This is a genomic window from Candidatus Uabimicrobium helgolandensis, assembly GCF_041508025.1.
GTDB classification, from domain to species: Bacteria; Planctomycetota; Uabimicrobiia; order Uabimicrobiales; family Uabimicrobiaceae; genus Uabimicrobium; species Uabimicrobium helgolandensis.
Genome location: NZ_CP165719.1, coordinates 9,182,990 through 9,240,660 on the forward strand (window position 1 = coordinate 9,182,990; position 57,671 = coordinate 9,240,660).

A 57,671-nucleotide genomic window follows, 5' to 3' on the forward strand; every position below is an offset into this window, starting at 1 on the left:
AACTACACCATGGAATTTCGCAATAGCATAGAGCCTACTGGGGTAAATATTCCAGCAAAAGTGATTGAATATGTAATAAATGTAGGTGAAGGAAAAGTCTAAGAAAGGCGAGGAAATGACTAAGAAAGTCAGTATTATCGGGGGATCTGGTTATACCGGAGGAGAGCTTATTCGTTTGCTACTTTTTCATCCTAATGTTGAAATTCAGCAAGTGACATCGCAGCGCTATTTAGGAAAATTTGTGCACAATGCTCACCCAAACTTGCGCGGACAAAGATTGATTAAATTCACAAGCCCTGATCAGATTCAACCTTGTGATATACTATTTCTCGCCTTGCCACATAAAACCGCAGCAAGAGATATTGAACGTTATACAACATTGGCAGAGCATGTTATTGATTTGTCTGCTGATTTTCGTTTACGCGACGCTGCGGTTTATAAAAAATGGTACGGAGAAGATCATGCTGCCCCTACATGGTTGGATCGCTTTGTTTATGGTTTACCAGAGTTACATCGCGAAGAATTGGCAAGTGCCAAGTATATAAGCGGTGTTGGTTGTAATGCTACGGCCGTCAATTTGGCTCTTTATCCTCTTGCAAAAAATCAGCTTATAGATCATGTGGTTGCGGAAGTAAAAGTAGGTTCTTCTGAAGGTGGGAATTCGTATAGTTTAGCAAGCCACCATCCTGAACGAAGTGGTGCTGTACGTTCTTTTGCTCCGACTACTCATCGACACCAGGCCGAAATGCAGCAAGAACTTAATATTTCACAAATCTATTTTTCAGCAACGGCAATAGAAATGGTTCGCGGAGTTATGTGTACTGCGCACTGTTTTTTAAAAGACGATATTGAAGAAAAAGAAGTATGGAAGTTATACCGCAAAGAGTACAAAGGCGAACCTTTTATTCGTTTGGTTAAAGATAATACTGGAATTTATCGTTTTCCAGAACCAAAGATATTGCAAGGAACAAATTATTGTGATATTGGGTTTGCTAAGGAAAAAAATAGCAAACGGCTAGTTGTTATCAGTGCTATTGATAACTTGATGAAAGGTGCTGCAGGGAGCGCAGTACAGTCAATGAATGTAATGATGGGTTGGGAAGAGAAGACAGCCCTAAATTTTCCAGGATTACATCCAATATAGAGAGGATATAAATTGATTGTTGTAAAAGTCGGAGGTAGTGAAGGTATTGATTTAGATGCGCTTTGTGCTGATTTTGCCTCACTTGTTGCCGAAGGTAAAAAAATTATTTTAGTTCATGGTGGTTCACATCAAACAAATGTTATTGCTGAAAAACTGGGATATCCTCCTAAATTTATTACTTCACCCTCTGGATATACAAGTCGTTTAACAGATCGTAAGACGCTTGAAATTTTTGAAATGGTGTATTGTGGTGAGATTAATAAAGGAATTGTGGAACGACTACAGAAGCATGGTGTAAATGCTGTGGGTTTATCGGGTATTGATGGACGAATGTGGGAAGGTCCACGTAAAAAAGCGGTTCGAGCAGTAGAAAATGGTAAAGTTCGCGTGGTGAGAAATAATCTTACTGGTGTTGTTGAAAAAGTGAACACTTCTTTACTTGAAAGCTTGTTAGGTGGTGGTCATTTGCCAGTACTGTGTCCTCCTGCTATTAGTTATGAAGGTGAAGCGATTAATGTTGATGGTGATCGCGCGGCTGGCCAAACAGCGATAGCTCTTAAAGCAGAGGTTCTACTTCTTTTATCCAATGTTCCAGGTTTACTTCGCGAGTTCCCTGATGAATCCTCTCTTATATCAGAAGTTAAATTTAACGAAATTGCCAATGTTGAAAAATATGCGCAAGGTCGTATGCGTATGAAAGTATTAGGTGCAAAAGAAGCACTTGCTGGGGGTGTTGGTAAAGTGATCATGGGAGATGCTCGCGTAGAAAATTCTATTCGTAAAGCGCTCGAAGGCTATGGAACTACTTTTACCAAGTAAGTTAATATTAATTTGATGGTTTGCTAAGAGTCTTGTTCTCTTATTTGCTAGCCATCAGAAGATTTTTATGAGTTTATCGACACGCCCTAGTAAAATTGAATTACAAAATAAAAAGGAGCTAGAAGGGCGAAGCTCCTACCGAGCTTTTTCAGGAAAAAATTCATGAGCGATATTTTTGATCCCATTTCCGTAGAAAGTAAATACACTAGCGGTGTTTATTACAAGAGAGATGTTGCTATTGTTCGCGGTAAAGGTGTAAGAGTCTGGGATAACAAAGGAACGGAATACATAGATTGTGTTGCAGGACAAGGAGTTGTGAATCTTGGCCACTGTCACCCTAAAGTAGTTGCAGCGATTAATGAACAAAGTCAAAAATTATTGACGTGTACTGAGATTTTTTATAATGATACTCGCGCAAAATTACTTGATAAATTAGTTTCTGTTCTTCCACAAAATCTCAATAAAGTATATCTTTGTAATTCTGGAGCTGAATCGGTAGAGGCTGCAATTAAGTTTGCAAGACTTTCTACAGGAAAAAAAGAAATTATCGCGGCAATGCGCGGTTTTCATGGTCGAACTATGGGAGCGCTTTCTGCTACTTGGGAGAAAAGATATCGCCAGCCGTTTTTTCCTCTAATACCAGGAGTAAAGCACGTCCCGTATAATAAACCGCAGAAAATCATCGATATTATTAGTGAAGATACAGCAGCTATTCTTGTCGAAGTGGTGCAGGGAGAAGGTGGAGTGAGACCTGGGGATGCCGAATACTTAGCGCATTTACGAAAATTATGCGATGAAAAAGGATGCCTTCTCATTTTTGATGAAGTTCAAACTGGTTTTGGACGCACGGGAAAATGGTTTGCATGTCAACATTATGAATTGGAACCTGATATTCTTACAATGGGTAAGGCTATTGCTGGAGGCGTTCCAATGGGAGCGGTGGCTGTGAGCGAGTGCGTTCATAACCTCAAACCAGGAACACATGGTTCAACATTTGGTGGTAATCCGCTTGCATGTGCAGCATCTCTAGCAGCAATAGAAGCTTATGCTGATGAAAAACTCATTGAGCGTTCTTGCGAATTAGGGAAATATGTTCGCGAAAAAATTGGGTGTATTGATAATTCTGTTATTCGCGAAATACGCGGTTTAGGCTTGATGATTGGTATTGAATTAAAAACAAAAGTAACCCCTTATTTACGCGCTCTCATGGCGAATGGCGTGTTAGCATTGCCTGCTGGTCCTACAGTATTAAGATTATTACCTCCCCTTGTAATCACTAAGGATGAGTTGGATCAAGTAGTCTCGATAATTGAAAAAGTTCTTAACGAGGGAAAAAATGGCTGATAGAAGAAAAAGATTGCTTACGGGAGATCGTCCAACAGGAAAATTACATCTAGGGCATTACGTTGGAACGATAGCTAATCGCGTAAAATTACAACATCAATATGAATGTTATTTTATTATTGCAGATTTACATATGCTCACCACCAAAAACACACCAGAAGATATTAATGCTTCTTGTGCGAATGCTTGTCAGGTTGTTCTCGACGCGATCGCTGCAGGAATTGACCCCTATAAAGCGACATTTTATTTGCAATCTGCGATTCCTGAAGTGTGTGAAATGAATACTTTATTCCAAAATTTAGTAACAGTACCACGTTTAGAGCGTATACCGTCTTTGAAAGAAATGGCAACGAGTGCAGGGCGCTCTGAGATGCCTTATGGACTTCTTGGGTATCCTGTTCTTCAAGCGGCAGATGTTTTGTGTGTGAAGTCAGAATGTGTTCCTGTTGGGAAAGATAATCTTGCTCACTTGGAACTTACACGCGAAATTGCACGAAAGTTTAATAGTTTGTACGGAGAGGTGTTTCCTATTCCTGAATCTATAGAGGGTGATGTTGGAACACTTGTTGGTACAGATGGCAAGGCCAAGATGAGTAAAAGTTTGAATAACGGTATATTCCTGAGCGATGACGCGCAAACGGTTGCTAAAAAAGTTAAGGGAATGTTTACTGATGAAAAACGTATTCATGCAGATGTTCCTGGCACAGTAGAAGGAAATCCTGTTTTTGTTTATCACGATGCTTTTAATCCCAACAAGGCAGAGATTGCTGATTTAAAAGAGCGTTATCAAAAAGGGACGGTTGGCGACGTGGAAGTAAAAGAAAAACTTACCACTGCTTTAAATAACTTTCTCGATCCGATGCGTGAAAGACGTGCTAAATTTGAAAGTGAAAAGGGACTCCTTGAAGAATTTATTGTTGAAGGATCTGCAAAAGTACGCGAAGAGGTGAAACAAACTGTATTTGAGATGCGTAAGGCTATGGGACTTGCAAGTGTGTGGAATCGTATGCGTCGCAAGGTTGAGAACCGCAATAAAAATAAAGAAAAGCAAGAAGCAGAATAAGACAAGGAAAAAAGAAAATCATGGATGCTGTGCAATTATTGACGCGTATAGTCGAAATAAAAAGCGTGTCAGAAAATGAAAGTGAAGTTGCGAAGTACTTAGTTGACTACATGAATGAACATGGTATAGAAGCACATGTCGATGATGCAGGCAATGCAGTAGGCATTAAAAGTGGTAAAGTTACTAACGAAAAGCAAGTCGAAGATCTTGTTCTACTTGGGCATATGGATACAGTACCTGGAGACATACCTGTTCGTAAGGAAGGTGATTTACTTTATGGTCGTGGTAGTGTTGATGCAAAAGGTCCTTTGGCCACATTTGTCTCTGCGACAATTCAAGCGCAAATACCAGAAAATACGAGGGTTGTGGTTATTGGAGCTGTAGAAGAAGAAATATCAACCTCCAAGGGTGCGCACTATGCAAAAAATCAATATGCGCCAAAAGCATGTGTCATAGGAGAACCAAGTAACTGGGACGCGATTACTCTTGGTTATAAAGGGCAATTTTTGGTTAAATATATTTTGCGCCAAGAAGTGGGACATACTGCAGGAATAAATAGTGCTGTAGGTGAAAAAGCGGTTATTTGGTGGCAAAAAATACAAGACCATTGCAATGAGTATAATCAAAATCGTACAAAATTATTTGACCAGTTATTACCTACGCTAAGACATATTCAAACAAGTAGTGATGGTTTAACCGAGGTCGCAGAAGCAATTGTTGGTATTCGTTTGCCTTTGAATATCGATATTTCTGAATTGAAAAAAGTAGTGAAAAGTCTAGATGAAGGTGCCAACATTGATTGCTACTCACATGAGGAAGCTTACAAAAGCGACAAAAATAATGGCTTAGTTCGTTCGTTTCTGAAGTCTATTCGAAAACAAAACGCCCGACCACGTTTTAAAACAAAAACTGGTACATCTGATATGAATTCTGTAGGGCCAAAGTGGCAATGTCCGATTGTCGCTTATGGACCAGGAGATAGTGCTCTTGATCATACACCTAACGAACATATTTCTGTTAGCGAATACTTACGCGCTGTCGAAGTTTTAAAGAATGTTATAGAAGATAATGGTACTACTAAATAATTAGGACATGTCGATATTTATCTTTATCGTAATCTTGCCATTCTTTGTTCTCAGTTAAATCGTAACCGTATAATTATGGTTACGATTTTTTCATCGCTTTACTCAAAATATCTTGTGTTATATACCAAGTTACTTACAGCAAAACATCCATAAACCGAAATGGTGATATGATGAATGACAAATATATTGGTCATTATAAGTTGATTCGTAAAATAGGCCAAGGAGGTATGGCACAAGTTTACCTCGCTCATGATACTTTAGTTAATCGTTATGTTGCTATTAAAGCTCAAAAATCTGAACATAAACGATTTATACGAGAAGCACAGTATTTATCTGCTCTTAATCATCCAAATATCTTAAAAATATATGATTTTTTTACTATAAATAATATGCCATTTATGGTTATGGAATATTGTGAAGGGCTTGATCTTGGAGTCTATTTGAAAAAAAATGAACTTACCCTCACTGAAAAACTACTTATTTTTAAAAAAATAACGCTTGCTGTTGATTATGCACATAAAAATAAAATTATTCACCGCGATTTGAAGCCTGCAAACATTATGATTGCTCAAGATCAAACTCCGTATTTAATGGATTTTGGTATTGCCAAACAATTAGATAATGTACAAAAAAGTTTAACTGGATCCGATAATAAAATTGTGGGGACCTTGCTTTATATGTCTCCAGAGCAAGTGAGAGCAAAGAAAAAAGAAATTGATTACTTAACGGATGTTTATTCTTTGGGTGCTGTGTTGTATGAAATGATCACAGGTGTGATGTATGTATCTGGTGTTTTACAAATCAATATTTTATGTAAAATACTAAATGAAAAGCCTATTCCTCCTCAAAAAATAAACAAAGATATTCCTTCTTCTCTTGACTATATTTGTCTTAAAGCTTTACAAAAAGATAAAAAACATCGCTATCAAAGTGCAAAGGCTTTTCATGATGATATAGATGCACTTTTAAATAATAAAAGCGCTAAGGCAAGTAAACTTGACAATTTTTGGGGGTATCATTCTCAAAAAATAATTTTCTTCTTAGTGTCTACAATTCTTTTGATTGCAATGTGTTTTTTTGTTTTTTCTTCGCGAGGAGTGCAGCAACAAAGAAACTTTACTATTGTTTCAACCGTAGAGGACTGGATTGATCAAGGATTTTATGATAAAGCATACGAAGAGTTGGAGATTGTAAAAAAAGAAGGTTTGATAACGTCTTCTAAATACAATGAATATGAATTAATTCTTAGTGCAAAGACACAAAGCACAAAAAATTTTGATAATTTAATCACCAAAATTCAAAAACCTTTTTCATCAGCGGTGTGGTTAGCTCTAGGAGAGTATCATTTTTCTGAAAAGAACAATATCAAAGCAATCGAATATTTTTCTAAAGTATTGATATCTGAACCTACTTTCGAAAAAAAATATGCAAGATACTATCTTGGAAGATTGTACTATAGATCCCAAGAATATCATTTAGCATTGGAACAATTTTTAGCTGCTCAATCAATAATTAGTAATCGTACTTTTTATGATTATGGAATGTTACACTTTTTTATAGGTAAAGTGTATTTTTATTTGGCAAAATATACAGAGGCATTGCAGAGTTTACAAATAGCTCAAAAAAATCTACAACAGTTTGCGCCAGTTTATCATTACTTAGGAAAAAGTTACTTTTTTTTAGGTAATTATCAACAAGCCAAGAAATATTTAGACAAAAGTATTGTTCTCGAAACCGAAAATAGCACCTACTATGTTTGGCTGGGAAAAGTACTTGTGAAACAACAAAAATATAGTAAAGCAAGTCGCATTTTTCAACAGGCACGTACAATTAATCCTCTAGATATCGAAGCATTACAAGAATTTATTGAAATTGCAACTCAGGATATCAATCTTATAGATATGCGTTATTTACAACTCATTTCAGAATTGCAGAAATGGGTTTATCGGCCTGAAAATATTCTCAATATACCCCTTGCCCAAATTCGCGACAAATACCTTCATCATTATACTAAATATCTAAAATTTAAAAAAAATCAAACCAATCAAAATTCGATTAATAACCTTGTAAAAAAGCTCAGTTCTCAAGACGAAAAGATTTTTTATTCTGCTCGTTCTGGTTTGCTTGTTCTACGCTATAGTGAAAATATAATTGATGTTTTAAAAAAACATGGTCAGTTGCAAATGGCTAGTGATATTTTGAATATTCGCCAAAAAGAAGAGTTATATGCTCTTTACTATATGATGGCCCATGCTTCTTTACATCCGCGTTCGCGTATAACAAAATCGTTGAGTATTGAGAAAGTGGAAGATGTTCTTGTCGATAAAGAAGAAAATCTATGGCATCGCTATATTGCGGCTAAATCTCTAATACTTTTATATCAATTTGAAAAAATCGAATGGTTTAGACAACACTCCAAAGATAAAACTCTGCAGGTTATATGTGCACGGGTATTACAAGATTTTAATATGATTACTACTGAAAAAATAAAACAAATACCAGTAAGTGGTTTTTCTAATCCAATTTTAAGAAAAATTTGCGCTGGCTTTCGCTCTTTCTATAGTTGTGACGAAGATCAACTTGTTCATTTCTTACAAGGAGATGCTATTTCTGCAGTGCTTATCGCTCAAAGCCTTATAGGGAAAGATAATAAACTGGCAGCTAAAATTTTAGTAAAGTATACAAATTCTAAGTATTCTCAACAAATTCGCTGTATAGCATATTCTTTTCTTGCGAAAACTATGACTCGTGATAGTAAACAGAAGCAGCAATATCAAAAATCATGGCAGAATGTCTTTACAAATTTTTCGCAAGAATCGGCAGCCTTACAAATTACTATTTTGCAAAGATCACAGCGAATGCGAATCAAGATACCGCGGAAAACTATCCAGGATATTTTATACGAAGATACACATTCTTATACAAAGATAGCTGTTATAAATTACCTAGATTCATCACAGCTTTACTATGACATAATTGAAAAATATTATTTTGAAGAAGATAAAGACCCCATTGTACGTCTATATGCTTTTACCAAATTGTTCAGAAGAAAACTGTCGAAAAGCTTTAAAATAATGAGCTCTGTACCTCTTATTGAAAGTAACAGTAAATTTTTGCGTAGTTATGGATATTCTATTTATGCTGGCTCAGGTAAAGAAGTCTTAGAGTGGTTAAATAAAGAAGAGAATCCTAACTTACAGGCTATTATCTTAAAGAATGTAGGTATGGTGCCTTTTCCCATTGTAAGACGCAAGTATAAATCAAAAATACAGAGGAAAGAAATTGCGCAAAAATACTTTAATGCTAAGAATAATAATTTGCGTACATATGCTTATGGAGCATACTCGTATTTAGCCAATGAAGCAGTTGTAGATTCGCTTGTTTTAAAAATGAAAGAGAACAAAGACTTTTATATACGAAAAGGAATTTCTCTTGCGATAAATCGTCGCATGATGTCTAAATTGATGACTTCTAAAGCTATAGACTTTCTAACTTTAGTTAATAGCTCTCGTATTGAAAATGAAGTACCTTATTATGAAAAATTTAGAAGGCGTGTACAAGAGCATCATTGGGCACAGCGTTATAAAAAAATATTCGCACAAATGCATGCATTGGAATTTATGGATGCAAATGATTATTTTAGAGAAGGTATTCTTGTCAAGTCGAAAGGGCATTATCAGAAAGCGAGTGGATTATTTGAAAAGGCTATACAGTTGGAAGAGAAAATACTCTTTTATCTCGAATTGCTAGATACCGATTGGAAGCATACTAACACCGTTTCACGATCCATAGCACAAAAGTTATTGGCTTTGACAAGAGAAAAAATTTTACATCCTAAATACTATCAATTGTTGTTAAAAATGCCATACAGTCAAGCAGTTGAAGATATTTTGAAACAGAATATTTTATCTCTTTCTACATATCCAGGTGAAAATCGAATTGTTTATAACTTAGCTTGGAAGAATTTGATTGTTTATAATAAAAATAATGCTCGTAAACAGCAATACCGTATGTATCAATCTATGTTGCGCAATCGAAAATAAGTGACTGCCAGAAGTATTACTCGCCATGCTTTCATTTTCTGTGCTCGATCGAGTAATTACTTTTGTCAGATCACTTACTTTTAGGCACTTACTTACAATTTACTTTGCAAAAGTAAAAGTATTTTTGATTGTGAAGTTAAAGTTTTTTAAACCTAGCTCTTTTTTGGAAAAGCTAATTTCTATTGTATGTGGAACCATTTCACAAAAGTCAGGAGTTGTTCGATACAAAGCCACCTGTGCTGAATCCCCTTTGTGTGTTACATCACATTCAAAATGTTCTTTTTTGGTGCATCCACCACTTCGTACAAGAAAAATAACATTGTCGCCTTTTATTTTCACACCATGAATTAGTTCTTGAACGCGTTTTTTGGGAGGAATTACTTTTCCACCTGAAAGTTTTTTTTCCACTTTGCGAGTGCGACCAATAATTGTAACGCTTTTTGTTGTGTCTGAAAAAGTATAGTCGAGAGAAACTGTGTAAGGTTTCAATACTTGAATCATCATACCACCGCTTTTGGGAGCATCTGCTAATACAATCATTTCCCAGCTTTCTGGTGCCATCATATAAGTGTGTGGAACTAAACGAATATTTGTATAGCCAGGGTTGGGGGCATTGCCACTTACAGTAATTTTATATTTATGTCCTTCAATGTGTTTTACTGTCACATTATCAACAAAAACGGGTTCTTCTTCGGCAATTATGAAAGCAGAAAAAATTGCCAATAGCATGATAAAAATAATAGAGTGTTTCATTTTTCTCTCCTGTGTAACTAGGTAACCTGTAGGGTTACTAAACTAAAAATTGATGTACTTGTAACAATTTCTCGTATATGATGATTATGATAACCTCAATACAATTTTATATAAAATCTTTAGGCATTTTGACACACCCTACTTATATTGTGGAATAAATATAACAAAAAGAAACAAAAAAATTATAGGAAAAGGGAAATATGAAAGCAATTCTTCTCGCTGCAGGTATGGGGACTCGATTGCGTCCGCTTACTTTAACCACACCAAAATCTTTAATTGTAGTGAATGGCCAGCCACTTTTAGAAAGACAAATTGACTATTTACGTGTTATTGGTGTTAAAGATATTTTTGTTGTTACTGGGTATCTTTCTCAAGAATTTGATTATCTTAAAGACCAAGGTATTACCCTTATTCATAACCCTTTTTACGACAAATACAATAATATTTATACTATGTATTTAGTAAAAGATTTATTAGGTGATAGTTATGTTATTGATGCAGATGCTTATTTGCATCGCAACTTTCTAATAAACCGTCCACAAACATCTTTGTATTTTTCTGGTTGCAAAGAAAATGTAAAAGAGGAATGGAGGCTCCACTTTGATGATAATAATAAAGTACTTGATATTACTGTCGAAAGTGGAACGCACTATATCATGTCGGGCATTTCATATTGGACGCGACAGGATGCAGACATTATTGTTAAAGAATTAAATAAAACAATAGAAGCAGGATCTTTTACTGACTTATACTGGGATGATATTGTTAAGAACAATTTGAAAAAGCTCAATGTTTACATATGTAAAATAAATAACAATGATTGGTTCGAAATTGATTCGTTAGACGAACTACACAGTGTACAAAATTTTATTACTAAGTGACTTGACAAAAGTAGTTACCCGTTGAATGCAGGGCTTTATTTTTATAGCGCGGCGCGACGAAGGCGCGCAGCCGTAGCTGCGTAACAGAGGAGCAACAAAGCTAGAAAATTAAAGAACAAAATGCCAATGGGTAAATACTTTTGGCAGGTCACTTAGGAATACATAACCACTGCGCCCAATATATCGTTATTCAACAATAGCTTCTGCTTCAATTTCAATGAGCATTTCTGGGTCAATTAAAGCCTTAACTTCTACCATTGTTGTTACAGGAGGGTTATCTTTAAATACAGCAAAATGCGCGCGACTGAACTCTTCCCAACGAGAGATGTCTGTCACAAACATTCTTGTTCTTACTATACAGTGAACATCAGCACCAAATTCTTGCAAGGATTCTCTGATAATTTCAAAGCATCTTTTTGTTTGTTCATAACCGTCGTTTGCAGCATAAACTTTTCCATCTTTAATTGAGGATGTTCCTGAGACATATATGTTATTTCCCACTTTGATTGCACGGCAGTAGGCTACTTTTTCTTCCCAAGGACTTCCTGAAAACACTCGTTTTAAGTGCATACAATCTCCTATTTAAATTATCTTGTTATTTGTTTTGAGTGACTTGAAAAAAGTTTTGCAATTTATTTGATTTTGTCAATGAATACTTGGAGCTCTTTTTGTAACTTAGGATCTAAAACAATTGCTTTTTGCCAATCGCGAAGAGCTTTGTCATTGTGTTGCAATTTTCTATAGCAATGACCTCGTTTCTGGTATATAAGAGCTATATTAGGTGCCAATTGAGCGCTTCTATCGAAACTTTCAATAGATTTTTTGATGTTTCCTGAATGAAAATAGCAAAGCCCCAGCTGATAGTAGGCCGCAGAATGGCTGGGGTTCATGGTAATTACCGTTATAAAATCTTGTACTGATCTGTCATAAAGTTTTGATTTCATGTAACTAATGCCGCGATTAAAATAAGCGGCTAGGAAACCTGGATTGATACGTATTGCCGTAGAATAGTTTGCAATTGCTTGAGAATACTTTTCTAGCTTTTCTAAGTTTACTCCTTTATTGCAATATGCTATCGCGTGTTGTGGATATATTTTTAGTAATTTATCACAATATGCTATTGCTTTTTCGTATTGGCCTATGGCATTGTAGCTCACTCCACATTCTTGGTAAGCTAACAAAAATTTAGGATCTACTACAATAGCCTTTTTATAGTAGTCTATCGCTAAACCCTGTTCTCCTTGTCTACGTAATGTGTTTGCTAGATTATAGTAAGCAAACTGCATATTTGGATCTATTTCTATAGCCTTTTGATAAAAAGCGATTGCTTGTTGATCGTTTTGGCTTTTTTCTAAACAAAGTGCAATTGTGTGGTATGCGATAGCCATAGGCTTGATTTCGATAGCTTTTTCGCTATCAGTGATAGCTTTTTTGTAGTTTTGTAAAGAGTAGTAGCTTGTGCCGCGATTACAATAAGCTTCTGCGTATCTAGGTTTTAAAGATATAGCTGTGTTATAATTATCTATGGCTTTTTTATGCATACCTAATGTTGTATATACTGTAGCTATTTGGCTGTAGAATAAAGCATTTTGGGGTTGAAGTTCAATCAATTTTTTGTAATCGGCAATAGCTTGTTGGTGCTTCCCAAGTTGACTAAAATAACTAGCACGCATTTCGTAGCCATTAGTAGATTTAGGTTTATTTATGATTAGTTGTTTGAAATCGACTTCAGCAAGATTGTATTTCTTTAAAAGAAAATAAATATGAGCGCGTTGTGAAAGTGCTAAATGATCTTTACTATTTATTTGTAAAGCAATTGTGTAATAGCTTATTGCTTTGGAGTAATCTTTGCGATCAGCATAAATACTAGCCAGATTTGTATATGCTTTAGAATTCCTTGGATCAAGAGAGATGCATTTTTTGTAACAATCAATTGCTTTATCAAGTTTTTGCATCATTTTGTAATTGACACCGCAGTCATGGTATGCTCGGGTGTTTTTGCTGTCAATTCGTAAAATTTTTTGATGATATTGCAAGGCTTTTTGGGGTTTTTGTAGTTGCTCATAGTTATAGGCTAAAGATCGAAATGCTTCTATATTTAGTGGGTTTATTTGCAAAATACGTTTGCAGTATTCTATTGATTTCTCATAATTCTTGATGCCGAGATAGTGTAGGCTTTGTTGCATGTATTTTGTAATATTTTGGTCTTGGCGTTTTTGATTTTGTAATATGTAAAAAAACAATAAAGAGATACTAAGTAGTACAAAAGAGACAACGATTATTTTATTTGCAATAAGCCACTTTTTGGGTTTTTGTAGTTGAATGGCCCACCTTCCCTTGCCAATATTTTCAAGTTGCTCTAGCAATATTTGCACTGATCCTGTTCGTAGAGAACTATTTTTTTCCATTGCTTGGTATGTAATTATATTGAGATGATCTAGAGGCTGTCGGGTATTGCGGATACATGGGGTTTCCATTTCGACAATGTTGTATAGCGTTGTCATCATCGATTCGTCGTAGAATGGCGAGTCTTCTTCCCAAGAGAATAACTGATATAAAATGATTCCGAGACTAAATACATCAGAATTGTCGGTTAACCTACCTTGGATTTGTTCTGGACTCATGTAGGCAGGAGTTCCAAGGGTTTCATTTGTTTGGGTGAGTGTTGTTAATTCTTTGTTTACTTTTTTGGCTATACCTAAATCTAACAGTTTAGGTTCATAACTTTCTCCAACAAGAATAATATTTTCTGGTTTTAGATCGCGGTGGATAACTTTGTGCTTGTTAATAATTGCAACAGCACTGCATATTTTTTTGGCTATATTGAGTTGTTTGCGAAAAGTAATGCCATGTGGTTTTTGCGAAATAAACTCCTGAAGAGTTATTCCAGGAACATACTCCATTACTATGTAATAATTGTTAGCCTCTTCAAAAAAATCTAAGCCTTGTATTAGATTGGGATGTTTAATTGTTTTTAAAAAATAGTATTCGCGTTTAATGCGTCTAATTTCTTTTGCATTTAAATTATCTCCATAACATTTTTTTATAGCGACTGGCGTACTTTTCTTTGTATCTCTAGCAAGATAAACAACGCCCATTCCGCCACTGCCAATTTCTTTTTCTATTGTATAACGGTTATTCAGCAGCATAAAAATCTCCGCTCTAAACTTCACTGCGATAATGTAAGTATAAAGTACCTGCTGACAAAGCAGTTAATACATGCCATAAGGCGTGCCCTTGCCAAAAACTATGTGGCGCGCATATTATTTTTTTTACATCTAGTATCCACACAATAAATGCAATAATGAGTAACCCTACAGCTAGAAAAAGCAAACGGTTATTTGCGTTTTTTTTCTTATAAAGAAAATACTCTGGAACAAGAGCGACAATTACTAAGAGAGCGAAGATATAACGGCGCGCTTGTGGGAGAATCAACAAAATATAGAGCAGCACTATATTTATAAAAGCGTAGCACAGTAAAAAAACCCATGCTTTGTAAGGACGAAGTCGTTCTATATTATATAGTAGTATAAAAGTAGTGAGTAAGTACATTCCCATCAAATCGAATACTTGCCCAACAAATGTCATTGATGCATGATAAAAAGAACTACTTAATCCAAGAAATATAAGAAGACCGCCATAGGTAAGCGGATAAATACGCTTATTACACATTCCGTTAGTAAAAGGACGCCTTAAAAAATCTTGTTTTCCAAGATGCAGAACTAATAAGCCGATAAAAATAAAAGCTAAATTAGACCATGTGTTTACTGGTTGAACTATTGTTCCACTATGTAAAGCTTCACAAAAACACTTATTTGGAAAACAAGTAGCTCGACGCCAGTGATCCCAAGAGTATTCTATTGAACTAAGTATTATCATGGTTGTAGTAATACTTAGGAATATAAATATTGTAGTTGTGTAATCTTTTATTTTTATTGGCACAGGGTTCTCCATTATTGATATTTAGGCTTTGCGTCGACAAGCATATTTTTTTCCTCAAGAAACTTGTCGTAGAGAGGTTGCATTGTTTCTATGTAGGTGCGTAAACGAAGAGCAATTTGTAATGCCGCAGCTGTACCAAAGCGTTGTTCATCTAAAACAATATTTTCGTGAAGGAATTCATACTCGCGTCCCATTGATTTTTGTATATTATTCGCTTCATAATAAATAGAAGTATCATATCCCAACAAACCTCGGATTTGCCCGTCGTAACTTTTTAACCATTGCCTTAGTTCATCGCGCCTTTCATCTTTATTTGCGATATAACCAAGCCATGAACATAAACTCACAGGGTTTTCTTCGCCAGATACTGTAATTCCGTGGCTTGCAAGGTATTTATCTTTGTAAAAATAAAAATTATAAATTATTTTTGATTCGACAACACCAATATTCTTACCAAACATTCGATACTTGAAAGGCAAAACAATGCGCAAGCAGCGTTCCACTTCATTAGAGAATTTTTTTATTTTTTCGGTATATTTATCAGAGAGTTTCTTTTTAAGAAAATTCATTTCAGCAGTTAACCCTTCGCGAAGTTTTTCCATATCTCCGCGATACAAACATGTACGTTGCTGTTTTAGATCAAAAGATAACATCTCTGGTTCTTCTACAAGAAGAATCGTTTCTTTTTCTATTCCTTGTGCGTATCCTACTTCGTAAGCTACGTTAGGGTTACATATATGCTTTTGTGAATCTCCTGTTAAGATGGCAATTACAAAATGGCTATTTTTAATTTCTTGTTGGATTGCTAGATCAATATGACGTTCGTAAGATAAGTTTGTGTCCACTCTATATGTTTCTACTTGAAGTTCTTTACACACTTTTTGTATAGTTTGCCAGTGAGAGTTAAATTGTTCGGCAAAAGGCATCGCTATGAATGCACGCATAATAATTTTCCTTTATAATATAGTTTCGAATCTTTATTTTTTATCAAAAGCATGCGATAATTACAAGCTCTATCAATTGTAAAGATAATGATAGTTCGTTCGTTAAACATTCTAGCCTGAGGTTTTTACAGGAAAGCTCTAACTTGAAAAATATATTTTTCAACCTCTATTAGCATGGAGATGATTGTGCACAAACAAAAAATAAAAACCAAAATTTTGAAATCCATAGAGAGCAACAAGTTATATTTTGGTTGTACATTTTATTTAGAAGAGCAAACTTGGTACCGTGTACAAAATTCGACCTTCGATAATTGTAGCTTTCGAAGTAATATAAAATTTGATGATTTGAAAGACAGTCGTTTTATTAATTGCGGTTTCTCTGGAGAATTTGCACTTGATTTGTCAAAAAATGAATCTAATTTTCCTAGCTATGTTCTTGACTTAGTTTCTCTTACAAAACTGATTATTTCAGGTAAAAATTTGAAAGAATTGCCGTTAGAGATTTGTGAACTTACTTTTTTAACCATGCTTGATTTAGGATATAACAAGCTGCAATCGTTGCCTCGTGAATTTAAAAAACTGGACCAATTACGATGGCTCAATCTTTCTAATAATCTTTTTAAAGTAATTCCTTCTGAAATATACTCTTTATCTTCTTTAAGATCTCTAAGTTTAGCAAACAATAAAATAACTCAGCTTTCTGATAGAGTTGCGCAATTAAAAAAACTAGAAAAATTGTATATAGCAAGCAATGAGTTAGAAAGTATTCCACGAGCATTAGGAGAAATCAACTCACTAGAAGAACTTCACTTGTCTCGCAATAGACTTTCAAAAATACCGGCGGAGATAGGAGAATTAGTTAATTTAGATTGTTTATATCTGTCACATAATAAATTAACTTCATTGCCAAAAGAATTGGGTAAACTTAAATCTTTGCGATGGTTGTATTTATCGCAAAATTGCTTGTCTGAGATTCCTGGCGAATTTAGTGAACTACATTCCTTACGTTGGTTATATGTAAATAGAAATTCACTACAGGGGCTATCTTTTAATTTAGAAAAACTCGTTTCGTTGACAAAGCTATATATATCACATAATCAAATAACCTCATTGCCCGAAGGAATAAAAAATTTAACATCTTTGCGGGAATTTTACGCAGGGCAAAATGAATTGAATGAAATTCCAAAGCAAATTGGTTATCTTGAAAAGCTAAGAGAGTTCAATATAAATGATAACAATATAGATTCTTTGCCGGATGAGATATGTAAACTAAGAAATCTTCGAAAAGTAGACATGGACAATAATAAAATATCTAAACTACCGCGTGGTTTTTCTAGTTTGAAAAAGCTTACAAAGCTTGCTCTCATTGGAAATGAATTATCTGAAATTCCCAAACAGGTTTTTTTTCTGAAATCTTTAGTGAACCTACATTTGCAAAATAACAAGATTATTTCAATTCCACAAGAAATAGGCCAACTTACGCGGTTAAAAGTTTTCGAAATTTCGCGCAATCGTATAACAAAACTCCCATTTACGATAGAGCAACTTACATCGCTTGTGACCATTGATTTGAATAGTAATTTTTTACAAGATATCCCTAAAGAAATTGGAAAACTAAAATCACTCAGTAGTTTGAACCTTTATGATAATGAACTTAATCAGCTTCCTGAGCAAATTAAGGAATTATCTTCTTTATCAACGCTAATTGTCGGCGAAAATGATCTAGAGCCTTTTCAAATACAGCAACTAGAAAAACTTCTTCCACAATGCTTAGTTTGTTTGGAGGAATTATGATGCTTAATATTAGAGGTAAATCTCTGCGGCATATAGAAAGTAACTCCGAATACTACGGATGTACATTTTATTTAGATGAGAAAAGGTTTTATAGTATTGATAACTCTTACTTTGATAACTGTAGTTTTCGCAGTAATATTAAATTTCGCGGTTTAGAGGATTGTAAATTTGTAAGTTGTGGGTTTTCTGATAAGTTTTCTTTAGAAGTGATTCGGCCTTTAGAAAGAATACCTGAATATATGTTGAATCTAACATCTCTCACTGAATTATCACTTTTAGGTCAACAACTTTTGAGTGTTCCAAAAGAAATACGCCGACTAACGTCTTTAAAAAAACTAATACTTCGCGAAAATCAATTACCTGAATTACCAACCACGATAGGTGAGCTACAATCTTTGATGTGGTTAGATATTTCTGGAAATTATTTGCAATATTTGCCCATTGAAATAGGCAAATTGAGGTCTTTGGTTTCTTTCGATATCTCAGATAATTTCTTACGAGAACTACCACCTTCAATAGGACATTTGATAGCACTAGAAGCTTTGAATTTAACGAATAATAGGTTGACAAATCTATCAGGGGAGATAGGACGTTTACAATCGATAAAAGAACTGCACTTGCGAGGTAATGAACTGACGCATCTACCTATAGATGAAATTACCCAGTTAACGACTCTTAAACGTTTAAGTTTGTCGAGTAATCCGATTCAAAGTAGGGAGTTAGAATGGTTACGCGAACATTTACCTAATTGCGATAGTTGGTTTTGAGTCAAAGCCTTTATTTTTAATATCAATAAATACAAAGACTAAGAGGACGAAGCTCCTGCCGAGCAGGAGCTTCACCTCCCTAATTCTAAATGCAACAGCTTTTCTCTACTTTAAACCAAGTTTTTGCAAAAATGCAGCGTTGTTTGATTTTCTCTCTAAAAACTGCTCGATCAATTTTTGCGGATCTTGTAAATTACCTTTTTCGAGTATTATACTACGGTATCTCATTCCTGTTACTGAATCAAGAATACCATTTTCTGCAAATTTGGTGAACATATCTTGTGCGTAAACTTCAGACCATAGATAACCGTAATAACCTGCGTCATAGCCACCCATTAAGTGTCCAAAGCCAGCTAACCACTTAGTTCCTTTTGGGGAGTCTAGACCAACTATGCCTTTGAAAAGCTTATGGTATAGAGCATTGACGTCTACATCTTTTCCCGATGTATGTAAATGGAAATCAATAGTTGCATAGAATACTTGACGCGTATAATTGATACCTGAGTTATAATGCTTAATTTTGAGCAATTTTTGCTTTAAATCCTCTGGCAATTTTTTACTTTCGTCTTCATAGTGCCCAGAGATAATAGCAAGCATTTTATTGTCCCATACCCAATTCTCTAACATTTGTGAAGGAGCTTCTACGAAATCGCGGCTTACTGATGTTCCAGAAAGAGAAGCGTATCCTACCTTCGTTAGTGTTTGATGCATAATATGACCAAATTCATGGAAAAATGTCTCTACATTTCCGTGCGAAAGTAGGGATGGTTTTCCTTCTGTTGGAGGTTCTAAATTCGCGACAATAGCAGAAATAGGCTTTGCGTATTTACCGTCTACCATACGCCCAGAACGAAGAGTAAATGCTGCAGCATGGCCGTATTTTCCTTCACGTGGATATAAGTCAGCGTAGAAATAAGAAACTATTTCTTTTGATTTAGCATCAACAACCTTGAACAATTTGACGCTTTCGTGCCAAACATCCGCATCTTTTACTTCTTCAAAGTTTACTCCTAGTAGTTTGGAGTAAATATGAAAAGTTCCTTCAATAACGCGGTGCGCTGGAAAATATTGACGTACAAGTTCGTCGTCTATTTTATATTTTTCGCGTTTAAGTTTTGTGGAGCAGTAGCCGACATCCCACAAATCTAATTTTTCTGCTTTAGGGTCGTATTGTTTCTTTACAGCAAATAAATTCATTAAATCCTGATCGTTTACTTTTGCCAATTTTCCTTGTAACCCTTGCAAGAAAGTGCGAACATTTTCGCTATTTTTTGCCATGCGTCCATCAGTACGATAGTCTGCCCAGTTTTTATAGCCAAGTAAACCGGCAATTTGGTGACGTAGAGCAACTGCTTTTTGAAGCAAAATAGTATTTTTTTCTCCTGCGCGGTTGTAGTATAAGTACAACATGCGTTTACGTACTTCAGGGTTTTCAGCGTAGCGAACAATTGGAGCATAGTCAGGGTATTTTGCTGTAACTATGTACTTGCCATCTTCGTCTTTCTTTAAACGAGATTGAAATGATTCTGGAGTTCCTTTTAGTTCTGCTAATGTAAGTTTGAGTACTGACTTATCTTCGACAAGATTTTTTGAAAAATCACTTTCTAAAGATGAAAGTTCTTTTTGCCAAGACTGAAGTTGGTTGCGGTCTTTTTCTGGAAGTGTAAGACCACTTTTACGATACTCTGTTTTCATTGTTTCTAATAAACGTGCATCTTCGGCGCTAAGGTTTGCAATTTCTTCTGAGTTATGTTCTATATACTCATTAAAAGCATCATATAGATCTTTACGTAAAGATGTTTCAACTCCAAATGCTGATAGCTTTTGCTCACACTGCGAAGATTCCTCGCGTAATTCTTTGTTTGTCGAAACATAAGCGACAAACTGCGCAGGCGTGGATTCAACGTCTAAATCGACGAGTATTGTTTCCATTGCAACAACAGTGTTCGTAAATGTTCTTTTATCTTTGTGAATAGCCACAACGTTATCTAACTTCTTTTTAGCATTGATGATAAGTTGATCGCATTGCTTGGTCATTTCCCCTGGTTTAAAGTTGTAGGGAATAAGAGTCTCAGCAATGAGGACGCTAGATAAGATAAGCAAGATACAAAATCTCATAGTGTATTCTCCTGTAATAAAATGTTCGCAAAATCTTTGTATAGAAGTTGATGAAAATGAAGAGCTGTTTTTTCAAATAAAGGAGCATATCTTCCTTGGTCGTAGGCATTCGATTCTATACCTGCCTGAACAGCATTACAAATATCCATGTCTTCTTGTTGCACAACATCGCTTGCAATAATGCTCTTTTTAATAAATTCTTCACCAATATCTTTTGCGAAAAAATAATCAAATATTACTTTTGTTTTATTATGCCCTATTGGAATTGTCCAATTGATGTCCATAATAGGGCCATAACGATTTATCATAAAATTTGGATATAGCCAGGCATAAATAGCTCCCCCTGAAACGCGCTCACTAAAATCTCCGCGCTGCGGTTTTGAGTCATTGCGGGCAGAACAAAGCTGTAAAGAGTAGCGGTCGTACATTTCTACAGAGTAATTTTTTAAATCTAGTTGAGAAGCTAAACCTTTATGTAGATATGGAACATGATATCCACCGTCAAGGTAGTTATCAACAAATACCTTCCAATTACAATTAATGGTATATTCTATGCGTTTTGCAAAATGTAAATTTTCATAAGCTGTCTCTTTAAGTTGAGATTCTAAAGCAGAATGCTCTGTTAAAAAATCCCACGGATTTTCTCCGAAAAAAACAAATATAAAAGGTCCAAAAACAACGGTTGGAATTGGAACTAAACCATAATCTTTTTTGGAAAAATTTTTAATCCCATCGAGGCGTGGTGCGTGACTAAGTTTGCCTTGTAGATCATATGTCCAACTATGATAAGGGCATACGAATTTTTGTGCTTTACCTTCACCTTTTGCTACACAAGCGGCATGGTGGCGACAGACGTTATAAAAAGCATTTATATTATTTTGCTCGTCGCGTACAACAACGTAAGGTTGTGAAATAAAGTGTCCACAGAAATAACTGCCTCTTTCGGGTAATTGATCGATTCTTCCAACGTATAACCAGTGATTCATGAAGACACTTTTTTCTTCTAATTTAAAAAATTGTTGGTCATTGTACCAAGAAGAAGGAGGTGTAAATCCTGATTCGATGGTTTGCAAAGAATCGAAAATACCTAATTGTTGTCGTAGATATGCATAGTCCATTTTGTTAGTACACTTTCTTTGAAAATTCGATAAATGCAAAGGCTGCGTGAGTAACCATCACAAATAGTGTGCCCCAAATTACTGTAAAAGTAATGTCGCGGCTAATATCTTTTGCTGAAGATTTTGCACGCATTCCAATATAATAACAAATATTAGCAAGTCCCCATCCGCAAACAAGACTCTTGGCAATTAGCCAGCTAGTGCCTAAGTAAAAAAATCCATTGCCGTCGCGCAGTAGTTTGTGAAATATAGCATCTCCTAAAACAGGATGATATTCAGGATGCATAATAGAAAATACCACTAAACAAAAAAAACGGGCAACAGCAAATGTCATTAAAGTCAAAATAGGAACAGATACAAGAAAAGCAAGAGTACTACCTGTTTGCAAATAGGAAGAAGGGGCACATGACATAGAGCGCATTGAGTCCGTTTCTTGTAAATAAACGCGATTACCAATATCAGAAGCCACTGCTGCGCCACTCCGTGCAGCAATTAGTATTGATGCAAATATTGGTATAATAACGCGATATAAACCAAATCCTAAAGCAGTGAGTACATCTTCAGTGATCAGTTGGCGCGTAATATGCCTGTATGGTAAAAATTTAAAGCTAAAATAAGCACTGACACTTCCAATAATTGCCCCTGCCATCGCTAAATAAAAAATGGAAGACAAAAAAGCTAACATTTTACAATAGTGAAGGAAAAAACGCGTTCCCCATTTGTACGATCTCCACAAAGGTAGCGTTCTCATTACTGATTGTGCTAAGCGTAGAGGTGTTTGTATACTCCAATTGCAAGTGGAAATAAAAAGGTGTTCTAATTTTTGAGTGAGTTTATTTTTTTGAGATGGAGCTTCGATTGGTACTTGCAAATAACCAGCGTTTATGAGTTCTTGTAGTTGTTCTTTCGAAACTTCATAAACTCTTTTTTTGCTCGGATCTAAGAATAACACATGATCGGCAATAGGTAAAAATTCTTGGTAGTCATGAGTAACAATAATGCTACTTTGTTTATTAAAATCGCAATGTGTTTTTTGGATTAGTTGTGCTACATTTTGGGCCATTTTAGGGTCAAGCCCAGCGGTAGGCTCGTCATAAATAATTACATCGGGGTTGTAGGCTAGTGTTCGAGCAATAGCGATGCGGCGTTTTTGTCCACCACTAGCATGTTGAATTGGTAATTTAGGATTGACACTTAATTTCTCTGTTAAGTGTTGAAACATCGCCTTGCGTTGCTTTACTGGTACTTTACTGCGGCTGTGACAAAAAGCAAAATCAATGTTTTGAGAAATAGAATAGTCATCTAGTAAACCGTAGTCTTGAAAGACAATACCTACATCGTCGGTTTGCGAGTAATTTTTCCACTGCAAAATATTTTTGTTATTAAGTAGAACCTCCCCTTCGATGTAAAAACTAGGGTGGTTTTTGCGCAAAAGACCAGATAGTATTTTTAGTAGTACAGTTTTTCCTCCGCCACTTCCTCCTATCAACAAAGTTATTTTTCCTTTGTTTATTTGGAAATTGGCTTGGGAAAGAATAGAACGGGTTTCGGTGCGAATACTTAAGTTTTTTACTGTAATTAGAGCTTCTGACATGAAATTACTTCCTACTCAGATAAGAGGCGTGACGCTAAATAATTTGCCATTTTACATAGAGATTAGGTCAATTATTTTTCACATCCCTAAGATTGGAAACTTTAGGCTGGATATTTGGATGTGCTCACTAAACTTCGCAGATCAATTATTGGAACCGCGAAATTCTGAAACAGCATTTCTTGGTTTATTACTAGTTGTTACAATCAAAAAATTCTTATCTTTATAAAGAATTTGTCGGCGAAGTACTTGTGCAAGTTCTGGACGAATTTCGCGTTGTTCGTTTATAAGAATATGATTGATCATTTTGATTAAATAGGGTTCAAAGTTTTCTGATAAATCGGCGAGAGAGTTACGTACTTGTGGATCATTCCATTTCTTTTTTAGCTTTTCAGTAAAGGTGTCGCGATTTATTTTGTATAGTTCTATAACAGTGTGTTTTACTATTTTTAGTAGTTCTTCGTCAGAAAAGATATTTTTGAACATCTTGAAAAAACTTGCCTTGACTTTATCATCTTTACTTACGCGATTGGTTATAGTTACCATAAGTTCTGCTAGCTCTTCTTTGTGCTCTTCAACAACAGGAATCGCTTTATCTTGTAAATATGCTTCTATTTTTTTCTGTACGTGGTCGTTGTCTGTCCCTGGAAGAGATTGATAGATCCATAACATAACAATTTTGGCTTTCGGAAATTTCCCCCATAATTTTTGAACAATGGGTGCTATTACCGGATCACTTTCTTCCAGAATAATTGGCCATATAATGTCGTCCCACAATGTCTGTAGTTCTTTGCTTATATGTTTTTTTTCTGCGTCTTTTAATTTTTTTAACAGTTCCTCTTTATTTTTTTCCATAATAGCGGAAAAGTTTTTTTGTAAAAGAGTATAAGATTCCTGAGCTACTTCAGTAAATATAGGAAGTAATTGTTGCTGGATACTTTCAGTGTGAATACGCAAATATTCATCAAGAACATTTTGCAATTCTTTTCTACGTTCCTCTGGTAATAATTTATTGACAACCCATGCTGGAGTTCCTGGTTCTTTTTCTAAATAAAACTTACTATCAGCACCTATCTTTTCTTTGTGTTCTTCGTAAATATGTACATAAAGATTCCAGGAATGAGAGTCCTCACTGTAATTTTTTGCGTAAACTGCTCCGATTTCATGGCGAATGTTATTAGTGAGAGTATAAATCTTGTCCCCTGCACGAAGTGCTATCCAATCATCGAAAACGACTTTAAGTTTAAGTGGCAATGAAAAATGTTTTTGCTGTTGTTGTTGTATCCAAAGACGCGAGTTATCCCAGCGGTCCTGAGGAATTAAAATCCACATAGTAATAAATATGCAAGTACAAATTCCCCAGACCACGCAACCAACGATAATTTTGGTTTTATTTCTCATCGTTCATTCCAAGGACATCTTCAAAAAATTGTTTTACATCTTCAGGCAAACTTACTACTTCACCGCAAATCTCAATATATTCATCGCGATCATTGTGTTTTTCAAAAACGCATTGATTTACTTTTAAAGTGATAAGCGAATCGGGAATAATTTTAGGCATGTCTATTGAAATTTGTAATTCAGAATTCTCATCTATACTATCGCACGGTTCCATATGTAGTACCCAGTTATTCAAATTAAAAATATCAATAAGACCTTCTAACTTTCCTTCTCCGTCAGGATTATTTACTAAAACAGGAATAAATTTACACAAGAAATCATCCATCTCAATCCCAACAACCCCGAAAATGCGAATGGGTTGGTCTATACCTTTAACTTTTGTCGGTTCTAATTCTACACATTTAACAATATCTTTGGTTTCACTGTAAGTATTTTCAGAAATCAAAACATGGTTGCGTGAAGTTAAATGTTCCACGCGCGATGCCAAGTTAACATCGGGACCAATAACTGTATACTCCATACGTTTTGGAGAACCCATGTTTCCAACAACCACATCACCAGTATTAATACCAGCCCCCATTTTTAGAGTGCTTTTTCCCGTTTTGCGTTGCGACATATTAAAATAAAAGAGTTCATTTTGCATTTCTATAGCGGCTTGTACTGCGAGTCCTGGATCTTCCTGGTGAAAAATAGGTAAACCCCAAATTCCCATGATTGCGTCGCCCATGAATTTATCAAGTGTTCCTTTGCGACCAAATATAATGTCAACCATACGTGTGAAATAATCATTCAAAATAGAAACAACTGCTTCTGCGCCAATATTTTCAGTCATGGAAGTAAATCCGCGCAAGTCAGTAAACAAGATGGTTGCTTTCTTTACTTTCCCTCCCATGTCAAGGTCAATTTGACCATTGACCACGCGTTCAACTAAATCAGGAGAAAGGTAACGTTGGATATGTCCTCGTGTTTCGGTTTCTCTTTCGATATCCTTTATTAATTTGGCATTTTCAATTGCAATAGCCGCTTGTCCAACAATTCCAGTTAAAAGTTCCAGAGTGTCTTCATTGAATGAAGAAGACTTCTTGCTGGTGTCGATATGTAGCACACCTAAGAGTTTGTCTCTCGTTATTAGAGGTACACTCATTGCTGAACGAATTTGTCCCATTACACTTGCTGCTGTTTTTAGATTTTCATCAAGCATCGTATCCATAGTAAGAACAGATTTACGTTCTTTAATTACACGATCCATTAGCGTGTTAGAAATATGAATAGTTTTTTGTTCTTCTGAATTAGCAACTTTGGTTACCGCTGTTTGTAGCGGTGGATCATCTTTCTCATTGTACATCAAAATAGCCCCACGCTGCGCAGGGATGTACTGAAAAACTGTATCGAGAATGAGTGACAATACTTCTTCTAATGGTAAAATAGAACCAATGGCATTATTTACTTCATAGATAATGCGCAGTTTCTTGTTTGCCTTCTCAACTTCGATAATAGAGTTAAAATTCTCTTGCGACATCATAAACGAATGTTGAGTATTGTAATTTAATTCTGCTTTTGTAAGTTCATATGCAGATTTTTGTCCCAAAACAGCTTTAGGAGCTTCATTGCCTTCTGTGTTTATCGGACTATAGCTATATTGGTTGCGAAACATTAAGGTGGCATCACCTATGCGAATTAAATCTTTGTCATTTACTTCGACAGAAGCAATTGCTGCGCCATTTACAAATGTACCATTACCGCTGTGTAAATCGGCGACGCGATAACAGCCATCTAAAAATGTTATAGTCGCGTGTTGACGCGATGCTTTTGGTTCCATTATCTTAATAGTATTTTGGTTCCCTCGCCCAATAGAATTTTCATTACCAATGACAAACTCTTTTCCTTTATTTGCTCCTTGAATAATGAGGAGTCTAGGAGAATAGGTTTCTGGGCTTTCAAGAGGAACTTTAGTCTTACAAGATTCACATGTAATGGACTTTTGATGATCTTGTGCTTGATTACTTGTTTTGCAACTAGGACATAATATGGTAAACATGAATACACCTAACTGGATCAGGTTTGGTTTGAGAAATTGTGGAATTTTCAAATATTATAACATAGAGCTAAATGTTATGTCAATCTAAAATGAAGGTAGGAAAGACAACGAAGGCACCACAAAACAAAGTTTTACATGCGTACTATGGTGAGTAATAAATATTACGCTAAGATTTTTAAGATATTGTTCTAAAAAATGAGATTAGGGCGTGTCATCATTCAATACAGATAAAAATATAACGGATTCATTTAATGATACGCCAGTAGTATTGAGCCCGAGCCCGCGCCCGAAAACTTTTTGAGAGCGACAGAAAGTGATTTATTGGTTCAATACTAGTTTTTTGCGATGGAAAAAGAAACTTTGCTTCTTTGATAAACCGCTAGTGAAAGTTTCGCAAACGGGCTCGGGCTCGAAAAAACACACAATATTTTGAATGATGACACGCCCTATTTGTTATTTTTTAAACGTTTTTTTAATTGCTTGTGAACTTGCCGCGCTTTGCGTTTGGCGGTTTTGTTTTGCTCTTTTTTTAGCATATCTTCTAATGCGATTATAACTTTTTGATTTGTAGTCATGTGTAGTAGTCCGTTTGTGCTTAGTGTTCTAATTACTGCTTGTGAAGATTTTAAACCATTAATAAAATACGGTGTTGCTGCATCTCCAATTTTTTTCATTGCATTTAAACAATAGTACTTATGAATGTATACTTTACTTTTTTGAAATACCTCGTTTATTTGGGGAAGCGCTGGTGCAGCTTTTGTACCAATTTTACCAAGGGTAATAATGGCCAAAGTAAAATTTTCGTTATCGATTTGTGCTATTTGCGTTAGTTTTGTAACTGCTGGTGCTCCTTTTTCTTTTAAGTTACCAATGCTATGCATGATAGTTTTTTGGAATTTTTTGTCTTGCAAACCCTCTACCAATATACTCACTAAGTCATGATTTACTTTGATTAATTTACCAACAGCTTTGTATATTTCTTTTTTAGAATTACTGTCTGTTTTTAGTTCTTGTTGTAACAAAGGCACTAGTTCTGCCAATTGAAGCTCTCCAACCATTAGGATAGCATCAGCGCTCTGAGGGATAGAAATTGCAATATAGTTTTTTAGTTGATCAGGTACGCTTTTTATCATTCTCAAGGCATTTACACATACATTACGTACCAATTTATTCGCATCTTCTACACCCATTTTTACGATTTTTTGTAAATAATTTGGAGTTTGCTTTAGTTGAGAAATCAAAATGACAGTTTGCTGTCTTTCATAGGCATTTGGGCTGCTTAACAGCTTTTCTATATCAGAAGGGTTCGGGATTCCTATTTTAGCGATAGCGTTTCGCACATAAACGCTTAGATTTTTCTTTTTTAATAATTTTAAAATCGTAGGTAATGTCTTGATTGCTAGTTGTTTGGCGTTTCTAAAATCTACAAGAACGTTTATTACGATTTTGGGGTTTCTACTATTCAATAAATTTAAATAAATTGGTATAATTTTTTCCGCATTTAGCGATGTTATTTGTAAAATTTGCGTTGCATGAAATTGGACAACATTATCCGAATGTTGAATACCAGTAAGCAATATTTCTGTGGTCTCTGGTGTTTGTTTGCGGTGTACCAAACTCTGCAAAATGGCTTTTTGGACAGGAATTTGCTTATCTTTTGCTAGCAGTTTGATTATTTGTAAGAAATTTGGTGGATTAATGTTGTTGAGAGCTATAATCGCAGAGGAACGAATATGTGGATTTTTATCTTTGATAGCTTTTACTATACATTCTTTAGCAGAAAGGTCTCTTATCATACCTAAAGCTACGATTGCGTGATAACGCAGAAAAAAGTCTGTTGACTTTTCGATTGATTTTATTAAGTGTGGTATTGCACTTTTTGCTTTTTTTCCAATGTTACCTATTGCCTGGATTGCTAAATAAGAATTTTGATTATTGTTTTGGCTCAAAATCTCAATTAATTGAGGCAGAAGAGGAAGCGCTTCGTTGTACAAAGAAACAGAAACGTTTAAAGCTCTGTTTTTTATAAAAATATCAGAACTCTTTAAATGTTTCTGTAATTCCTCTATTTGGTTTTGGGAAAATAAAGTAACGCTTCCCCAAAGCAAAACTATAGCAATAAAACTATACCTCATACTTTACTCCTCTACAAATAGAAAAAGTAGATACCTTTACAGGTACCTACTTAAAATATAAAGCGTGTTATTTTTTGATAATTACAGTACCAACTATTTATTAAGCGTCAGTATCATCACCAGGAACCGGAGAACCTAGGAATGGGAATTCAACGACACCGTTTCCTAGAGGGTCGTCTAAACCTTCGCTTTGGAGATTTGCTCCGTTGGCATTAGTGTCTCCTGCACCATCTGTAGCATTAACAGCATCTGCGTCACCTATAACAGCACCGCCTGTTAAGGCCTCAGCAAAAACACCTGCGATTACTTTTAATCCAATATCAACGGTATCATCTAGCGGTCTACGCCCATTTGGAAAACCAGATAGGTCACCATCTGGATCTGCACCTAAAATAGCGATAGCTAAACCAAGTGGCTCTTGTGCATCAAGAGCAACAGGTGTTGTGTTTACGTCTAGTCTTTGATATTCGGCTACACCTGGACCAAAAACATTGTTGACAGGTATTCCGACAGCGTTGAAATCTACACCCTGTGCAAAAATAGCAACTAAATCGCCGCGATTTTCTGTCGGCGCTACATCGATGATTCCGTTTAGGTTTACAACGTTCATAATAGCTGCTAAACTAGAGTTTACAACAAATCCAGCAAATTGAGAATCATTTCGTGGGAAACTATTGTTGAAGCGGTCTTTGAATCGTAGACCAATTACAAGTTCATTCACAAGAGGCATGCCAAGGCGAGACACTTGTTTGAAAATAGTTCCACCCTCTGGCAATCCGTTATTTTGCAAATTATTAGATCCAACGTTGAGAAGAACATTTGTTTTTCCGCGTGCTCTGGTAGTGGCCCATCCAGCAAATACGTTATTGGTTGCTGCATCATCATCTAGTGCTAGAAAGGAGTTTGGTACCTCTATGCAAAAAGAAGTAATGTTTTTTGCTGCAATTGCATCTACTTCGCTACCTGCGTTGATTGTTAAGCCATCGAAAGCCTGTCCTAAGTTTACTATAAAAGGATCATTTCTCTGACCTACAAATACTTTACCTGCAATGTTAAGTGCAGCAAAGTCATATACATGCTGTTGTGCATAAGCATCGTAATCATTTATTGTTGTGTCCCCAATATTATCTAATGGTTTCACAAATGTTTCTGTGCCTGCAAAATTAGAGTTAGCTGTCGAGTTGTTAACATTGATGGCTCTTTCGCGGACACCATTTTTTATTATGGTTAGTGTGTACGATTCTACTATGTTTTGCTGTGCATCTGCTTCTTCTTCAACACCGTCTAAACTCAGTGGTAAAGCGATAAGTGGGATTTCTGTGTCTTGCGCACCTGTGTTTAGGGCAAGATCGCGGAAGTTGTCGTTTTTGAAATCAAAATCAATTTCAAAAATAATATCTTCTCTACCATCACCATCGTTATCAATGTTGATTCTATAGCGTGCATTTTCATCAGCGAAGAAGTAGTTTGGACCACCAAAGGCATCTTGTAGAGGATGAAAGTTCATGATAAGAGTTGTTCTACGTAGGTTAACATCTGCCTCTGCAATGTTGTCATCGTCATAAGATTGGAACATGTAAAAGTCAGTGATGTCTAGTTTTGGTACAGTTGTCATAAAAGGAGCTTCGCGGTGACTAGAAGCTTGTATTTCTTTTGGGGAAATAATAGAGAGAATTGCAGATGAAACAACTACTGATATAGTAGCAATTGCAACAAAGGTTAGTTTTTTCATTTATAACTCCATTGTTAAAATTTAGAGTAGATTGTATTTAAATTTGATTTTTAATTTTGAGATTTTTTTACCACTTTGTATGCTCTTGATGGCTTAAAATCGCTATTTTAACTAATCCAGTAAAGAATGTTAGTTCTAAGTTCATAATGCTATTATACAAATACAACATTAAATAAACATTAAATAGAGATTAAACATTACTCTAAATATTAAAGAAATAGTTTATGTTTGTTATAATATCTTAAACAACAAGTATTTTTACGATGTACTTAAAATTTAGTAAATACGTTAAGTACTTAGCTTTATCTAAGTTACCATACAAGAAGTTAATAATCAATCTACAAAATTATCATTGATGTGGCCGTGAAGACTACATGTGGGAGAAAATATGCGTATCTTGCTCATAGAAGATGATCAAAAAATAGTATCTTTTGTTAAAAAAGGACTTGAGGAAAGTGGTTTTGCTGTAGACCATGCCGCAGATGGTGAGGAAGGTTTACACATGGCACTACTTGAGCCTTATGACGTTATGATTGTCGACTTGATGTTACCCAAAAAAGATGGATTAAGTCTTATTGAAACTTTACGACAGCAACAAGTAACAACACCTATTATGATATTAAGTGCTAAACGCTCTGTAGAGGAACGTGTACTTGGGTTGCAAAAAGGCAGTGATGATTACTTAGTAAAACCATTTGCTTTTACAGAACTCTTAGCTCGGATTCGCGCACTGTTGCGCCGTGGAACAAGTAATGTTAATAGTCATAGTTTACAGATAGGAAATTTATACTTGGATCGCTTATCATATACTGTTACTAGAGATGAAAAAATAATAGACCTAAAACCAAAAGAATTTGACATTTTAGAGTATATGATGAAACACAATGGTCAGGTTGTAACGAGAACGATGCTTATGGAGCATGTATGGAATTTTCAATTTGATCCGACAACCAATGTGGTTGACGTACATATGTGTCGTTTACGCGATAAAATAGACAAGCAATTCGATCACAAAATGATTCATACAATAAGGGGTGTTGGTTATGTCATCAAAGAATAGTATATTTCGTTCCATCGCGTTTCGCAGTGCTGTTCTTTACACTTTAGTATTTGCGGTATTTTTATCGTGTGCTTTTGCGGTTATTTATTTTTTTGTAGCACAGTACATTGGTAATATTGAAGATCAGTGGCTTATCCAAGAAGCAAAACAGTTGCATGAGATGTCTAAGGATTCAAATTCTTTAGAAAAAACTCTATCGAAAATGAATGAAGGAACGAAGGCTTTGGGGGCTTATCAAGTATTTTATTGCTTGAAAGATCCAAAGAACAATGTGATTGCTGCAACAGATCGCGGAATATGGAATGAAGTTGTTGAGTCAGTTTACCATAACATTGGTAATAGTTTTTTTATTGAAACGCTTTACATTGCCCAAGGTCAGCATCCATTACGGATTATATATTTTCCATACGAAGATGGTAAAATACTTCATGTTGTTTACTCCTTGCGTAACAGCAGTGCATTTCTCAACCGGTTACTGAGCTCTTTTGCTTATATTTTCCCTTGCCTCCTTGCCATTTTTTGGATTCTTGGGTTTTTGATGATGCGCAATACTTTGAAGCCTATTCGCGATATGACAATTACTGCTCACAAAATAGCCGTTGATAATCTCAATCAAAAAATACCTGTCAAAAACCCTAAAGATGAACTTGGAGTTCTTGCTATTACTTTGAATAAAATGCTCGAACGCATTGACAGTCTTGTATGCAATATAAAAGAGATGTGCGATAACCTTGCTCACGATATTCGTACTCCTATTACAAGAATACAAGGATGTTCAGAGGTTGCACTTATGCAGGAACGTTCCCGCGCAGAATATTGTGAAGTTTTACATGACTGTGTTTCAGAAAGTAAACGCTTACTTCATTGGTTGAATACTCTACTAGATATCTCTGAAGCGGAAGCTAAAATATCGATCAAGAAAGAAAAATTTGTGATCAATGATCTTCTCGATGAAGTTGTCGAGATTTTTGAGCCTATAGCACAGCATAAAAATATCGAATTGTCTTATCAAAATATAAACGAAAAAATATACATAACTGGTGATATAAAAAAGCTACGCCGTGCTATTGTAAATTTGGTTGACAATGCTATAAAATATACCTCGACAGGTAAAGTAACGGTTGGTATTATTAAAGAAGAGTGTCACGTAGGCCTTTTTATTAAAGACACTGGTATGGGTATTCCTAATAAAGATTTACGACTTATTTTTAATCGTTTTTATCGCTCAGATACTTCGCGATCTCTGTCTGGTTCTGGCTTAGGTTTAGCTTTAGTTAAGGCAATTGTCCAAGCGCATCGCGGTCGAATATTTGTTCAAAGTAAAGTAAATCACGGTAGTATCTTTAAGATATTACTTTCCGTTTAGATTAGGAATTAGATTGAGGTATTTTTTTCATATTGGGTATTGTGGTGCAAATTATCGTGGCTGGCAGCGCCAACCTAAATCTATTACTGTTCAAGAAGTTATAGAACAGTCACTAAGAAAAATTTTTGGACGCTATGTTGTTTGTATGGGATGTGGACGTACGGACGCTCTTGTTCATGCTGATCAATATTTTTTTCACAGTGATCTCTCTGAAAATTGGAATTACGATTTAATATATCGTTTAAATAAAGTTTTGCCCGATGATATAGTTGTTTTTGATATTTTTCCTGTAGCACAAAAAGCACATGCCCAACTTAGCGCGACTTGTCGAACATACCAATATTATATTCATACGACAAAAGACCCATTTTTAAGTCGCGTGAGCTCTTTGTATTTAGGGAAAAATTTACATTTGGACCTTGCAGCTCAAGCGTGTGAAATCCTTACTAAATATAGTGATTACGCTACTTTTTGCAAATCTCCTCAAAAACACAACCACACTTTTTGTAGTGTGTATCACTCTCAATTAGAGGTAAATGAACAACAAAATCGCATTCGTTTTACTATAAGTGCAAATCGTTTTTTACGTAGCATGATTCGTATCATTGTGGTGCGTATTCTTGCTGTAGCTAAAAAGGAACTATCTTTAGCCGAATTTGAAGATTATTTTCTGACCAACAAAAGTAGCCAATTCACAACCATTGCTTATCCTCAAGGACTACATCTTGCTAAAATAGAATATCCTTTCTTAGATATTCCACCACAATTACTTAGAAGTAAAGAACTGTGGATTGATGTTGAGAAGTGACTACTTAATGTGTAAAACTCATTGATGATCGCCAAAAGTGTGCTATAATTAAATTAGGTAAGCTCTGCTAAAAATGTTTGTTTTGCGGTGAAGTGGTGTAGTTATAATTTCGCAACAGGAATTGAAGTGGAAAATATTTTTAGCAGAGCTTGCCTAGTACACAAAAATTGATGTACTTACTATATTAATGTTTACTTACAAAGGTCAGAGATTATGAAAAAATATTTATGCCTATTTGTTGTTTTTTCATTGCTTCCTATTTGGGGTCAGGGAGATTATTATGAAGGAACACAAGGGTTAAAGGGAAAGGTTTTACAGTCAAAACTCAACCAAATTATTCGTGGTCACAAATCGTATTCTTACGGTCAACTGTGGAACCATCTTTCGTACACAGATGCTGATCCGTCTAATTCAAAAAATGTAATTCTATTCTATACCGGTTGGTCACGTCCAAGTAGTAATCACGGAGGTGGTGTTTCGCAGTGGAATCGCGAGCACACATGGGCTAAATCGCGCGGGCAATTTGGAACATCACAACCTGCAGGAACAGATTTGCATCATATTCGTCCAACAGATGTTTCAGTAAATAGCAAACGTGGTCATTTAGATTTTGATAATGGTGGTGAAATTCATCAAGACAATGATGGAATAACAGAATGTCGTTCTGATAGCGATTCTTGGGAACCACGTAAAGCTGTTAAAGGTGACACGGCGCGTATTATTTTTTATATGGCAACTCGTTATGAAGGTTCTGACGGTGTTCCTGATTTAAAAGTCACTGATATTATAATGGCGGACACTAAAAAAGGTTTCCACGGTAAACTTTCGACACTACTTAAGTGGCACGAAGAAGATCCGGTTGACTATTTTGAAAGACGTCGTAACGAACGTGTATATGAGCTTCAAGGAAATCGCAATCCATTTATTGATCATCCAGAATTTGTAAAACAAATATGGGATGGAAGCGATCCAGATCCCGATCCAGATCCCGATCCCGATCCAGACCCAAGTGTTCTAACTGTAACCCAAGCGTTGCAAGTTAAAAAAGGAAACGTAGTTACACTAGAAGGTACTATTTCTGGTGGATTCAATGGTTCTTATGGACTTGCGGTTGCTGACGGCAAGAGTACTCTTGTTGTACAACTTCCTTCGCAATATCGCGATGAATTTAATCCAAATTTAAATCCTGATGCATCAGGGAAAAAAATTCGTTTAACAGGTACACGTGACCTTTATGCAAACGAACAAGGTATTAAGAAGTTAAAAACAATTAAATTTGTAAAGTAAATAAACTTAAAGTAATCTGTTTACTTACTTATCTGTATAGAAAAGCGTTGATGAATTATTTTATCAACGCTTTTTTTATTGTGTATTTTACTTTTATTAAGACGAATGATTGATGGATGGATTTAAACGAAAAGATGTTGCAATATGAAACAGACTTGCAAGAGCTTAAGGATACAGTAGCAATATTACAAAAGAAAATACAAGAAATAGAAGTAAATCAAAATAACACAAAGCCGAGTAGAACTAGCGAGCCAAAAAAGCGGCTAGTTGTTGCTGATATAATATCTATGCTTATTGCTATTACTATACTGGTAGTAATATCTATTCCTATTATCTATTATATAAATGGAGGCGAGAAGGATTCTTCTGACTGGGCTCATTTTTTTCTTTTCTTTTTGCATTTCCAGTGATGGCAGTTGTTGGTGGTTATCTTGGATTGAGGTTTTCACCTTCTAAAACGTCGTAATTAATAAACAGGAGAGCTTTATGAAATGGATACTTGTTTTTGTGACCATCATTGTTTTGTCGCAAGACTACTGGAATTTTTCATCGCAGGCAAATTTACAAATCTTAGGTTTTCCAAAAGTGGTGGTGTACTTTTTTGTATTGCAATTGTTTTTGGCATTGGCAATAGGAGCGTTCTCAATCAAAATTTGGCAGGAAGATAAATGATCGCGGCGTTTGTAATTATCGCAGTTTATATAATAGGAACCTTGTTAATTAGTGTTTATGGACATCGTGCAGCGCAAGATACCCCACAAGACTATTTTCTTGCGGGAAGAACCGTGGGCGCTGTTGCTATGTTCTTTACGCTCATTGCTACCAATTTCAGCGCTTTTTTCTTTTTGGGTTTTGCGGGCGCAGGTTATCGTATTGGCTATAGTTATTATGCTATGATGTCATTTTCTACAGCAATCGTTGCTTTTGCTTTTTATTTTATTGGTCATAAAACATGGAAAATTAGCAGCAAAAACAATTTTATTACTCCTCCTGAAATGATGGGAGAGTTACTCGGTAGTAAGCTGCTGCGTTTTGTTTTTTTGAGTGTAATGATAATATTCACTTTGCCTTATATTGCTATTCAACCTATTGGTGCTGGTAAAATACTACACGTGATTAGTGGTGGGCAAATTCCTTATTTTTTGGGTGCAGTTCTTTTAACTTTTTTTATTGTATTTTATGTTTTTTGGGGAGGAATGCGTAGCGTTGCGTGGACGGATGTCTTTCAAGGTATTGTCATGTTTGCTTGTATTATAACTGCAATGCTTGTTATCGCAAACCACTTTGGAGGGATTGGTGAAGCTAATCGCAAGGCGTATAACTTAGATCCGCAGTTATTTTCTCGTGCTGGAAAAAATGGTTACTTTACTCCAAAGATCTGGTTTAGTTTTTCGCTGTTATTTATACTTAGTGTTCCAATGTTCCCACAGATGTTTATGAGGTTTTTTATTTGTCGTTCTCCTAAGTCACTTAAAACATCAGCGACTCTTTATCCAATAGTTACAGCTATTTTATTTATATGTCCTGTTGCAATAGGAGTTTGGGGGCACATTGATTTTCCTGGTCTTGATAAAGCTGGTTCAGACAATATATTGCCGCAAATGCTAAACGCAGAGTATTTTCCATCGTGGTTGTCTACCGCTATTCTTTTAGGTGCTGTTGCGGCATTTATGTCGACACTTGACTCGCAATTACTGGCTCTTAGCTCGATGATCACACGTGATATTTATTTAGTATTCTTTAAACCTGAAGCTTCTCTCAAAGAGCAAGTTTTCTTAGGAAAGTTACTTGTTGTTATTCTTGCTATTGTTGGGCTTGCTATTGCTTATCATCCGCCTGGAACTATTTTTTATATAGTTCGTGAAGCTTTTACTGGCCTCTCGATTTTATTTCCAACAGTTTTTTGTGCTTTTTATTGGAAGAGAACAACGGCAAGGGCTTGTATATTATCAATAATTGCAACGGAATCTTTATTTATTTGTTATCTTGTCGGTATAATACCTAAAAGTTGGTGCGGAGGATTTTTACCTGTTGTTCCACTTACAGCAGTTGCTTTTGCTCTTATTGTTGCTGTTTCTCTTTATCCCGAGGATAAAAATGTCTAGAAAATATAGAATTATTATTATTTTTAGTACAGCTTTAATAGGTTTTGCCGCTTATTATTTTTGGTATTATCGCACTGTAAATATTTGTGAAGTACCGGTAATTGCAAGAATGCATAACCACGAATTTGTTAACAAAACCATTGCTATTTTGCCTATGGGTAAAACCCAAAAATCTGACATTACTGATTTACAAATATTTTTTAAGGAACTTTATGGTATAAAAGTAGAGATACTATCACCCATAGTGATTCCAGAAAAAGCTTTTTTACAAGAACGTAAACAATACAATGCGACTACTATCAAGGATTTCCTGATTCCACGACGTGGAAAATATTTTCGTTTAATAGGAATTGTTGATGAAGATATTACAATTCCGCAGTTTAGATTTTTATTTGGGTTAGCCTCATTAACAAATGGAGTGATGACTGTATCACTAGCACGTCTTGGTGATAACAAGAAAAACCCACAAATATTTCGCAGTCGGTTATTTAAAATTATACTTCATGAATACGGGCATACTTTTGGTTTAGGACATTGCAAAGGAGAAGGAAGCTGCTTGATGCAGTTTATCAATAGTCTTGATGATCTCGATAACTTTGATTGTGGGTTTTGTTGGGGATGTAATAATAGAGTTAATACTCAGTGGGATTAATCTGGATCTTGTGGTTTAAAATATCAGGGCCTGTCATCATTCAATACAGATAAAAATATAACGGATTCATTTAATGATACGCCAGTAGTATTGAGTCCGAGCCCGTTTGTGAGCCCGCGCCCGAAAACTTTTTGAGAGCGACAGAAAGTGATTTATTGGTTCAATACTAGTTTTTTGCGATGGAAAAAGAAACTTTGCTTCTTTGATAAATTGTTAGTGAAAGTTTCGGAAACGGGCTCGCAAACGGGCTCGGGCTCGAAAAAACACACAATATTTTGAATGATGACACGCCCCAATGCGTTTTATTTTTATTTCGTTTTTTTTCAGGAGCGTATAATGCTACGTTTATCTTTTTTATTGACATTACTTATCGCTTGTGGCTGGTCGCAACAAACGCAAGCGAAAGATATTCGCGACCAAGTTCAGCATCATTATGTTGACAACGACGGTGTAAAAATTCACTATGTTTCTCTTGGGGAAGGTCCACTTGTTGTTATGATTCATGGTTTCCCTGACTTTTGGTACACATGGCGTGATCAAATGCAAGCTTTGTCAAAAAAACACCGGGTTGTTGCCGTGGATTTGCGTGGATTTAATAAAAGTGATGCTCCGCAAGGCATTGACAAATATAAAATGCCTACTCTTCTGAGCGATATTGTTGCGGTGATTCACAACGAAAAGCAAGAAAAAGCTATTATTATTGGTCATGATTGGGGAGGTTCTATCTCATGGAGTTTAGCGATGTATTATCCTCAAATGGTAGAGAAACTTATTATATGTAATTTACCGCACCTAAAAGGAATTATTCGCGAATTAAAGAATAATCCTAAGCAACATAAAAATAGCGAATATGCACGACAATTGCAAGAGCAAGGAGCAAAGGTCTTGACTATGGAACGAATTACTTCATGGATTAAAGATTCTAAAGAAAAAGAGATATATACAGAGGCTTTTAAGAGATCGAGTTTTGAAGCAATGGCAAACTATTACAAAGCAAACTATCCACGAGAACCATATGAGTCACCTACATTTCCTAAGGTCAAGTGTTCAGTGCTTATGATTCATGGTTTAAAAGATTGGGCTTTGCTTCCAGGTGCGCTCAATGATACTTGGCTGTGGCTTGAAAAAGATTTAACACTTGTGACTGTACCTGAAGCAGGGCATTTTGTTCAGCAAGATGCTTCAGAAACGGTTACTAAGACAATGGAAATGTGGTTATCTAGATAGAAAAGAGAATAAACATGAAAAAAGCATTAGTCTTTGTTTTTATTTTATTACAAACGGTCATTATTTTTAGTGAAAATGTATCTTTTCAAGTGGGCGTTGATTCTTCTTTGACAAAAGAAAATCAAACATATTCTGGAAAATTACTTATTCTAATAACTAATTCTTCTCGTCGTTTACAGATTATACATCCAAATTTCATGAACCCCAAAGCTGTTTATGTGGCATCCACTGATGCAAACCATCTTGGGCAAGAACGTACCTTCGATTTTCACAGTAACGCTACTGCTTCTCCCGAAAAAATTTCAGCATTACCTGCTGGCAAATATCAGGTAATGGCCGTGTTAGATCGCGATTGGGATTTTGGCTATCATTTTGATATGGATGGCGGAGATTTATATAGTGATGTTGTTCCTATTGAGATTCCTACACAAAAAATATCTCTTACTCTTAGTAAAGTTGTTCCTAAAAAAAAGCCATCACTTCCTGAAAATGTACATGTTGTTGAGTTTGAAAGCTCGAAGCTTTCTAATTTTTGGGGACGTAGTATCAAGATGCAAGCAAGTGTACTTCTTCCTCCTAACTACAAAAAAGGTGACAAATCGTATCCTACAGTATACGATGTTCACGGATTTGGCGGAAGTCACACACATGCAATTAGACATATGCATACCTTAAATAGCGAAATGCGGCAGGGCACTCGCCCAGAAATGATATATGTCTATCTCAATGGCAATTGTTCTCTTGGACATCATGTATTTGCCGATTCAGCAAATAACGGACCCTGGGGAACAGCTTTAGTAAAAGAGTTTATTCCTCATCTTGAGCAGAAATTTCGTATGGATACTAAACCCAAAGGAAGATTTTTAACTGGTCATTCTTCAGGAGGATGGTCAACATTATGGATAATGATTACCCACCCTGAATTTTTTGGCGGAGTTTGGTCCACCGCACCTGATCCTGTAGATTTTCGCCACTTTACCGGACCGAATTTGACATTGTACCCACCACAAAATATGTATGCCAATGACAAAGGAGAACCATATACCTTAGTGCGCTTTCAAGGGCGTGAAGTTATGTCTATTGAGCAGTTTGTAGTTCAGGAAAGGGCTTTTGGTAGTTTTGGAGGGCAATTTGCCTCTTTTGAAGCTGTGTTTAGTCCTAAAGGGCGCGATGGTCAACCAATGCCTATCTTTTGCCGTGAAACAGGTATCATTGATCCTGTTGTACAAAAAGCATGGGAGAAATACGACATTGCGCGGACACTACAAAATAATTGGCAAGAACTGGGTCCTAAGTTACAAGGCAAGATACGTATTATCGTAGGCACCAAAGATACTTTTTATCTTAACGAGGCTGTGTTGTTGCTTGAAAAAGTATTAAAGGAATTGAAAAGTGATGCAGTTATAGAATATATAGAAGGCGGAGATCATTTTAATATATATGAGAATGACTTAAGCAAGCGCATTGCTCGCGAGATGTACAAAGTTGCAAGACCTGAAGAATAAGTAATCTCGGCTCTAGTGGATGATTATCAAATCTGCTAGAGTTTTTTGCTTTAAGAGTTGAGGAAGTTATTCATGGAAGAATCAACACCGCAAATTTCTCCTATTCCCAAACAAGCTTTTTTAGAGTGTATGAAAAGCGATATTTTTTGGATAACAAACTGTATTTCAGTGGGGCCTTATCCTGAAGAAGATAAACATGAGATATTAAAACAAAATAATATCACCCATATTCTCAATGTCTGTGAATATGAAGGGAAATTCAAAGAAACGATTGAAACAGCTTGGTTGCCAATAGAAGATCTAAAAAAAATACCTAATGGTTTAGTAATTGATTGTTTAGAAACAATGCATGATTTTTTAGAGAATTCGCAAGCTAAAATCTATGTGCACTGTGTAGCAGGACAAAATCGTTCGCCAAATATTATTTGGCTTTATCTAATTGCATGTGGGTTGTCTCCTGAAGAAGCACGAATGCTAATTTCACGAGCAACTTTAGATGCTGTGGTTGGGCATCCACTTATTGTTGATGATAAACACACCAAATTAGCATCTAAACATGGTATTAAAAATTTCCTACCTCTTAGACGTGAAGAAATTATTTTACCTTCGTTTCTTTGAATAAAGACAACTTTATCAAAGGAAATCAGCGATGAGGCGTTATGGACGAAGGAGCGAGCAATGGGGAAAAATAGAGCTATTATTACCAGCCGCTAAATACGACTAACAAATTGTTATTGCCAGGTAAAATAAAATATGAATTCTAAGCAAAAGCCATTTCCTGTATACCTATGGCAGGAGATACAGAGTGAAAACACAAGGATTTATTTGATACTTGAATCTTTTCAAAAACGTTGGAAGAATATAAGATCACAGCTTTCCTTAACCGACACAGAGCGGTTAGACATGGCGTTTAAAAATGAATTTGAGAATTTAGAAAGATTTTTTTGGGGTCGAAAAGAACAATTCAACATCGCAACTAGAATCTTTGGAAGTTTGCAAGAGCTAGTAAATATGGGAGCTAGTGCAGAAAAATTAAATAAGGATGCGTCAAGAGGTTTTAATATAGCAGAAGCGATAAGATACTTTCCTTCTTTTACAAAACAGCAGGATCTTGATCTAGCAAATAAAATTATTTGGCTGACTATACAAGCTGGAGCTTCTTTATTAGAACAGAGATCATATACTAGGGACCTTTCAGTCTGTTGCCTGATAAATGATATGAGCAAAGCAAATGTGCATCCATTAGAACAGTTATACGAATACAGTTACCAAATAACCTGTCTGATGTTTGTTTCAAACATAGGCATACCAATGGAAGATTGCGATGGATTACTCTTTGCTTTGCTAGCAGATAATTGTCAAAAAGATGAGTCTAAAAAAATAGCCATGCGTCTTATAAAACGCATAACTGATACTAGTTTTTCTTACTTTTCTTTGTCAAAAATATTAGTAAATGTTGTAAAACATAAACAATGGGAAATGATTCCTATTTTGCTACCATCGTTACCTCACATGAAAAACTTAACTCAAATTATCCGAGAATTTGCCTCTAAAGAAGACATTCGTGGCATAATAAATGCTTTCACTTTAAGTAAAACAGGACGCAATATTTTTAAACATCAATTTCAACATCATTGGTTATTACAACATACTATAGATAACTATCCAGGTATTCTTTTTGATTTAGTGAAACGACGAGAAAAAACTATACTAGAAACTTTTTGCAAAAAACATCGTTTAAAACTAATCAATCTAAAAGATACAAAAGGAAATACTCTTCTTCACATTGCGGCTAGTTCAAACGGTAAAATGAAAAATATCGCAAAAATATTGCTAAATGCGGGAGCAGATCCAACCATAAAAAACAATGAAAATGTTACTCCCTATGACATGGTTCTAAAAAGTAGAAGATCTGATTTAAAAGAGCTATTTGGGATATAATTCAGGCAGAGTCTCATTTGTGGAATTCAAACAGATTTTATAGTAAAGTTTTACAATTCTCTTAGCACCACGAACTTTCGCGGAATAGCCAGTTGTTGTCGTTTTGGTTGTCCCAAACTTCTTCTTCGTTAGTAAATGCTAACTCAATGTATTCTGCGCCATTTGTTTTTTGTATAATTGTTGTCCATCCACTACGAATGCGTTGCATTTTTTGCAGTATATGCGAATCCCAGTCGTTAGTTGTAGACATACAATATAACTGTTTAGAGTTAGCTAAAAAACCGCTATAATAGATAACAATCTCATCTGCAGAAAAGGGGAATAGCACTACTGGTTTGTGAAAAATATCTTTCTTACTGAGTATCGGACGAATATATATATCGAGGTTTATGTAGCCTACTTTGATATCATTTTTATAAATAGATAGTTGTTTGTGGTTAAAGAGAGGGAAGGTTGAAGATCGTGCAAATGTGAGTATTGTTGCTCCAAGATCTGGATTTGATATTTCTTTAATCGGGTTATTTTGAATCGAGGAGAAGTATAATTTTGTTTGTAAAAATTCTCCTACGTAGTTGCCAAATAAGATATTGTTCATTATGGGATGCCACTTGTTGTGAGATAACTCAAAACTAGATAAGCGGCTTTCGTAGGTGTTTTTTGGTAGGTGTACCAAAGGAAAAAAATTTTTAGCAAAAACAATAGGCGGATTCTTGTTGAAATGTTGTAAAAATAGGCTTTTACAACGTATTTCTACATATTTATTTAGATTCATTTTTTAACAACTGTTTTAAAGAAAATGTAACTTTAATTGCTGTTCCTTTTTTAGGAAGTATTTCGTTATTAGCATAAAAAACAGTATCGTCAGCGCGCTCTGGTAAAGGATTATTCACAATAGCATCAGGGTCGTAAAATGTTGCGATTAATACACCACTAATATTTGCCATGTAAATGCTCTTCCCACTCCTTGGATCTTTTCGAAAGCGGCTGCCCGTAAATACCCACTTGCAAGAAGCCATTGATTTTCTTGTACGTGCATTTTTTACTAGTTTTTCAGCGCGAAATGTTTTGTTTTTATCTTTTTCTTTCCATGAAACGTAAACGTACATTTCACCACCAAAAATAGGGGAATTATCACCTTGTTTTTTACCTCCGCCGCCCGTTTCTAAACCCAAAAGCAAAAGAGCGGTATGAAGTAAAGATGGATTGCAAAGTAGCTTAAGAACACTTTCGTGCTCTTTTCCTCCTGGAGCAGTAGCAAGTAGTTCTACAAGCCCTTTGTTCATATTCACAACACCATCAATTTCAATAGTTTTCTGTTCTAGATTAACATTAATTCCTTTTAGGTTAATAATGTTATTTTTTTGCGCATATATACAAGAAATAAAAATAATGAGCATACCTACTTGTCGCATTTTTATCCTTTCATTACATAACTAACTAAATCGCGCCATTTTTTTACTTCTTCATCACCAGGAGCAAGAATAGACAAACGACGGCAAGATTGCATAACTTCTCCTAGATCACCTTTTTCTAGATTAAAAATGGCATATTTTTTGTAAAAGTTAATAGCCAAATCGTTTTTGTTTTGACGTTCACAAAGTTTTGCCATATCTAAAAATGCCGAAGGATCGTGCTCGGGAGCAAGTTCAACTATATGAAATAAAGCAGTCAATGCATCGTGATAGTTGTTTACTGCTTTTGTCATGTGGCAAATCAGTTTATACTCTTCAATAGCGCTTTCAACATGATTTAATTTGTGAAGAAGTTCAGCTCTTTTTTGTCTAATTTCAAGATCAAAAGGATTCATTGTAAGTACTTCATTAAATGCTTCTAGAGCTTCTTCTTGTAGACGACGTCCTTCGTCGGATCTACCTGCTATTTCTAGTTTGGATGCGTCGTTTAGGCAAATTTCTCCTGCGTGAATAAAATCGCGCGCTGCATCATCAAATAAGTTTAAGCGTTTATATATGTGCGCTAGCTTTTTTAAGTATGATCTATTTTCTGGTTCGATTTCAACTAATTTTTGAAGAATAGATAACAATTCTTCTGGATTGTTGGCGTTTTCTAAAAAACTAAGTAGATCGAAAAGAACTTCTTTGGCTTTCTCGAATTCTTTCTTAAAAATGTAAGTATCGGCTAACCATTCTCGTGCCGAGAGGTTTGTCGGTTCAAATTCGATGATTTTTTCGCAAATATTAATTAAATATGTATATGTAAAAGGATTATCTGAAAAGCCTGCGTCTGTAAGAATATCTCCAAGGTGTTTGTACTCTGCGATCCCTTTGTCGTGCTGACCCATAATCAAGTAGGTATCTGCTAGTTTAATGCGAGCTTCGATATTTGCATAATCTAGCTCCAGTATTTTGTGATAGGCATCAATCGTATCTTGGTAGAGTCCTCGGCTTTTATATAAGTTAGCGACTGTAGTATAAGTAAACATTGCGTCTACCGTTTCTCCAAGATCACAATATAATTTTGCCATTTTTTCGAGCACTTCGGGACTTAAAGGATTATGTTGGTAAGCGTTTTCAAGAGCAGCAATTGCCTTGCGTTTATTAATAATCGATAACTTATTAGAATAAATAATAGATGCTTTTGCACCATCTTGAAAATTACCTTTTTTAAACAATGCATCGATATACTTTTCGTGAGCATCTAGATCATCTTGAAAAACATCAAGTACTTGCTTATACGCTTTGATAGCACCATCATATTGTTCTAATTCAACGTATTGTTCGCCTAGCTGCTTATACTTTCGTACTGCTTTGTTGACTAAATCCCCTTCTTGATAAGCTTTAGCAAGCCATGTAATTGTTTCAATGCTATTATCGCCTAGCTCTTCTGCTCGTTCATAAAGTTTGATACGTTTAAAGAGATTATCACTAAATTCATCAAGAGCAGCTAACTCTTTTAATTCTTCAGCTGTTCGTAGTGCTATGTAACCAGCATCATATAATTGTGCAAAAACTTCCCAAGCATGAAATTCCGAAATACGACAGTCTTTAATAATCTCATTAAAGTCATGAACACTATCCAGTAAAGAAAGGATGTGGATGATTTCTGCGGTTAGATTCTCGTCGTATATATCTTCAGAAATGTAAGCGACATCTTTTCCTGAAGGCAATATTTCTGTAATTTTTTTCCACTCATCTGAGCGCCTTGCGGCCTCCATTAACAGAAAGTCAACTTCTATTGCGATTGGAAGTTCTAGAAGTTCTGCAGGAAATTGTTTTTTATCTATTTCATCTATTAATTCAATCTGCAAATCTGGCCATAGAAATAATTCGTATACTTCTTCACTAATTTGAAAGCCGCAAATTTCGATAATGAAATTATCATCCGCTCCTATATCTCTCAATATAGCGGGAAGACTTTTTCCTGTTGAGAGCTGCTCCTGGAAAGCAGAAGACAATGTCTCATCATCAACTTGAGAGAAGGCTCTTTGTAAACCTTCAGCAAGTACACTTGAACGGTTTGGTGACGTAACGAGTTTTATTAGACCTTCGTTAAAGTAAATATACTTTTCTTTGTCGTGGTCATTAGAATATGCATAAAGAATTGTTGTTCGTCTGTTGTTTTGCAAGTCTTGCAAAACACCAGAGAGACCAATAATTTCTATGCCAACTTTTTTGCTGCCTTCACTCATAATTCGATCCTGAGCTTAATGGAGAAATTTATTGAAAAATAAAGAGGGGAAATCCTCACCTAGTCTTTCATTATAAAACGATGCTCGCGCACAGTCAAGTAACTACGTATAAAATAGTTTTTCTATAAAATTTTTTTCATTAGACAAAAATATAAGTTTATTGAGTCTATATCAAAAACGTCGTACTTGTGAGTTCGTAAAAACTTAATTGAAACACCACTTGAGAGGTGCCGAGATTTGACTTTCGTAAATATCGGTACTTCTTAGAGCCTGTTTATAAGGAAAAAATTATGAATAAAAAAAATCAATTTATCTACACCACAATACTTTTCGCAATTATTTTAGCTTCGTTAGCTGTATATGTTATACGAAGTACATCCCTGAACGGAAATTTTCAGTGGGAGAGCTTGTTATTTTTTATGGGTGTCGTTAGCTTTTTGGTGATTGTGTATTACATAATAAAACATTGGCAAAAAAAATTACTACGCTTTTTCTATATTCTCTTGTCTATTTTAGCTATTTGTTTTTGCATAGTGCTTTTTGGGGTTACAGCAGATATGATTCCTATTTTTATTGCTGTAAATGTATCCGTTGTCATTGTTATGTATGCATGTGATAGCTTTCTGGATCGAAAATTCAATTCAAAAATTCCTATTACTACCAAATATATAATTACTATATTAAGTTGTTCTATATTCACAATTTTCCATGTATGGAATATTATAGGAAGCCGTCAATTGTTATCAGCTTTAGAAAAAGCCAAAATGTACGGTTATATGCTACATCCTGAAGAATGCAATGAAATGTACAAGAAAAAAATAGAGTATAACAAAAATGGCGGAGAACTTGTGTTGGCGTCTTGCAAGATTATTGCAAGTTACCATCAACCAATTTCCCAAGTATTTTCTAAATATGATAGCGATCGACAAGCACTTGAAGATGCAGAAACATTAAAGAAAATTGAACAAGCACTTGTCTCTTTAGAAAATGAATTTGAAATACTAGAACGAGGACTTTCTTACCCTCAGCAAATTATTCCGATACAATTTCCGGAATTATTAGAGGATGTTGATTCTATGAATTTGTCGCATTTGTCTTATTTAAACAATACAGTTAAACTATTAATATATAAATTTGTATATGAGATAAAGTCAAACAAAGATAAAAAATCGTTAAATACCCTAAAGCAAATATTCAAAATAGCTGCGATGTTAGAGTTAGAACCCCTTTTAATCTCTGAACTTGTAAGAAATAATATTGAGAGACTAGCGTTAAAAGCGATAAAGATGGTTATGAATGACAAAATCTCAAAGGAAATACTCAATGAATTTTTAGAAATTTCGCGCGCACAATGTGTATATAGGCCATTAAAGTTAGAGTCTGAAATAATGTATTTACGTAGTATATTGACTCTTTACCAAAAACGAAAAGTGCCGTATTTTGCTGGAATGTTTTTTGTACCAAGTGGCCTTCTAAAACAAGATGTTGCTTGCGGACTAGAAAAGATAATGCATATGGTTTTGATACACAAAAGAGGAGAAAAAGCGGTGCGTTATTCTTTGCGAAGCAAAGCAAAAGAAGAGAGGCTTAGTTATTGGTATTTTATATCGAACATGTTTCTTCCTGCCTTAGGCAGTGTTAATCATAGTAATTTTTCACGACTAGCAATAGCGCGCTGCGTTTTTACTTCAGTTCAGTTGCGCTTGCATGAACTACGTACCAAACAATTTCCTACAGATATAGAATTTTTAGTAAAAGAATTTCCTGTATGTACAAGTGATCCCTTTACTGGTAAAAGTTTGATTTATAAAAAGAATCTAGACGAGTGTGTAGTTTATTCTGTCGGTAATGACATGAAAGATGGTGGTGGGGCTGTCTCTGGATTTGATTACACAACAAGAACAAAAGATATAGGCATTTCATTGCGAAAAGAGAAATAAGTGGTTACTAATAAGGAGGTTTGGGTTCAAGGTGTTTTTGATGAATTAGGGGCTCTAGTTTTGAGTTATATAAAAACAATCGTTGGTGATGTACATCAAGCTGAAGACATATTACAAAATGTATTTGTAAAGCTGTGGAAGATAAATATACAATCGATTACTAATACAAAAGCGTATATTCTTACTACTGCGCGTAACGAATCTTACACTCACATACGTAAAAATAAAAAATTCTCAGCACATGTTGCGGTCGATTGCCAAATTTTTTCAAAAACAACAGATCCACTTCGCAAAATTTGTATAGAGGAAGCGTTACTGAAACTTCCACAAGAGCAAAGAGAAATTATCTTTTTAAAAATTTATGCACAATTGACTTTTCAAAAAATAGCTGATACGCTAAAAATACCGATAAACACGGCAAGCAGTCGCTATAGATATGCAATGGAAAAATTGTCAGATCTTTTGGGAGAAACAAACAATGAATGATCCCCATTGGAAAATACTAGAGCAAGAAATGCTGAAATTGCAACTAGCAGTACCAGAAAAGCATTTAAGAGAAAAATGTATTACTCCAAAACAAGCAAATATAATTATTTTAACGAAATGGCAAATCCTATCGGCGGCAATTTTGTTAATTATTGCTTCATGGAGTTGTTATGAGAATGTGCAGCAGCAACAGCAGAATTTAAATACTTATTATATTGTTCATCGTACGCTTGACGTAGAAGAATACAATAAAAAGTACCATTTGCGCAAAATGTTTACTAAAAATAAAAATATCTATTCATTACAAAAAAGTCGTTTGCAATGGTTACAGTAAAGGTGGCTAAAAATAATATTCCTAAGACGTTGTCAAAAAAATGGACCTTTGGTCCATTTTTTATATTTGTGAAGGTCGTCACTTAGGTAAATTTGAAATGCGGTATTCATTACTGTATATATTGAACTTATTATTGCGAGCAAAGCCAATAAGAGTAATGCCGCAATCTCTTGCAAATTTTATAGCTAAACTTGAAGGAGCTCCAATTGCAACAAATATTGCTATTCCGGCCATCGCACTTTTTTGTAATAATTCAAAGCTAGCACGGCTACTTGTTAGAATAATATGATTTGCTAGTGGCAAATGGCCTTTAGCAAAAGCAGTCCCTAAAAGTTTATCAAAAGCATTATGCCTTCCTATATCTTCTCTTAAATAAAGTAGATTTGCTTTAGGATCAAAGAGGCCTGTAGCGTGAATTCCTCCGGTAAGCTGGAAATTCTTTTGGGCTTTTTGCATTTTCAAGGGTAGTTCTGCGATGATATTAGTGTTTATGTGCAAAGGAGATTTTTCAATGTCGACTAGAAAAGCGCTGGAAGTTTTTATATGTTCGATCGCAGACTTTCCACAAACCCCGCAACTTGAAGTCATATAAAAACTCCGTCGTTTGATTTTAATAGTAGTATCTTGTTTTAGTTTAACGCAAACAATATTTTTATCTTCATTCTTTGGACAGTGATAGATACTGTATATTTGTTCAAAGTTATGAACAATACCTTCAGAGAATAAAAATCCTAGTGCTAGTTCAAAGTCATTTCCCGGGGTACGCATTGTAACAGCAATATTTTCGATTTCGCGCTCACCGCGAGAGCCATATTCCAAGCGAATCTCTAATGGCTCTTCTATTGCAACAACATCTTGTTGCGATAGAGATTTTTCGCCGCACACTTTAATAATCTCGAAGTAGTCGATACTCATATTCGCACTAATTTCTGAAATTTTCGGTTATGACTTTGTGAACTTCATTAAATGAATCGATAATAAAGTTTGCTTCTTCTAGTTCTTCGCGTTTACCAAAACCATAAGTAAGAGCTATGCACGGTATGTTAGCATTTTTTGCTACTTGGATGTCAACCTTGCTGTCGCCAACCATAATGCTTTTATCTGCAGGGTATTTTTCTATTAGATGTAGTAAATTTTCAGGATTAGGCTTGAGTTTTTCTGGCGCTTCTCCACCAATTATTTCGCAGAAATAACCATCTATTTGTAAGTATTTAAGTAATTTATTTGCCATTTTTTGTGGTTTGTTTGTTAAAACAGCAAGATGATGATTTTCCAAACGTTTTAAAACATTTTCAACTTCTGGATAGAGCTGAGTGCACTGCTCTACGTTGTCGTAGTAATATTCATAAAAAATGTTCCATGCTTTAGAGTAGAGATTGCTGTCAGAAATATTGTGGTGAGTAAAACAACGCTCAAGAAGACGTTTGGAACCATCTCCTACAAACGAAGAAATAATAGGCAAAGGTATTTCTTCTAGATCAATAGCTCTCATTGCAAAATTTATAGCAAGTGCAATATTTTTTTTTGTATCTACTAAAGTTCCATCTAAGTCAAAAATAAATAAATTCATTTTTTCACCTTCAATTAATTTTGTAATAGGCTCTGAGTAAACTGCGTCAGATTATATTTTTTTTACAACAATTACACGGTCAATTCCAGCATAGTCTTTCATGATCTCTTTAAATTCTAAAGGGGAAAAAATCATCTCTTTTATCTTTGTCGATTGTAAATGACCCATTTCTAGAATGAGTTCTCCTCCAGGCTTAAGATAAACACAAGCTTTTTGCAAAATATCGCGATAGAAATAATATCCATCTTCTTTTGCTGTTAAAGCCATTTGCGGTTCATGTTTTACCTCTGGTTGCAAATCTTGGTAATCCGTAAATGAGATGTATGGCGGATTGCTTATGATAATATCGAAATTTTCAGCTTTTTTAAACGGAGAAAGCATGTCGCCATTTACAAAGTAAATACGGTTTTGTACATTGTTTTTATGCGCATTTTTTTGTGCTACTTGCAGAGCCAAAAACGATAAATCGCTTGCGATAAATTGAGCTTGTTGTAAATAATATAGAATGCTAATTGCAATGCAACCACTTCCTGTGGCTATGTCTAGTCCTTGTATTTTTTTGTTTTTAAAATTTTTGATAACATATTCGACAATTAACTCTGTTTCTGGCCGTGGAATGAGAACATCTTTATTTACGTAGAAAGGAAGTGACATAAAATTTTTGTTCTGTAAAATATAGGAAATAGGTATTCGTTGTTGTCTCTTGCGTAAAAAAGACTCTAAAGTGTTGTCTTCGGATAATGATAATTTTTTTTCTGGAAATGTATACAAAAAGGAAGTGTTTACTTTGAGAACTTGAGAAACGAGTATTCGCGATTCAATTGAACTGTCTTCAGTAAAAAGAAGTGCTAGGTTACACCAAGTTATTGCAGCGCGAATAGACAAGGTATTCTTTTCATCACATGGTTTGCGTACAAAGAAATAGTTATCAACCTTTAATTGGAAAAACGCAATATTGTCAACTCTTTTCTCAGCAACAATAAAACCACCGGGCTTAACTAATTCAAAGAGCTTATCGGTAAATTGATAAACCAAAAGTGCATCGAAGGATTTTTTTTTGTAGTTATCAAAATTCTTAGATGTCAAACTTATACAAGGAATATTATCTTCGAAAGACAAAAAATTTCCTATACGCGGATTTTTTTCTGGATATAGTAAATAAATAAGTTTTGTTATTATTTTCATACAGATTCTAGGAGACTTTAATGAGAGTACTGAATATTTTAATGGTTATTGCAATGAGTTTGGGACTATGCGGATGTCCAACAACTCCTGATGGGGGTTACTACCCTTATGAACCCGTTCCTAGCGGTGGCCACAAACTTCAAGGCGTTAAAGTTGCATTCGTTGCTGATTTTGATGCAATGGGAGCTAACGAAGTAAATCAAGATCTTATGTTTGCAACTGTTCAAGATCGCTTAGGTGAATATCTTACAATAGTCACGAACCCAAATCAAGCTAATGCTCTAATCTATTTGTCTCTAAAAACTTCCCGACGATATGATCCGGCAACAGGTTCGAGTTGTTGGCACGCTACCGTTGGAACTCATGCGGTGCGAAAAGAGACTGCTCAACAATATTGGCGCTTTCAACTTTCATCAGGAGAAAGATATAAAGGAAGAGCCATTGATTGGGGATGCGAAAATAATGGCGGTTATAGTGCACGCGATGTTAGTGTAAGAAGTGTTTCTCAAGCTGTAGCAGATAAAATTATTGGCGAAATATATACAAGTACTACAATTCCCGATACTAGTGATTATGAGATTAAGTTTATGTATGATACTCGTAGCCAAAAAACGAAATTTCGCGATACGATTAGAGATCTTGAAGGAACGTTAAACATAGCTCCAGGTGGAGCAGAAGCACCTGGATACTTGGTGTACCAAGTGAAAAACATCCGTAATGGATTATCTCAAGCAGATATCATTAACTTAATTCAAGAGAAAGCAGAATACAACGAGCTTGTTGTAAACTGTATTAGCTCTAGCCCTGGAATTTTGGTTTTTGAAAGTCAAGGTGGGTTTGTGGACGAGGACTATTAGAATTTTTGTTTAGGTTAGGTTAGACTGTTGCGTTAGGTGACTGATAATTTAAGCAGTAAGTCCATAAAATACATGTAAATGAAGTGAGATGTAGAGTCTTGTAACAGCATAAGGCCCCTACATCTCACTATTATAAAGAAAATCTATTCTACAAATTCTTCCGTTTCTGAAGTTAGTTGGAGCTATGTTTTCTAATTTTAGTAGGGCGTGTCATCATTCAATACAGATAAAAATATAACGGATTCATTTAATGATACGCCAGTAGTATTGAGCCCGAGCCCGCGCCCGAAAACTTTTTGAGAGCGACAGAAAGTGATTTATTGGTTCAATACTAGTTTTTTGCGATGGAAAAAGAAACTTTGCTTCTTTGATAAATTGTTAGTGAAAGTTTCGGAAACGGGCTCACAAACGGGCTCAGGCTCGAAAAAACACACAATATTTTGAATGATGACACGCCCTAATACTACAGTTGTAACTAAGTACAGTTCCTTATTTTTCGGTGTTTCTAGCTGTTTACAAATAACAGTATTTTTTGCTATTTGAGAAGAGCTATCGATAAAATAAGACCTACAGAGTGTCTAATTTTTATAGCTACCTATTTGTTATTTTAATTACAACTGTAGTACTAATAACGGAGTCGATGTAAACCTCTTAAAAGCCTTTTTTAACAACAGATGTTTTCATATCTTTGACCATAAGTTCGATATTGTGATTTTCTCCCCAGGTATTAATTGTTGGAGAAAAAGCTAGATCGCAAACTTTTGCCTCGATAAGTTCGTATAATCGTTCACCTTGACCAAAATAAACCGCTTTGAATGTTTTATCATTTTGACGAACGTAAAATATTAAATGTTCGCCTTTTGCTCCTGCTCTTGTTGGAGCTGGATTCATTACAACTTCTAGTCCGTGGGCTATCACTACTGGCGGAGGATTTTTTTCTCCAAGAGGTGACATCTTTCTAATATTACCGGCAAATTCCCAATCGATTTTATCGAGAGTAATTTCTAAATCTATATGTAAAGAATGAATGAAATGTTCAGGAGTTAATACTTCTTCAGCAAACTCGTTCATTTTACGACGAAAAGCAGGTATTTTATCTTGTTCTATCTTAAATCCTGCTGCCATGCTGTGGCCACCAAAAGCGACAAGTAGTTCTTCGCAGTGTTTTAGGGCATGAAAAAGGTTGAAGCCTGGGATTGATCGTGCAGACGATTTACCATAACCATTCTCGACACCAATTATGCACACTGGACGATAGTGTTTTTCTACTATACGGCTTGCAACAATTCCAATAATACCAGGATGCCAACCTTCATCAGCAAGAATAATTACATTTTCTTTGTGATATTCGTAGCGCTCCATTTGGGACAATGCTTGCTTGAATATTCGTTGCTGTAATTTTCGACGTTTTTGGTTTTCTACTTCCATGCTACGAGCTAATTTTTGCGCAGTAGTTAGGCTCTTTGTTGTGAGTAGTTCTACAGAATAGCGGGAATGTTCCATTCGACCCATGGCGTTTATTCTTGGACCTAGTCTGAAACCGACGTGTTCAGGAGTAATAGGGCTTGCTTGGCTAAGTTTAGAAACCTCTTTTAATGCTTTTAGACCAACATTTTCTGATTTTTCGAGAGCCTTTAAACCAAAATGGGTTACTACGCGATTTTCTTCTAAAAGAGGTACAACATCTGCAACGGTACCAATGGCAACTAAAGCCATCGCATCTAGAAGAAATTCTCTAAGTTCTGGACGTACTTTGTCTTCGTGTTCAGGCGAAAATGCTTGGCAAAGTGCCCAGGACAATTTAAAACCAACACTTGCGCCGCAGATCCCTTTAAAAGGATAATTACCGCGTTGGTCTTTAGGATTTACAATGGCGTAGGCTTGTGGTAGGTTATCAGGATCTACTTCGTGGTGATCAGTAACAATTACATCTAAGCCACGTTCTTGCGCATATTCAATTGGTTTAAAACCGCGTATTCCGCAATCAACTGTAATCACTAAACTAGCTTTTTCATCAATTATATGTTGAATTGCATCGATATTTAAGCCGTACCCTTCCTTTAATCTGTGTGGGATATAAAAAAACACATTGGCTTTTAGCACCTTTAGGCACTCATAAACAACTGATGTCCCAGTAACTCCATCAACATCATAATCACCGTATACATATATTTTCTGATCTTCCTCTATCGCTTTTTTTATGCGCTCTACAGCTCTCTCCATATCGTATAACAAGTGTGGGTCATGCATGTTTTTTAACTTGGGATTGAGGTAGTCATTAAATTGATCTAAAGTTGCTATATCTCTATTTACTAGGATTGTTGCAAATAATTCATCAATTTCAGCCGCTTCTACAAGGCTTTTTATCGCCCCTTCATCTCTTTCTTTTTGTAGCCAACGTGTTTCCAAGGTATCTCCTAACAAAAAATAATGGTAAAACAACGTCCTATTTTATTATACTTATATATAGGAGGCGTTAAAACGCCCTAACTAGGCAAATTTTGTGATTACCTGATTAGTAATATAGGTAGACATTTTAAATTGTTATCTATCTCTATTTGAGATATTAATAACTGATATCAAAAAAAATTAGTAATAAATATTATTTTCTTAAAAACTAAATAACAAATATTTTATGTCCGAAAACTCCCGAGATATCAATGTTATTGTCCTAAATTTTTCTACTCAGTGCAAGTAGCGATTATTTACTATACAATAATTCTATGAAAAATATTTACATAATTTGTCTAAAATAGTAAACTAACTATAAGTAGAAGTCATATATTTATTTAAATAAACTAAGGAGGCTGGCAAATCTAAAACATTTTTAGAAGCCGGAGCGTCTATGAGAATAAAGTTAATTCTTTTATATGCATTTGCCTGCATATTTATTACAGGTTGTCATAAACCGTTTATGGAAGTTGGCGGTGGTTACGCGCGTTTTAATTTAGATGACGACATTGTATCAGTACAGAATATTGATGGTGAAAACGTAGAGACAAAAGTTAATGGTATAGACTCCTTTATAGTTAAAGTTCGTACAGGGGGCAGTATCATTGAAGCACTTCCTGAATTTCGTACAGGCATTGAATTTAGAGGCGCGCTTGGCGGAGATATTGATGTAGAAGAAGCTGCCAACGGTGATGAAGCATTTTCAGATTTTGTATTACTAATGCTAGGTGGTGGACCTTTTGTCAGCTGGAAACAACCTTTAGGTGATGTGCTATTTGTTGAAGCAGGTGCATTTGCATCAGGGCATACTGCTGGAGTCCATGAATCAGGACAAGAAGTTAATGATGATGATATTATAAATGAAGAAGACACGAAAGCTATTGGTTGGAGCGCAGGGGTTTTTGCTAAAGTAGGAATACTTCCTAGTGGTGATTTTCCTGTTGGCTTCGCACTTGAAGCATCTTACGAAAAGGGTGAATGGCTCTTCGAAGATGATATAAACGGCGAAGATAAGTTTTCTGTTGATGGGTATTCCGTTCTACTTTCTTCAGAGATTGAATTTTAGGAGGAACCCGATGTTTACATTGAAAAAAAAATTAATACCTGTTGTTGGCAAAGCAATTATTATTTGTTTGACTGCTTGTTTGTGTAGTTGTGCAAATACAGCAACACATCGTGAAGTAATAAAGCAACCAAAGGTAGAAACAAAAGATGTTGTAAACTCTCTTGTTGTAAAAAGAGCACTACAAGATGATGTCTCTTCAAAAATGTATAAAATTCAGTTAATGAAAGAAGTGACGTACACAAAGTTTACAAGAAACGATACTAAGATTGTGGTGAAGCATTATCCATTTTCAGTAGCTCGCAAAATAGATGAATTTATTATCGGCGCAGTTACTGTACCATTTACCCCCCTTGCTATTGTCGGAGGAGTTGTAAACGGAGATGCAGATTTGGCGATTTATCCTGTCTCTATGATCTGGCCTTTTCGTAACTTCCGTCCTGAAAAAGGAGGTTTGTTGTCTGGGCCTGTCACGCCAGAAGTCACGACAAATGTGATCCCTGGAACTTGGCAACGCGTGGGAACAAAACGCGATGTTTCTATTGTAAGAGGTGGCCGTCTCACAATTAGCACAAATGGAAAAATGGCTGATTTCCACACCACAAAAAAAGGCATTATTATTATTAACTTAAGTAAGCTACCTGGAGTATACGATAATAATGCGAGTGTTGATTTACAAATAAAATTTAATGGTCAAACTGTAGATCACGCAGTTAGTGCTCAAAGGTTGCTTGTTGTTAGAGAAGCTGGTTCGACAGTTACACCAAAAGAGCTTCCTGGTAACGAAATTCCAAGTAATGATTTAACTCAAGATTTATCTGAGAAAAATGATATTGTTCAAAACATCGAACCAAAAAGAACAGAAACAAAAGTTGCTGAAGCTCCGAGTAATCAAGTTGTTCCTGCCAAAAAACCTACAGAGTTAATCCCATCAACATCTCCAAATAAATATCCAGGTATGGACCGAGCTCTTTTATACAAAGGGTTAACACACGGGTATTGGATAAAAAAAGAAGATGGTTTTCCAATTATGGGACTTCCAAATAAGCCAGGAGTTGTTGCTTATACAACAGAAAATTTAGAACAACCAAATGGCAATGTTTTGGAGATGGTAAAAGAGTATTATGTTTTTGCTTTTAGATTTGGTAAAGACAATAATAATGTTGCTGTTAAAGTTGGTACAAGTCCTTTTGAAAATAATGCTCATGGTTGGATCAATGCCAAGAATTTATTTTTGTGGAATACACTTTATCGTGTAAAGGCAACAAAATCTTTTACAATATACCGTTCGCATGATGACTGTTTACAAGGAAGTAGCAATGCTGTTACGTTCACTGTTGATGAACAAAACATAGACACTTACTTTCCTGTTCTTGAAAGAAAAGGTTCTGTGTGGTGTATTGCTTATCCTGATCAAAACGGACATTTAAAATACGGATGGGTTCAGTGGTTGACAGAAACAGGTTTGGAAGTAGA

General features: G+C 35.4%; 47 protein-coding genes (2 of these 47 running past the window's edge). 28 read left to right on the forward strand and 19 right to left on the reverse strand.

All coding sequences use genetic code 11. The features are described from left to right. The 7 genes from lysX to UABHE_RS34065 form a co-directional block, all read left to right on the forward strand. Positions 1–102: the 3' end of a lysine biosynthesis protein LysX gene (gene lysX / locus UABHE_RS34035; protein WP_372367949.1), read on the forward strand. Its footprint begins 753 nt before the window's first position; 102 of the gene's 855 nt are visible here — the last part of the coding sequence; the start codon falls outside the window, past its left edge; its stop codon occupies positions 100–102. Between the two features lie 13 nt (positions 103–115). After that, positions 116–1,144 (forward strand): N-acetyl-gamma-glutamyl-phosphate reductase, encoded by a 1,029-nt coding sequence (argC, locus tag UABHE_RS34040; RefSeq protein ID WP_372367950.1) that lies wholly within the window; start codon positions 116–118, stop codon positions 1,142–1,144. Positions 1,145–1,156: 12 nt separating this feature from the next. After that, complete coding sequence (locus UABHE_RS34045; protein WP_372367951.1) at positions 1,157–1,963, forward strand: [LysW]-aminoadipate kinase; 807 nt, start codon at positions 1,157–1,159, stop codon at positions 1,961–1,963. 162 nt (positions 1,964–2,125) lie between these two features. Then, entirely contained in the window at positions 2,126–3,307 is a 1,182-nt protein-coding gene (locus tag UABHE_RS34050; RefSeq protein ID WP_372367952.1) for an aspartate aminotransferase family protein, read from the forward strand. Then, a complete protein-coding gene (gene trpS, locus UABHE_RS34055; protein WP_372367953.1) occupies positions 3,300–4,370 on the forward strand; it encodes a tryptophan--tRNA ligase in 1,071 nt (356 codons plus the stop codon). The genes UABHE_RS34050 and trpS overlap by 8 nt, the downstream gene beginning before the upstream one ends. A 20-nt stretch (positions 4,371–4,390) precedes the next feature. Then, positions 4,391–5,455 (forward strand): [LysW]-lysine hydrolase, encoded by a 1,065-nt coding sequence (locus UABHE_RS34060; protein ID WP_372367954.1) that lies wholly within the window; start codon positions 4,391–4,393, stop codon positions 5,453–5,455. 167 nt (positions 5,456–5,622) lie between these two features. Then, positions 5,623–9,498 (forward strand): protein kinase, encoded by a 3,876-nt coding sequence (locus tag UABHE_RS34065; protein ID WP_372367956.1) that lies wholly within the window; start codon positions 5,623–5,625, stop codon positions 9,496–9,498. Positions 9,499–9,597: 99 nt separating this feature from the next. Here the strand turns inward: UABHE_RS34065 and UABHE_RS34070 are convergent, their stop codons facing one another. Then, on the reverse strand, positions 9,598–10,251 hold the full coding sequence (locus UABHE_RS34070; protein ID WP_372367957.1) for a hypothetical protein: 654 nt from the start codon (positions 10,249–10,251) through the stop codon (positions 9,598–9,600). A 200-nt stretch (positions 10,252–10,451) separates the two neighbouring features. On the opposite strand from UABHE_RS34070, the gene UABHE_RS34075 reads away from it, so the two are divergent. Beyond that, the gene (locus UABHE_RS34075; protein ID WP_372367958.1) at positions 10,452–11,132 is read left to right on the forward strand and encodes an NTP transferase domain-containing protein; all 681 of its coding nucleotides are present in this window, start codon (positions 10,452–10,454) and stop codon (positions 11,130–11,132) included. A 186-nt stretch (positions 11,133–11,318) separates the two neighbouring features. Here the strand turns inward: UABHE_RS34075 and UABHE_RS34080 are convergent, their stop codons facing one another. From UABHE_RS34080 to UABHE_RS34095, 4 genes are all read right to left on the reverse strand, one after another. Further along, a complete protein-coding gene (locus UABHE_RS34080; protein ID WP_372367959.1) occupies positions 11,319–11,702 on the reverse strand; it encodes a RidA family protein in 384 nt (127 codons plus the stop codon). A 62-nt stretch (positions 11,703–11,764) separates the two neighbouring features. Next, positions 11,765–14,281 (reverse strand): tetratricopeptide repeat protein, encoded by a 2,517-nt coding sequence (locus tag UABHE_RS34085; protein ID WP_372367961.1) that lies wholly within the window; start codon positions 14,279–14,281, stop codon positions 11,765–11,767. A gap of 13 nt (positions 14,282–14,294) precedes the next feature. Next, complete coding sequence (locus UABHE_RS34090; protein WP_372367962.1) at positions 14,295–15,074, reverse strand: ceramidase domain-containing protein; 780 nt, start codon at positions 15,072–15,074, stop codon at positions 14,295–14,297. Positions 15,075–15,085: 11 nt separating this feature from the next. After that, the gene (locus UABHE_RS34095) at positions 15,086–16,018 is read right to left on the reverse strand and encodes a hypothetical protein (RefSeq protein ID WP_372367963.1); all 933 of its coding nucleotides are present in this window, start codon (positions 16,016–16,018) and stop codon (positions 15,086–15,088) included. 186 nt (positions 16,019–16,204) lie between these two features. Here UABHE_RS34095 and UABHE_RS34100 point away from each other — a divergent pair, with 186 nt between their 5' ends. Both UABHE_RS34100 and UABHE_RS34105 read left to right on the forward strand, forming a co-directional pair. After that, the gene (locus UABHE_RS34100; protein WP_372367964.1) at positions 16,205–17,812 is read left to right on the forward strand and encodes a leucine-rich repeat domain-containing protein; all 1,608 of its coding nucleotides are present in this window, start codon (positions 16,205–16,207) and stop codon (positions 17,810–17,812) included. Then, positions 17,809–18,579: a leucine-rich repeat domain-containing protein gene (locus tag UABHE_RS34105; RefSeq protein WP_372367965.1), complete on the forward strand. Its 771-nt coding sequence runs from the start codon at positions 17,809–17,811 to the stop codon at positions 18,577–18,579. The genes UABHE_RS34100 and UABHE_RS34105 overlap by 4 nt, the downstream gene beginning before the upstream one ends. A 105-nt stretch (positions 18,580–18,684) precedes the next feature. On the opposite strand, the gene UABHE_RS34110 is transcribed toward UABHE_RS34105, so the two are convergent. The 7 genes from UABHE_RS34110 to UABHE_RS34140 all read right to left on the reverse strand — a co-directional run bounded on the left by UABHE_RS34110 (position 18,685) and on the right by UABHE_RS34140 (position 30,712). Continuing rightward, positions 18,685–20,697 carry a M3 family metallopeptidase gene (locus UABHE_RS34110; protein WP_372367966.1) on the reverse strand — a complete coding sequence of 671 codons (2,013 nt, stop codon included), beginning with the start codon at positions 20,695–20,697 and terminating at the stop codon, positions 18,685–18,687. Next, positions 20,694–21,815 (reverse strand): aromatic ring-hydroxylating dioxygenase subunit alpha, encoded by a 1,122-nt coding sequence (locus UABHE_RS34115; RefSeq protein WP_372367967.1) that lies wholly within the window; start codon positions 21,813–21,815, stop codon positions 20,694–20,696. The genes UABHE_RS34110 and UABHE_RS34115 overlap by 4 nt, the downstream gene beginning before the upstream one ends. A 4-nt stretch (positions 21,816–21,819) precedes the next feature. Next, complete coding sequence (locus UABHE_RS34120) at positions 21,820–23,409, reverse strand: ATP-binding cassette domain-containing protein (protein WP_372367969.1); 1,590 nt, start codon at positions 23,407–23,409, stop codon at positions 21,820–21,822. Between the two features lie 141 nt (positions 23,410–23,550). Then, positions 23,551–24,807, reverse strand: coding sequence for a hypothetical protein (locus tag UABHE_RS34125; RefSeq protein WP_372367971.1), 1,257 nt, complete (start codon positions 24,805–24,807; stop codon positions 23,551–23,553). Continuing rightward, positions 24,797–26,845, reverse strand: coding sequence for an adenylate/guanylate cyclase domain-containing protein (locus tag UABHE_RS34130; protein WP_372367972.1), 2,049 nt, complete (start codon positions 26,843–26,845; stop codon positions 24,797–24,799). Before UABHE_RS34130 ends, UABHE_RS34125 begins: the two co-directional genes overlap by 11 nt. A gap of 446 nt (positions 26,846–27,291) precedes the next feature. Beyond that, complete coding sequence (locus tag UABHE_RS34135; RefSeq protein ID WP_372367974.1) at positions 27,292–28,980, reverse strand: HEAT repeat domain-containing protein; 1,689 nt, start codon at positions 28,978–28,980, stop codon at positions 27,292–27,294. A gap of 100 nt (positions 28,981–29,080) precedes the next feature. Further along, on the reverse strand, positions 29,081–30,712 hold the full coding sequence (locus tag UABHE_RS34140; RefSeq protein ID WP_372367975.1) for a DUF4331 domain-containing protein: 1,632 nt from the start codon (positions 30,710–30,712) through the stop codon (positions 29,081–29,083). Positions 30,713–31,100: 388 nt separating this feature from the next. Here UABHE_RS34140 and UABHE_RS34145 point away from each other — a divergent pair, with 388 nt between their 5' ends. From UABHE_RS34145 to UABHE_RS34200, 12 genes are all read left to right on the forward strand, one after another. Then, positions 31,101–31,772 (forward strand): winged helix-turn-helix domain-containing protein, encoded by a 672-nt coding sequence (locus tag UABHE_RS34145; protein ID WP_372367976.1) that lies wholly within the window; start codon positions 31,101–31,103, stop codon positions 31,770–31,772. Beyond that, positions 31,756–33,138 (forward strand): sensor histidine kinase, encoded by a 1,383-nt coding sequence (locus UABHE_RS34150; protein ID WP_372367977.1) that lies wholly within the window; start codon positions 31,756–31,758, stop codon positions 33,136–33,138. The genes UABHE_RS34145 and UABHE_RS34150 overlap by 17 nt, the downstream gene beginning before the upstream one ends. Before the next feature lie 13 nt (positions 33,139–33,151). Then, complete coding sequence (gene truA / locus UABHE_RS34155) at positions 33,152–33,946, forward strand: tRNA pseudouridine(38-40) synthase TruA (RefSeq protein WP_372367978.1); 795 nt, start codon at positions 33,152–33,154, stop codon at positions 33,944–33,946. 213 nt (positions 33,947–34,159) lie between these two features. Further along, positions 34,160–35,233, forward strand: coding sequence for an endonuclease (locus tag UABHE_RS34160; protein WP_372367979.1), 1,074 nt, complete (start codon positions 34,160–34,162; stop codon positions 35,231–35,233). 116 nt (positions 35,234–35,349) lie between these two features. Next, the gene (locus UABHE_RS34165) at positions 35,350–35,643 is read left to right on the forward strand and encodes a hypothetical protein (RefSeq protein ID WP_372367980.1); all 294 of its coding nucleotides are present in this window, start codon (positions 35,350–35,352) and stop codon (positions 35,641–35,643) included. A gap of 76 nt (positions 35,644–35,719) precedes the next feature. Next, positions 35,720–35,905, forward strand: a complete 186-nt coding sequence (locus UABHE_RS34170) for a hypothetical protein (RefSeq protein ID WP_372367981.1) — start codon at positions 35,720–35,722, stop codon at positions 35,903–35,905. Next, a complete protein-coding gene (locus tag UABHE_RS34175; RefSeq protein WP_372367983.1) occupies positions 35,902–37,338 on the forward strand; it encodes a sodium:solute symporter family protein in 1,437 nt (478 codons plus the stop codon). The genes UABHE_RS34170 and UABHE_RS34175 overlap by 4 nt, the downstream gene beginning before the upstream one ends. After that, complete coding sequence (locus tag UABHE_RS34180) at positions 37,331–37,990, forward strand: hypothetical protein (RefSeq protein WP_372367984.1); 660 nt, start codon at positions 37,331–37,333, stop codon at positions 37,988–37,990. Before UABHE_RS34175 ends, UABHE_RS34180 begins: the two co-directional genes overlap by 8 nt. 336 nt (positions 37,991–38,326) lie before the next feature. Then, positions 38,327–39,217, forward strand: coding sequence for an alpha/beta fold hydrolase (locus UABHE_RS34185; protein ID WP_372367985.1), 891 nt, complete (start codon positions 38,327–38,329; stop codon positions 39,215–39,217). Between the two features lie 14 nt (positions 39,218–39,231). Continuing rightward, positions 39,232–40,722, forward strand: a complete 1,491-nt coding sequence (locus tag UABHE_RS34190) for an alpha/beta hydrolase (protein ID WP_372367986.1) — start codon at positions 39,232–39,234, stop codon at positions 40,720–40,722. Between the two features lie 72 nt (positions 40,723–40,794). Continuing rightward, positions 40,795–41,340, forward strand: a complete 546-nt coding sequence (locus UABHE_RS34195) for a dual specificity protein phosphatase family protein (protein WP_372367987.1) — start codon at positions 40,795–40,797, stop codon at positions 41,338–41,340. Positions 41,341–41,475: 135 nt separating this feature from the next. Beyond that, the gene (locus tag UABHE_RS34200; RefSeq protein ID WP_372367988.1) at positions 41,476–42,663 is read left to right on the forward strand and encodes a hypothetical protein; all 1,188 of its coding nucleotides are present in this window, start codon (positions 41,476–41,478) and stop codon (positions 42,661–42,663) included. Positions 42,664–42,724: 61 nt separating this feature from the next. Here the strand turns inward: UABHE_RS34200 and UABHE_RS34205 are convergent, their stop codons facing one another. From UABHE_RS34205 to UABHE_RS34215, 3 genes are read right to left on the reverse strand one after another with little or no spacing between them, the layout of a single operon-like run. After that, positions 42,725–43,435 carry a hypothetical protein gene (locus UABHE_RS34205; protein ID WP_372367989.1) on the reverse strand — a complete coding sequence of 237 codons (711 nt, stop codon included), beginning with the start codon at positions 43,433–43,435 and terminating at the stop codon, positions 42,725–42,727. Then, complete coding sequence (locus tag UABHE_RS34210) at positions 43,422–44,075, reverse strand: YdjY domain-containing protein (protein WP_372367990.1); 654 nt, start codon at positions 44,073–44,075, stop codon at positions 43,422–43,424. Before UABHE_RS34210 ends, UABHE_RS34205 begins: the two co-directional genes overlap by 14 nt. A gap of 2 nt (positions 44,076–44,077) precedes the next feature. Further along, the gene (locus UABHE_RS34215) at positions 44,078–46,309 is read right to left on the reverse strand and encodes a tetratricopeptide repeat protein (protein ID WP_372367991.1); all 2,232 of its coding nucleotides are present in this window, start codon (positions 46,307–46,309) and stop codon (positions 44,078–44,080) included. Positions 46,310–46,599: 290 nt separating this feature from the next. On the opposite strand from UABHE_RS34215, the gene UABHE_RS34220 reads away from it, so the two are divergent. The 3 genes from UABHE_RS34220 to UABHE_RS34230 are packed head-to-tail and all read left to right on the forward strand — an operon-like array spanning position 46,600 to position 49,069. Beyond that, positions 46,600–48,249 carry a hypothetical protein gene (locus tag UABHE_RS34220; RefSeq protein ID WP_372367992.1) on the forward strand — a complete coding sequence of 550 codons (1,650 nt, stop codon included), beginning with the start codon at positions 46,600–46,602 and terminating at the stop codon, positions 48,247–48,249. Continuing rightward, on the forward strand, positions 48,250–48,735 hold the full coding sequence (locus UABHE_RS34225) for an RNA polymerase sigma factor (RefSeq protein WP_372367993.1): 486 nt from the start codon (positions 48,250–48,252) through the stop codon (positions 48,733–48,735). Beyond that, on the forward strand, positions 48,728–49,069 hold the full coding sequence (locus UABHE_RS34230; protein ID WP_372367994.1) for a hypothetical protein: 342 nt from the start codon (positions 48,728–48,730) through the stop codon (positions 49,067–49,069). Before UABHE_RS34225 ends, UABHE_RS34230 begins: the two co-directional genes overlap by 8 nt. Before the next feature lie 78 nt (positions 49,070–49,147). Here the strand turns inward: UABHE_RS34230 and fdhD are convergent, their stop codons facing one another. The 3 genes from fdhD to prmC are packed head-to-tail and all read right to left on the reverse strand — an operon-like array spanning position 49,148 to position 51,824. Further along, positions 49,148–49,984 (reverse strand): formate dehydrogenase accessory sulfurtransferase FdhD, encoded by an 837-nt coding sequence (fdhD, locus tag UABHE_RS34235; protein ID WP_372367995.1) that lies wholly within the window; start codon positions 49,982–49,984, stop codon positions 49,148–49,150. Positions 49,985–49,991: 7 nt separating this feature from the next. After that, complete coding sequence (locus UABHE_RS34240; RefSeq protein ID WP_372367996.1) at positions 49,992–50,639, reverse strand: HAD family hydrolase; 648 nt, start codon at positions 50,637–50,639, stop codon at positions 49,992–49,994. 51 nt (positions 50,640–50,690) lie between these two features. After that, the gene (prmC, locus tag UABHE_RS34245; protein ID WP_372367997.1) at positions 50,691–51,824 is read right to left on the reverse strand and encodes a peptide chain release factor N(5)-glutamine methyltransferase; all 1,134 of its coding nucleotides are present in this window, start codon (positions 51,822–51,824) and stop codon (positions 50,691–50,693) included. A 20-nt stretch (positions 51,825–51,844) separates the two neighbouring features. Here prmC and UABHE_RS34250 point away from each other — a divergent pair, with 20 nt between their 5' ends. After that, the gene (locus tag UABHE_RS34250) at positions 51,845–52,681 is read left to right on the forward strand and encodes a hypothetical protein (RefSeq protein WP_372367998.1); all 837 of its coding nucleotides are present in this window, start codon (positions 51,845–51,847) and stop codon (positions 52,679–52,681) included. A gap of 651 nt (positions 52,682–53,332) precedes the next feature. On the opposite strand, the gene recJ is transcribed toward UABHE_RS34250, so the two are convergent. Continuing rightward, on the reverse strand, positions 53,333–55,090 hold the full coding sequence (gene recJ, locus UABHE_RS34255; protein WP_372367999.1) for a single-stranded-DNA-specific exonuclease RecJ: 1,758 nt from the start codon (positions 55,088–55,090) through the stop codon (positions 53,333–53,335). A 436-nt stretch (positions 55,091–55,526) separates the two neighbouring features. Here recJ and UABHE_RS34260 point away from each other — a divergent pair, with 436 nt between their 5' ends. Together UABHE_RS34260 and UABHE_RS34265 are read left to right on the forward strand one after the other, a co-directional pair. Next, the gene (locus UABHE_RS34260) at positions 55,527–56,198 is read left to right on the forward strand and encodes a hypothetical protein (protein WP_372368000.1); all 672 of its coding nucleotides are present in this window, start codon (positions 55,527–55,529) and stop codon (positions 56,196–56,198) included. Positions 56,199–56,208: 10 nt separating this feature from the next. After that, a protein-coding gene (locus tag UABHE_RS34265; RefSeq protein ID WP_372368001.1) for a hypothetical protein crosses the window boundary here: on the forward strand, positions 56,209–57,671 show its 5' portion. The gene runs 334 nt beyond the window's last position; only the first 1,463 of its 1,797 coding nucleotides appear in the window; it begins with the start codon at positions 56,209–56,211; its stop codon lies off the right edge, out of view.

What these genes read in the sequence shown, in the direction of transcription:
- argC (WP_372367950.1), top strand. Translation starts at nt 116, where the DNA reads ATGACTAAGAAAGTCAGTATTATCGGGGGATCTGGTTATACCGGAGGA.
- UABHE_RS34050 (WP_372367952.1), top strand. Translation starts at nt 2,126, where the DNA reads ATGAGCGATATTTTTGATCCCATTTCCGTAGAAAGTAAATACACTAGC.
- trpS (WP_372367953.1), top strand. Translation starts at nt 3,300, where the DNA reads ATGGCTGATAGAAGAAAAAGATTGCTTACGGGAGATCGTCCAACAGGA.
- UABHE_RS34060 (WP_372367954.1), top strand. Translation starts at nt 4,391, where the DNA reads ATGGATGCTGTGCAATTATTGACGCGTATAGTCGAAATAAAAAGCGTG.
- UABHE_RS34065 (WP_372367956.1), top strand. Translation starts at nt 5,623, where the DNA reads ATGATGAATGACAAATATATTGGTCATTATAAGTTGATTCGTAAAATA.
- UABHE_RS34070 (WP_372367957.1), bottom strand. Translation starts at nt 10,251, where the DNA reads ATGAAACACTCTATTATTTTTATCATGCTATTGGCAATTTTTTCTGCT.
- UABHE_RS34075 (WP_372367958.1), top strand. Translation starts at nt 10,452, where the DNA reads ATGAAAGCAATTCTTCTCGCTGCAGGTATGGGGACTCGATTGCGTCCG.
- UABHE_RS34080 (WP_372367959.1), bottom strand. Translation starts at nt 11,702, where the DNA reads ATGCACTTAAAACGAGTGTTTTCAGGAAGTCCTTGGGAAGAAAAAGTA.
- UABHE_RS34085 (WP_372367961.1), bottom strand. Translation starts at nt 14,281, where the DNA reads ATGCTGCTGAATAACCGTTATACAATAGAAAAAGAAATTGGCAGTGGC.
- UABHE_RS34095 (WP_372367963.1), bottom strand. Translation starts at nt 16,018, where the DNA reads ATGCGTGCATTCATAGCGATGCCTTTTGCCGAACAATTTAACTCTCAC.
- UABHE_RS34105 (WP_372367965.1), top strand. Translation starts at nt 17,809, where the DNA reads ATGATGCTTAATATTAGAGGTAAATCTCTGCGGCATATAGAAAGTAAC.
- UABHE_RS34110 (WP_372367966.1), bottom strand. Translation starts at nt 20,697, where the DNA reads ATGAGATTTTGTATCTTGCTTATCTTATCTAGCGTCCTCATTGCTGAG.
- UABHE_RS34115 (WP_372367967.1), bottom strand. Translation starts at nt 21,815, where the DNA reads ATGGACTATGCATATCTACGACAACAATTAGGTATTTTCGATTCTTTG.
- UABHE_RS34120 (WP_372367969.1), bottom strand. Translation starts at nt 23,409, where the DNA reads ATGTCAGAAGCTCTAATTACAGTAAAAAACTTAAGTATTCGCACCGAA.
- UABHE_RS34125 (WP_372367971.1), bottom strand. Translation starts at nt 24,807, where the DNA reads ATGAGAAATAAAACCAAAATTATCGTTGGTTGCGTGGTCTGGGGAATT.
- UABHE_RS34130 (WP_372367972.1), bottom strand. Translation starts at nt 26,845, where the DNA reads ATGTTTACCATATTATGTCCTAGTTGCAAAACAAGTAATCAAGCACAA.
- UABHE_RS34135 (WP_372367974.1), bottom strand. Translation starts at nt 28,980, where the DNA reads ATGAGGTATAGTTTTATTGCTATAGTTTTGCTTTGGGGAAGCGTTACT.
- UABHE_RS34140 (WP_372367975.1), bottom strand. Translation starts at nt 30,712, where the DNA reads ATGAAAAAACTAACCTTTGTTGCAATTGCTACTATATCAGTAGTTGTT.
- UABHE_RS34145 (WP_372367976.1), top strand. Translation starts at nt 31,101, where the DNA reads ATGCGTATCTTGCTCATAGAAGATGATCAAAAAATAGTATCTTTTGTT.
- UABHE_RS34150 (WP_372367977.1), top strand. Translation starts at nt 31,756, where the DNA reads ATGTCATCAAAGAATAGTATATTTCGTTCCATCGCGTTTCGCAGTGCT.
- UABHE_RS34160 (WP_372367979.1), top strand. Translation starts at nt 34,160, where the DNA reads ATGAAAAAATATTTATGCCTATTTGTTGTTTTTTCATTGCTTCCTATT.
- UABHE_RS34165 (WP_372367980.1), top strand. Translation starts at nt 35,350, where the DNA reads ATGGATTTAAACGAAAAGATGTTGCAATATGAAACAGACTTGCAAGAG.
- UABHE_RS34170 (WP_372367981.1), top strand. Translation starts at nt 35,720, where the DNA reads ATGAAATGGATACTTGTTTTTGTGACCATCATTGTTTTGTCGCAAGAC.
- UABHE_RS34175 (WP_372367983.1), top strand. Translation starts at nt 35,902, where the DNA reads ATGATCGCGGCGTTTGTAATTATCGCAGTTTATATAATAGGAACCTTG.
- UABHE_RS34180 (WP_372367984.1), top strand. Translation starts at nt 37,331, where the DNA reads ATGTCTAGAAAATATAGAATTATTATTATTTTTAGTACAGCTTTAATA.
- UABHE_RS34185 (WP_372367985.1), top strand. Translation starts at nt 38,327, where the DNA reads ATGCTACGTTTATCTTTTTTATTGACATTACTTATCGCTTGTGGCTGG.
- UABHE_RS34190 (WP_372367986.1), top strand. Translation starts at nt 39,232, where the DNA reads ATGAAAAAAGCATTAGTCTTTGTTTTTATTTTATTACAAACGGTCATT.
- UABHE_RS34195 (WP_372367987.1), top strand. Translation starts at nt 40,795, where the DNA reads ATGGAAGAATCAACACCGCAAATTTCTCCTATTCCCAAACAAGCTTTT.
- UABHE_RS34200 (WP_372367988.1), top strand. Translation starts at nt 41,476, where the DNA reads ATGAATTCTAAGCAAAAGCCATTTCCTGTATACCTATGGCAGGAGATA.
- UABHE_RS34205 (WP_372367989.1), bottom strand. Translation starts at nt 43,435, where the DNA reads ATGAATCTAAATAAATATGTAGAAATACGTTGTAAAAGCCTATTTTTA.
- UABHE_RS34210 (WP_372367990.1), bottom strand. Translation starts at nt 44,075, where the DNA reads ATGCGACAAGTAGGTATGCTCATTATTTTTATTTCTTGTATATATGCG.
- UABHE_RS34215 (WP_372367991.1), bottom strand. Translation starts at nt 46,309, where the DNA reads ATGAGTGAAGGCAGCAAAAAAGTTGGCATAGAAATTATTGGTCTCTCT.
- UABHE_RS34220 (WP_372367992.1), top strand. Translation starts at nt 46,600, where the DNA reads ATGAATAAAAAAAATCAATTTATCTACACCACAATACTTTTCGCAATT.
- UABHE_RS34230 (WP_372367994.1), top strand. Translation starts at nt 48,728, where the DNA reads ATGAATGATCCCCATTGGAAAATACTAGAGCAAGAAATGCTGAAATTG.
- fdhD (WP_372367995.1), bottom strand. Translation starts at nt 49,984, where the DNA reads ATGAGTATCGACTACTTCGAGATTATTAAAGTGTGCGGCGAAAAATCT.
- UABHE_RS34240 (WP_372367996.1), bottom strand. Translation starts at nt 50,639, where the DNA reads ATGAATTTATTTATTTTTGACTTAGATGGAACTTTAGTAGATACAAAA.
- prmC (WP_372367997.1), bottom strand. Translation starts at nt 51,824, where the DNA reads ATGAAAATAATAACAAAACTTATTTATTTACTATATCCAGAAAAAAAT.
- UABHE_RS34250 (WP_372367998.1), top strand. Translation starts at nt 51,845, where the DNA reads ATGAGAGTACTGAATATTTTAATGGTTATTGCAATGAGTTTGGGACTA.
- UABHE_RS34260 (WP_372368000.1), top strand. Translation starts at nt 55,527, where the DNA reads ATGAGAATAAAGTTAATTCTTTTATATGCATTTGCCTGCATATTTATT.